59 protein-coding genes and 5 pseudogenes (1 of these 64 running past the window's edge) are annotated in these 57,671 nt (G+C 48.2%); 6 read left to right on the forward strand and 58 right to left on the reverse strand.

The genetic code is table 11. The annotated features are described in order from the left end of the window. From LIR34_RS06580 to LIR34_RS06605, 6 genes are all read right to left on the reverse strand, one after another. The coding region (locus LIR34_RS06580; RefSeq protein WP_265107711.1) for a phage replisome organizer N-terminal domain-containing protein at positions 1–462 on the reverse strand (462 nt) is incomplete at its 3' end. Next, positions 452–664, reverse strand: coding sequence for a hypothetical protein (locus LIR34_RS06585; RefSeq protein ID WP_005927784.1), 213 nt, complete (start codon positions 662–664; stop codon positions 452–454). The genes LIR34_RS06585 and LIR34_RS06580, both read right to left, overlap by 11 nt. Before the next feature lie 184 nt (positions 665–848). Then, complete coding sequence (locus tag LIR34_RS06590) at positions 849–2,471, reverse strand: relaxase/mobilization nuclease domain-containing protein (protein ID WP_117566072.1); 1,623 nt, start codon at positions 2,469–2,471, stop codon at positions 849–851. Further along, positions 2,443–2,838 carry a plasmid mobilization protein gene (locus LIR34_RS06595; RefSeq protein ID WP_109056364.1) on the reverse strand — a complete coding sequence of 132 codons (396 nt, stop codon included), beginning with the start codon at positions 2,836–2,838 and terminating at the stop codon, positions 2,443–2,445. The genes LIR34_RS06590 and LIR34_RS06595 overlap by 29 nt, the downstream gene beginning before the upstream one ends. A 586-nt stretch (positions 2,839–3,424) precedes the next feature. Next, positions 3,425–3,625 carry a helix-turn-helix domain-containing protein gene (locus LIR34_RS06600; RefSeq protein ID WP_006858003.1) on the reverse strand — a complete coding sequence of 67 codons (201 nt, stop codon included), beginning with the start codon at positions 3,623–3,625 and terminating at the stop codon, positions 3,425–3,427. Next, the gene (locus LIR34_RS06605; protein ID WP_330603718.1) at positions 3,618–3,881 is read right to left on the reverse strand and encodes a sigma-70 family RNA polymerase sigma factor; all 264 of its coding nucleotides are present in this window, start codon (positions 3,879–3,881) and stop codon (positions 3,618–3,620) included. Before LIR34_RS06605 ends, LIR34_RS06600 begins: the two co-directional genes overlap by 8 nt. 605 nt (positions 3,882–4,486) lie before the next feature. On the opposite strand from LIR34_RS06605, the gene tet(W) reads away from it, so the two are divergent. Then, the gene (tet(W), locus tag LIR34_RS06610; protein ID WP_002586627.1) at positions 4,487–6,406 is read left to right on the forward strand and encodes a tetracycline resistance ribosomal protection protein Tet(W); all 1,920 of its coding nucleotides are present in this window, start codon (positions 4,487–4,489) and stop codon (positions 6,404–6,406) included. A 50-nt stretch (positions 6,407–6,456) separates the two neighbouring features. After that, positions 6,457–7,224, forward strand: coding sequence for a class I SAM-dependent methyltransferase (locus tag LIR34_RS06615; protein ID WP_002586626.1), 768 nt, complete (start codon positions 6,457–6,459; stop codon positions 7,222–7,224). Here LIR34_RS06615 and LIR34_RS06620 read toward each other — a convergent pair. Beyond that, positions 7,225–7,749, reverse strand: a pseudogene (locus LIR34_RS06620) (IS110 family transposase); the annotation flags it as partial. A gap of 387 nt (positions 7,750–8,136) precedes the next feature. Here LIR34_RS06620 and tet(40) point away from each other — a divergent pair. Further along, positions 8,137–9,276: pseudogene (tet(40), locus tag LIR34_RS06625) on the forward strand (tetracycline efflux MFS transporter Tet(40)); the annotation flags it as partial. Here the strand turns inward: tet(40) and LIR34_RS06630 are convergent. The 5 genes from LIR34_RS06630 to LIR34_RS06650 form a co-directional block, all read right to left on the reverse strand. Further along, complete coding sequence (locus tag LIR34_RS06630) at positions 9,242–9,442, reverse strand: hypothetical protein (protein ID WP_173902986.1); 201 nt, start codon at positions 9,440–9,442, stop codon at positions 9,242–9,244. The pseudogene tet(40) and the gene LIR34_RS06630 overlap by 35 nt on opposite strands. Positions 9,443–9,519: 77 nt before the next feature. Continuing rightward, on the reverse strand, positions 9,520–9,693 hold the full coding sequence (locus tag LIR34_RS06635; RefSeq protein WP_005924807.1) for a transposon-encoded TnpW family protein: 174 nt from the start codon (positions 9,691–9,693) through the stop codon (positions 9,520–9,522). Positions 9,694–9,757: 64 nt separating this feature from the next. Next, on the reverse strand, positions 9,758–10,621 hold the full coding sequence (locus tag LIR34_RS06640; protein WP_173902987.1) for an ATP-binding protein: 864 nt from the start codon (positions 10,619–10,621) through the stop codon (positions 9,758–9,760). Then, positions 10,618–11,367, reverse strand: coding sequence for a phage replisome organizer N-terminal domain-containing protein (locus tag LIR34_RS06645; protein ID WP_265107712.1), 750 nt, complete (start codon positions 11,365–11,367; stop codon positions 10,618–10,620). Before LIR34_RS06645 ends, LIR34_RS06640 begins: the two co-directional genes overlap by 4 nt. 112 nt (positions 11,368–11,479) lie before the next feature. Beyond that, a complete protein-coding gene (locus tag LIR34_RS06650) occupies positions 11,480–11,878 on the reverse strand; it encodes a cysteine-rich VLP domain-containing protein (RefSeq protein WP_173902540.1) in 399 nt (132 codons plus the stop codon). Between the two features lie 126 nt (positions 11,879–12,004). Between LIR34_RS06650 and LIR34_RS06655 the strand changes: the two genes are divergently transcribed. After that, positions 12,005–12,283, forward strand: a complete 279-nt coding sequence (locus LIR34_RS06655) for a type II toxin-antitoxin system RelB/DinJ family antitoxin (RefSeq protein WP_005924829.1) — start codon at positions 12,005–12,007, stop codon at positions 12,281–12,283. Next, positions 12,280–12,570 carry a type II toxin-antitoxin system YafQ family toxin gene (locus LIR34_RS06660; RefSeq protein WP_118012927.1) on the forward strand — a complete coding sequence of 97 codons (291 nt, stop codon included), beginning with the start codon at positions 12,280–12,282 and terminating at the stop codon, positions 12,568–12,570. The genes LIR34_RS06655 and LIR34_RS06660 overlap by 4 nt, the downstream gene beginning before the upstream one ends. A gap of 107 nt (positions 12,571–12,677) precedes the next feature. On the opposite strand, the gene mobQ is transcribed toward LIR34_RS06660, so the two are convergent. The 15 genes and pseudogenes from mobQ to LIR34_RS06735 form a co-directional block, all read right to left on the reverse strand. Further along, positions 12,678–14,123 (reverse strand): MobQ family relaxase, encoded by a 1,446-nt coding sequence (gene mobQ, locus LIR34_RS06665; protein ID WP_173902539.1) that lies wholly within the window; start codon positions 14,121–14,123, stop codon positions 12,678–12,680. Between the two features lie 214 nt (positions 14,124–14,337). After that, entirely contained in the window at positions 14,338–14,628 is a 291-nt protein-coding gene (locus LIR34_RS06670; RefSeq protein WP_014081144.1) for a DUF3847 domain-containing protein, read from the reverse strand. A gap of 28 nt (positions 14,629–14,656) precedes the next feature. Beyond that, positions 14,657–15,118 carry an RNA polymerase sigma factor gene (locus LIR34_RS06675; protein WP_009296689.1) on the reverse strand — a complete coding sequence of 154 codons (462 nt, stop codon included), beginning with the start codon at positions 15,116–15,118 and terminating at the stop codon, positions 14,657–14,659. Positions 15,119–15,128: 10 nt separating this feature from the next. Continuing rightward, positions 15,129–15,581 carry a hypothetical protein gene (locus LIR34_RS06680; RefSeq protein WP_014081145.1) on the reverse strand — a complete coding sequence of 151 codons (453 nt, stop codon included), beginning with the start codon at positions 15,579–15,581 and terminating at the stop codon, positions 15,129–15,131. Between the two features lie 103 nt (positions 15,582–15,684). Continuing rightward, the gene (locus tag LIR34_RS06685; RefSeq protein WP_014081146.1) at positions 15,685–16,098 is read right to left on the reverse strand and encodes an RNA polymerase sigma factor; all 414 of its coding nucleotides are present in this window, start codon (positions 16,096–16,098) and stop codon (positions 15,685–15,687) included. 455 nt (positions 16,099–16,553) lie between these two features. Further along, entirely contained in the window at positions 16,554–16,775 is a 222-nt protein-coding gene (locus LIR34_RS06690) for a hypothetical protein (protein ID WP_173902538.1), read from the reverse strand. A 59-nt stretch (positions 16,776–16,834) separates the two neighbouring features. Beyond that, entirely contained in the window at positions 16,835–17,122 is a 288-nt protein-coding gene (locus tag LIR34_RS06695) for a DUF6809 family protein (protein WP_015541255.1), read from the reverse strand. Continuing rightward, positions 17,088–17,474: a DUF6050 family protein gene (locus tag LIR34_RS06700; RefSeq protein ID WP_005426609.1), complete on the reverse strand. Its 387-nt coding sequence runs from the start codon at positions 17,472–17,474 to the stop codon at positions 17,088–17,090. The genes LIR34_RS06695 and LIR34_RS06700 overlap by 35 nt, the downstream gene beginning before the upstream one ends. Next, a complete protein-coding gene (locus tag LIR34_RS06705) occupies positions 17,471–18,349 on the reverse strand; it encodes a DUF6017 domain-containing protein (RefSeq protein WP_244092287.1) in 879 nt (292 codons plus the stop codon). Before LIR34_RS06705 ends, LIR34_RS06700 begins: the two co-directional genes overlap by 4 nt. After that, entirely contained in the window at positions 18,321–18,701 is a 381-nt protein-coding gene (locus LIR34_RS17950; protein WP_265107714.1) for an AAA family ATPase, read from the reverse strand. Before LIR34_RS17950 ends, LIR34_RS06705 begins: the two co-directional genes overlap by 29 nt. Then, positions 18,681–19,338: pseudogene (locus LIR34_RS06715) on the reverse strand (site-specific integrase); the annotation flags it as partial. The gene LIR34_RS17950 and the pseudogene LIR34_RS06715, both read right to left, overlap by 21 nt. Before the next feature lie 135 nt (positions 19,339–19,473). Further along, on the reverse strand, positions 19,474–19,683 hold the full coding sequence (locus LIR34_RS06720) for a MerR family transcriptional regulator (protein WP_004844954.1): 210 nt from the start codon (positions 19,681–19,683) through the stop codon (positions 19,474–19,476). Then, positions 19,680–20,495, reverse strand: coding sequence for an ATP-binding protein (locus LIR34_RS06725; protein WP_173902537.1), 816 nt, complete (start codon positions 20,493–20,495; stop codon positions 19,680–19,682). The genes LIR34_RS06720 and LIR34_RS06725 overlap by 4 nt, the downstream gene beginning before the upstream one ends. Then, on the reverse strand, positions 20,495–21,022 hold the full coding sequence (locus tag LIR34_RS06730) for a replication initiator protein A (protein WP_173902536.1): 528 nt from the start codon (positions 21,020–21,022) through the stop codon (positions 20,495–20,497). The genes LIR34_RS06725 and LIR34_RS06730 overlap by 1 nt, the downstream gene beginning before the upstream one ends. 123 nt (positions 21,023–21,145) lie before the next feature. Then, positions 21,146–21,409 (reverse strand): hypothetical protein, encoded by a 264-nt coding sequence (locus tag LIR34_RS06735; RefSeq protein ID WP_244092286.1) that lies wholly within the window; start codon positions 21,407–21,409, stop codon positions 21,146–21,148. A 431-nt stretch (positions 21,410–21,840) separates the two neighbouring features. Between LIR34_RS06735 and LIR34_RS06740 the strand changes: the two genes are divergently transcribed. Continuing rightward, positions 21,841–23,178, forward strand: a complete 1,338-nt coding sequence (locus LIR34_RS06740; RefSeq protein ID WP_173902535.1) for an MATE family efflux transporter — start codon at positions 21,841–21,843, stop codon at positions 23,176–23,178. Here LIR34_RS06740 and LIR34_RS06745 read toward each other — a convergent pair. The 31 genes and pseudogenes from LIR34_RS06745 to dcm all read right to left on the reverse strand — a co-directional run. After that, the gene (locus LIR34_RS06745; RefSeq protein WP_320442963.1) at positions 23,151–23,903 is read right to left on the reverse strand and encodes a helix-turn-helix domain-containing protein; all 753 of its coding nucleotides are present in this window, start codon (positions 23,901–23,903) and stop codon (positions 23,151–23,153) included. The genes LIR34_RS06740 and LIR34_RS06745 overlap by 28 nt on opposite strands. A 164-nt stretch (positions 23,904–24,067) precedes the next feature. Further along, positions 24,068–24,439 (reverse strand): annotated as a pseudogene (locus LIR34_RS06750) (transposase); the annotation flags it as partial. An 892-nt stretch (positions 24,440–25,331) separates the two neighbouring features. Beyond that, positions 25,332–26,534: pseudogene (locus LIR34_RS06765) on the reverse strand (ABC transporter transmembrane domain-containing protein); the annotation flags it as partial. A gap of 126 nt (positions 26,535–26,660) precedes the next feature. Further along, on the reverse strand, positions 26,661–28,127 hold the full coding sequence (locus LIR34_RS06770) for an ABC transporter ATP-binding protein (protein WP_117889139.1): 1,467 nt from the start codon (positions 28,125–28,127) through the stop codon (positions 26,661–26,663). Next, complete coding sequence (locus LIR34_RS06775; RefSeq protein ID WP_006428309.1) at positions 28,124–28,876, reverse strand: energy-coupling factor transporter transmembrane component T; 753 nt, start codon at positions 28,874–28,876, stop codon at positions 28,124–28,126. The genes LIR34_RS06770 and LIR34_RS06775 overlap by 4 nt, the downstream gene beginning before the upstream one ends. Beyond that, positions 28,876–29,472: an MptD family putative ECF transporter S component gene (locus LIR34_RS06780; RefSeq protein ID WP_005601664.1), complete on the reverse strand. Its 597-nt coding sequence runs from the start codon at positions 29,470–29,472 to the stop codon at positions 28,876–28,878. The genes LIR34_RS06775 and LIR34_RS06780 overlap by 1 nt, the downstream gene beginning before the upstream one ends. Before the next feature lie 141 nt (positions 29,473–29,613). After that, entirely contained in the window at positions 29,614–30,579 is a 966-nt protein-coding gene (locus LIR34_RS06785; protein WP_117889138.1) for a helix-turn-helix domain-containing protein, read from the reverse strand. A 114-nt stretch (positions 30,580–30,693) separates the two neighbouring features. Further along, positions 30,694–32,625, reverse strand: a complete 1,932-nt coding sequence (locus LIR34_RS06790; protein WP_173902533.1) for a lysozyme family protein — start codon at positions 32,623–32,625, stop codon at positions 30,694–30,696. Between the two features lie 31 nt (positions 32,626–32,656). After that, entirely contained in the window at positions 32,657–34,987 is a 2,331-nt protein-coding gene (locus LIR34_RS06795; protein WP_330603670.1) for a VirB4-like conjugal transfer ATPase, CD1110 family, read from the reverse strand. Next, positions 34,980–35,414, reverse strand: coding sequence for a PrgI family protein (locus LIR34_RS06800; RefSeq protein WP_173902531.1), 435 nt, complete (start codon positions 35,412–35,414; stop codon positions 34,980–34,982). Before LIR34_RS06800 ends, LIR34_RS06795 begins: the two co-directional genes overlap by 8 nt. A 158-nt stretch (positions 35,415–35,572) precedes the next feature. Beyond that, complete coding sequence (locus LIR34_RS06805) at positions 35,573–35,860, reverse strand: DUF4313 domain-containing protein (RefSeq protein ID WP_244092282.1); 288 nt, start codon at positions 35,858–35,860, stop codon at positions 35,573–35,575. 12 nt (positions 35,861–35,872) lie between these two features. After that, on the reverse strand, positions 35,873–36,712 hold the full coding sequence (locus tag LIR34_RS06810) for a hypothetical protein (RefSeq protein WP_044920352.1): 840 nt from the start codon (positions 36,710–36,712) through the stop codon (positions 35,873–35,875). Between the two features lie 74 nt (positions 36,713–36,786). Then, the gene (locus LIR34_RS06815) at positions 36,787–37,161 is read right to left on the reverse strand and encodes a hypothetical protein (protein WP_006428302.1); all 375 of its coding nucleotides are present in this window, start codon (positions 37,159–37,161) and stop codon (positions 36,787–36,789) included. Then, the gene (locus LIR34_RS06820; RefSeq protein WP_173680746.1) at positions 37,161–38,894 is read right to left on the reverse strand and encodes a VirD4-like conjugal transfer protein, CD1115 family; all 1,734 of its coding nucleotides are present in this window, start codon (positions 38,892–38,894) and stop codon (positions 37,161–37,163) included. Before LIR34_RS06820 ends, LIR34_RS06815 begins: the two co-directional genes overlap by 1 nt. Positions 38,895–38,917: 23 nt before the next feature. Further along, positions 38,918–39,169 carry a DUF4314 domain-containing protein gene (locus LIR34_RS06825; RefSeq protein WP_015513377.1) on the reverse strand — a complete coding sequence of 84 codons (252 nt, stop codon included), beginning with the start codon at positions 39,167–39,169 and terminating at the stop codon, positions 38,918–38,920. A gap of 30 nt (positions 39,170–39,199) precedes the next feature. After that, complete coding sequence (locus LIR34_RS06830) at positions 39,200–39,514, reverse strand: hypothetical protein (protein ID WP_015513376.1); 315 nt, start codon at positions 39,512–39,514, stop codon at positions 39,200–39,202. A gap of 96 nt (positions 39,515–39,610) precedes the next feature. Next, positions 39,611–40,549 carry an ArdC-like ssDNA-binding domain-containing protein gene (locus tag LIR34_RS06835; RefSeq protein ID WP_173902530.1) on the reverse strand — a complete coding sequence of 313 codons (939 nt, stop codon included), beginning with the start codon at positions 40,547–40,549 and terminating at the stop codon, positions 39,611–39,613. Positions 40,550–40,552: 3 nt separating this feature from the next. Further along, entirely contained in the window at positions 40,553–41,392 is an 840-nt protein-coding gene (locus LIR34_RS06840) for a PcfB family protein (protein ID WP_173902545.1), read from the reverse strand. A 5-nt stretch (positions 41,393–41,397) separates the two neighbouring features. Further along, positions 41,398–42,693: a relaxase/mobilization nuclease domain-containing protein gene (locus tag LIR34_RS06845; RefSeq protein WP_173902529.1), complete on the reverse strand. Its 1,296-nt coding sequence runs from the start codon at positions 42,691–42,693 to the stop codon at positions 41,398–41,400. A gap of 3 nt (positions 42,694–42,696) precedes the next feature. Beyond that, on the reverse strand, positions 42,697–43,005 hold the full coding sequence (locus tag LIR34_RS06850) for a plasmid mobilization protein (protein WP_044920349.1): 309 nt from the start codon (positions 43,003–43,005) through the stop codon (positions 42,697–42,699). A gap of 129 nt (positions 43,006–43,134) precedes the next feature. Beyond that, positions 43,135–43,512, reverse strand: a complete 378-nt coding sequence (locus LIR34_RS06855; protein ID WP_006428287.1) for a DUF3789 domain-containing protein — start codon at positions 43,510–43,512, stop codon at positions 43,135–43,137. Positions 43,513–43,654: 142 nt separating this feature from the next. Further along, entirely contained in the window at positions 43,655–44,122 is a 468-nt protein-coding gene (locus LIR34_RS06860; protein ID WP_006428286.1) for a DUF7768 domain-containing protein, read from the reverse strand. 4 nt (positions 44,123–44,126) lie between these two features. Further along, positions 44,127–44,939: a DNA-methyltransferase gene (locus tag LIR34_RS06865; protein WP_244092281.1), complete on the reverse strand. Its 813-nt coding sequence runs from the start codon at positions 44,937–44,939 to the stop codon at positions 44,127–44,129. A gap of 66 nt (positions 44,940–45,005) precedes the next feature. Continuing rightward, on the reverse strand, positions 45,006–45,779 hold the full coding sequence (locus LIR34_RS06870) for a hypothetical protein (protein WP_244092280.1): 774 nt from the start codon (positions 45,777–45,779) through the stop codon (positions 45,006–45,008). A gap of 4 nt (positions 45,780–45,783) precedes the next feature. After that, positions 45,784–46,755, reverse strand: a complete 972-nt coding sequence (locus LIR34_RS06875) for a DUF3991 domain-containing protein (protein WP_173744363.1) — start codon at positions 46,753–46,755, stop codon at positions 45,784–45,786. After that, positions 46,755–47,915, reverse strand: a complete 1,161-nt coding sequence (gene metK / locus LIR34_RS06880) for a methionine adenosyltransferase (RefSeq protein ID WP_173902527.1) — start codon at positions 47,913–47,915, stop codon at positions 46,755–46,757. The genes LIR34_RS06875 and metK overlap by 1 nt, the downstream gene beginning before the upstream one ends. Before the next feature lie 234 nt (positions 47,916–48,149). Further along, positions 48,150–48,947 carry a class B sortase gene (locus LIR34_RS06885; protein ID WP_006428281.1) on the reverse strand — a complete coding sequence of 266 codons (798 nt, stop codon included), beginning with the start codon at positions 48,945–48,947 and terminating at the stop codon, positions 48,150–48,152. After that, positions 48,944–49,405, reverse strand: a complete 462-nt coding sequence (locus LIR34_RS06890; RefSeq protein ID WP_006428280.1) for a gamma-glutamylcyclotransferase family protein — start codon at positions 49,403–49,405, stop codon at positions 48,944–48,946. The genes LIR34_RS06885 and LIR34_RS06890 overlap by 4 nt, the downstream gene beginning before the upstream one ends. 34 nt (positions 49,406–49,439) lie before the next feature. Then, positions 49,440–55,784: a SpaA isopeptide-forming pilin-related protein gene (locus LIR34_RS06895; protein WP_173902526.1), complete on the reverse strand. Its 6,345-nt coding sequence runs from the start codon at positions 55,782–55,784 to the stop codon at positions 49,440–49,442. Positions 55,785–55,871: 87 nt separating this feature from the next. Then, a complete protein-coding gene (locus LIR34_RS06900) occupies positions 55,872–56,822 on the reverse strand; it encodes an amidoligase family protein (protein ID WP_071849528.1) in 951 nt (316 codons plus the stop codon). 5 nt (positions 56,823–56,827) lie between these two features. After that, positions 56,828–57,671 carry the 3' portion of a DNA (cytosine-5-)-methyltransferase gene (gene dcm / locus LIR34_RS06905; RefSeq protein WP_202017292.1) on the reverse strand. 458 nt of this gene lie beyond the right edge of the window, so only the last 844 of its 1,302 coding nucleotides appear in the window; the start codon falls outside the window, past its right edge — the gene reads right to left on this strand; it ends in the stop codon at positions 56,828–56,830.

Below are 57,671 nucleotides of genomic sequence, written 5' to 3' on the forward strand. Positions count from 1 at the left end.
TATCTCTATCTCTTTCTCTAACTCTATCTCTATCTCTGGTGGACGAATGTCGGACAAATGTCCGCCTTTTGTCCGAGACGGTAAAAGTGCCTTGTTTTCCAGCCTTGCAGCCCGTTTTCGCTCGGCTTCGGTAGAGGACTGTCCTATCATCAGCTCAATATCGGTCATATAAAAAGCCCCGCTGTCAAGCTGCTCCACAAGCCCCAACTGCCGGAAAATCTCTAAAGCCCTTTCAACCGTCCCTATCTGGTGGCGGGTCAGTGTCGCTATCATCTGCGCTGTGTAGGGGATATGCTCGTCAAGCTGCAACTTCCCGCCGTTTTTCAGCGATTTTAAGTACAGCTTCAAGAGGATATTGGAATATAAAATCCCGTCTTTCATATCTTCCAGCAGCACAATGGAGTCGCTGTCAAAAAAGTTCTCTTTCAGCTTGAGGTAGTAATACTTGCGGTTATCTGCCATTGTCCCTGTCCTCCTTTTTCCGGCGTTTGGAGTAGTAGCGGGGGCAGAGTATGATAACCGCCCGGAAGCTCTGCTTGCAGCTATGGGTACAGCCCCGGCAGAGGTCGTTGTATGTGATACGGTCGCAGGTGGTATTCCCGACTTTCACTTGCCGCAGGAAAAAAGACCATTCCAGCCGCCGTTTCTTGCTCATTCTTGGCATGGGTGCGCTCCTTTCTGCCGTTTCCGCTGGTGTGACGGTATCGGCGGTAATTCTGTATCATCTCGGTATCATTTTCGGGGTTTTTCTGCCCTGTAAGCCCGTTAAAAAATCCTTTGGTATTGCGGATAGGGTACGGGGCAGCCCCCTTGTTCTGTATGGGTTCGGGTACATTTGGGGGCGGTTTTTATCGCTCCTGTTCCTGCTTTTTCACAGGCTTGCGTTCCCTGCGTAAAATCTGGTCGATATTGCCCTTGACAGTCTGTAAGCGGCGGTATTCCTCCCGTTTTGCCCGGTAATCGTTGTAGCCGCTGTTTTTCTCTTGGATAAGGCTTTCAATCTCGGCTTGCAGGGCTTTATAGCCCGGCAGCTTGGAAATGCCGTTTTCTTTGAAATAGCGGGCGGCTGCGTCTGCTATGATAAAGTCGCTTTCGTGCTTCTGTCGGTAGGCTGCTTTTGCTTTGGCGTTTTTCTGCTGTTTCAGCCCGTCCCGGACAGGGCGGGTCTTGGAATAGGCAAGCACCTGCCGTTGCAGCTCCTTTTTCCCGTCCAGCGTCTTTTCCACCTGCTTCAGCTCTGTAAGGCTTTCCTGCATGGCGGCATAGGCAGCAGAGCAGGCTTCGTCCAGTTCCTCCGGGGAAGAAAAGCCGTACTGCTGGTAGGCGGTAACGGTAGCCGCCATTTGCTTTAGATTGTACTTTGCCGCCCAGCGGTCATAGCCCACGCCCTTGCCCTCGGCTCGCTTGGCTTCCCGGTCAACCATGCGCTGCAAGGTGTTGTCTGCCGGGGTGGTTTTTGTGGGTTTTTCCCCTTGTGACGGCTTTTTAACTGCGACAGGGTATTCGGGTATGGCTTTGGTCTGTTTGGCGGCTCTGTGGGCGTTCTGTGTAAGCAGGGCAAGGACAGCAGCCTTGTCAAAATCGTCCCCAAGCTTCCGGGCTGTGATAGGCTTTGTCCTGTCCGGCGTGAGGTAGGAAAGCCGCCCTCGGCTCTCCTTGACGGTCACGCCCTCCCGCAGCAAAAGGGAAGAAAACTCGTCAAAGCTGGTAGCTTGGGAAAGTGCCTGCCGTATCGTCCGGCGCAGCTTCGCCTTGTCCGTTTCAAACTTGGTGGGCTTGGTCGGCTGTCCGGCGGCTTCTCTGGTGGCGTTCTCTTTATCAAGGGCAAGCTGCCCTTTCTTTGCCGCCCAGTACTCTCGTTCTGTTATCCGTTCCTTGCTACCGTTCAAGAGGTCGATTTGGTAAAGCCCCTCCCGGTGGCACATCTCCATGACTTCACTCTTGAAATATTCCATAGCGGCATTGGTGCAGCGGTGCTTGCAGCCCGCCCTTGTGTCGGCTGGTCTGTCCATGTAGGGCAGAAGCGGGACTTCATAAATTCGCAGGGAGTTGATGACGATATGCACATGGATATTGCCGCTGTGGTTATGCCCGTCCGGGTGGGTGCATACAAGGGCTTGGTGTCCGGGGAAATGCTCTTTACAGAACTTCTCGCCCAGCTCCTGCGCCTGGTCTACGGTCAAGCCGTTGTCTGTCCCGTCCCGTGGGTCAAAGCTGATGATATAGTGGTGGCTTTTCACATCTTCCCGTTTTTGATTTTTCTCATAGCGGAGATTCGCCCGCATACAGGCAACAGCGAAATCCTCGCCCCCGCAGTTGAGGGAAGAAATGCGGTAATCCTCCCTCGGTATCAGCCGCCCGTTTCCATCAAGGGTGGGCTTCATGGTAAACTCGTCATGCTCAAATGTGAGGTAGGCTTCCGCTGCGCCATAGTCGGCATTTTTAGAGCTGATATGTTTGAATGTTGCCAACAGCGTCACCCACTTTCTGCAAGATTTCAAACTTTAGGGCAGCAAGGTCGGAAACCGCCGCCCGTACCTCCCCGGCAAGCTGCGGGTAGGGGCTGTGCCACTCGTTCAGCGTCCGGGCTATCTGGTTTAAGTTGCCGCCGATCCTGCCGTATTCGGCGGTCAGCTTCCCAACAGCGGCAAGCAGCTCATCATTGACGGGAGAAACGGTTATGATGGGGCGTATGGCTGCCCCGGTTATGGCTTGCCGGATAAACTCGGCTTGGCTCATGTTGTAGGCAGAAAGCCTTTCTGCAAACTCGGCGTATTCTTCCTCGGTCATGCGTGTTTTGACTACCCGGCTGCGGTGCGGTGTGTTGTATCGTTTCATGGTCGACAGACCTCCTTTCTGTGTATGGTGTCCTCTCACTAATAGGAGAAAAACAGGGTGTGAAGCGGAACTGTTTTTGAAAAATCCGAAAAAATATTTTGAGGGATTTTTAAGCGGCGTAAGCCGCATGGCAGGGTTTGGGGAAGGCACTCCCCAACAAGATTCCCGCAGGGGCAAAATGAGCGATAAGCGAATTTTGGTACTGCGGTAGAATCTTGCTCTAAGAAACTGCCGGACTGCCGTTCACTTCCTACTGCCACTTTTTCAGAAAATCTATAACCAGCTTTTTCATAAAAGGCTGCGGGCTGGCGTTCTTCCTCTTACTCCCTACAACACCGCAAAAAGCAAAAATGACGGACTTTCCGGCAAGAACTTTTCCGGCGGCTCGGTCTTTCCCGACAATAAGGCGTTTCGGAAGCTGCGTTTTGCCCGCTGTCTAAAAAAAACGGCAGCCTTTTTTGGTTTCACTATCTAATACGGAACTTTTGGAAATTTGCCAAAAATGAGCGCAAAAAAAGCAGCAAATCTTTTTCGGATTTACTGCTTCATGTGCCGCTGCGGGGCGGCGGGATATTCAGTTTCTATGTTATCGGTCAAGCCGGAACTTGAACAGGCTTTCAATCAGCTTTGTTCTGATGTAGTCCTCCATATCAGAGTTGTAATAGCCGTTCATCTTAGAGAAGTAGCGGATATATCCAGCGTATCGGTCAAGGACGGCTTGTATCGCTATGGGGTCGCCCTCATGTGCCTTTATGATAGTGTCATAGGGGAGAAGTCGGTTACTCATGGGACAGCACCTCCATTTCCTCTTTCAGCCGCTTCAAGGCAAGCCGTATATGCCGCCCGATTGTGCTGCGTGTCCAGCCGCTTTGTTCTCCGATTTCTTTCTGCGTCAAGTGCTGAAAGTAGTACAAAAAGATTTCTTCCTGCGTCTGTTCCGGCAATCGGGCAAGAGCAGCCGCAAGAGAATGCTCATGTACGGTAAGGAAGCAAGCAACCGAAAACAAGAGATAGACCGCCAGCACTACACTATTCCGAACCAAAGACCAAAAGATAAGCATTGTGGGAAAATCTAAACTTTTGGATTTTCCTACAATGCCAACTACGGCGGAATCCCTCCCACTCCTTATATCTTTCTGTATACATTGAATTTGTATTTAGTAAAATGCAGACAACACCACGGATCGGCTTTTGGTTGGACAATTCCAACCAAACACCACAGCAGACAGCAGAAAACATTCTGAACGCTAGGAAGCCGGTATGATTGTTACATATAAGGGGAAGAAAAATTTCTTTTAGGTACTTGCTTTCCTAAAACTGATGTGATACAATGATTAAAACTGATGTGATACAATGATTTAATCCAGAAAAGGAGTAAAAAATATGCGGCAAGGTATTCTTAAATAAAACTATAATCAAATAGTGGGAACAAAGGATTATGATAGCTCCTTTTGTAGGGGCTTAGTTTTTTGTACCCAATTTAAGAATACTTTTGCCTTATCAATTTTGACATATCCCCAAAAACAGCAATCACAAACAGGTGTATGCTGTATATGTGTATGTCCGCAACTTATAATCCCCAGTGGTAAAAGTATTTTACTGCTGGGGATTTTTATGCCCTTTGGGGCTGTAAAGGGAGGACAATCACATGAAAATAATCAATATTGGAATTCTTGCCCATGTAGACGCTGGAAAGACGACCTTGACGGAGAGCCTGCTATATGCCAGCGGAGCCATTTCAGAACCGGGGAGCGTCGAAAAAGGGACAACGAGGACGGACACCATGTTTTTGGAGCGGCAGCGTGGGATTACCATTCAAGCGGCAGTCACTTCCTTCCAGTGGCACAGATGTAAAGTTAACATTGTGGATACGCCCGGCCACATGGATTTTTTGGCGGAGGTGTACCGCTCTTTGGCTGTTTTAGATGGGGCCATCTTGGTGATCTCCGCTAAAGATGGCGTGCAGGCCCAGACCCGTATTCTGTTCCATGCCCTGCGGAAAATGAACATTCCCACCGTTATCTTTATCAACAAGATCGACCAGGCTGGCGTTGATTTGCAGAGCGTGGTTCAGTCTGTTCGGGATAAGCTCTCCGCCGATATTATCATCAAGCAGACGGTGTCGCTGTCCCCGGAAATAGTCCTGGAGGAAAATACCGACATAGAAGCATGGGATGCGGTCATCGAAAATAACGATGAATTATTGGAAAAGTATATCGCAGGAGAACCAATCAGCCGGGAAAAACTTGCGCGGGAGGAACAGCAGCGGGTTCAAGACGCCTCCCTGTTCCCAGTCTATCATGGCAGCGCCAAAAATGGCCTTGGCATTCAACCGTTGATGGATGCGGTGACAGGGCTGTTCCAACCGATTGGGGAACAGGGGGGCGCCGCCCTATGCGGCAGCGTTTTCAAGGTTGAGTACACCGATTGCGGCCAGCGGCGTGTCTATCTACGGTTATACAGCGGAACGCTGCGCCTGCGGGATACGGTGGCCCTGGCCGGGAGAGAAAAGCTGAAAATCACAGAGATGCGTATTCCATCCAAAGGGGAAATTGTTCGGACAGACACCGCTTATCAGGGTGAAATTGTTATCCTTCCCAGCGACAGCGTGAGGTTAAACGATGTATTAGGGGACCAAACCCGGCTCCCTCGTAAAAGGTGGCGCGAGGACCCCCTCCCCATGCTGCGGACGACGATTGCGCCGAAAACGGCAGCGCAAAGAGAACGGCTGCTGGACGCTCTTACGCAACTTGCGGATACTGACCCGCTTTTGCGTTGCGAAGTGGATTCCATCACCCATGAGATCATTCTTTCTTTTTTGGGCCGGGTGCAGTTGGAGGTTGTTTCCGCTTTGCTGTCGGAAAAATACAAGCTTGAAACAGTGGTAAAGGAACCCTCCGTCATTTATATGGAGCGGCCGCTCAAAGCAGCCAGCCACACCATCCATATCGAGGTGCCGCCCAACCCGTTTTGGGCATCCATAGGACTGTCTGTTACACCACTCTCGCTTGGCTCCGGTGTACAATACGAGAGCCGGGTTTCGCTGGGATACTTGAACCAGAGTTTTCAAAACGCTGTCAGGGATGGTATCCGTTACGGGCTGGAGCAGGGCTTGTTCGGCTGGAACGTAACGGACTGTAAGATTTGCTTTGAATACGGGCTTTATTACAGTCCGGTCAGCACGCCGGCGGACTTCCGCTCATTGGCCCCGATTGTATTGGAACAGGCATTGAAGGAATCGGGGACGCAGCTGCTGGAACCTTATCTCTCCTTCATCCTCTATGCGCCCCAGGAATACCTTTCCAGGGCTTATCATGATGCACCGAAATACTGTGCCACCATCGAAACGGCCCAGGTAAAAAAGGATGAAGTTGTCTTTACTGGCGAGATTCCCGCCCGCTGTATACAGGCATACCGTACTGATCTGGCCTTTTACACCAACGGGCGGAGCGTATGCCTTACAGAGCTGAAAGGATATCAGGCCGCTGTCGGTCAGCCGGTCATCCAGCCCCGCCGTCCAAACAGCCGCCTGGACAAGGTGCGCCATATGTTTCAGAAGGTAATGTAAAGATACATAATCGTCAAGACGGCAACAATCAGAAGTTATGGAGGGTAACAATGGAATATAGTAAGGAAGATTTAATGGAAGCAAAAAAGCAAATTTGGGGAGTGGGAGAGAACATGGGAACAGAGGAAAGTAAAAAAATCTGGGAGGAGAACGCACAATTTTGGGATAATGCAATGGGTGACGAATCTAATGAATTTCACAGAGAGGTAGTGCGTCCCAAAGTAACGGAACTTCTATCTCCTAATCCTGCGGATTACATTTTGGATATTGCGTGTGGCAATGGAAATTATTCTTCGTATCTTGCACAAAGAGGCGCTTCGGTTGTCGCTTTTGATTACAGCAAAAAAATGATAGAATTGGCTAAAAGACGGCAATCACAATATGCAAAACAAATTGAATTTTGTGTGGCGGATGCGACCGATAGAAAAAGTATATTAGAATTAAAAAGAAATCGAGCCTTTACGAAAGCAGTTTCTAATATGGCAATTATGGATATTACGGATATTGAACCACTTCTTATGGCTGTTTATGAACTGTTGCAGGAAAGCGGAATTTTTGTCTTTGCAACGCAACACCCTTGTTTTGTCACGTTGACTGAAAAATATATGACACCGCACAGTTACTATGATATAGCGATTGAAGGGCAACCGAAAGAGCAGATTTATTATCATCGTTCCATACAAGATATTTTTAACCTTTGTTTTAGAGCTGGATTTGTCATTGATGGATTTTATGAAGAATGTTTTAAAACCAACAAAGAAATTCCTATGGTAATGATAGTAAGGCTTAAGAAGGTAAAACGTGATAGCTTAAAATAAATTCAAGTTGAGTTCCGCATGAAGCTTCAATACGATGGCGGATTGCAGGTCCTTGAAATAATAGTAGTCACGCACGAGATTGCGCAGGTCAATGATTGCGTCATCCGGGACAATGGAAGCCTTAAGGGAGGCATCCAGGCCGACTTTAGCAGCTTTTTTTGAATCAAATTTATCATTATGCAGTTTCCTGACGTTCATATTTGTGCTATTCTTAGTAATGATAGGATTAATGACGGCGCAGTCAAAACCCTTATCACGAAGGAAGCACAGGAGTGGGATGTGGTAGATCCCGGTGGATTCAAGGAAGCAGCGGCTTTCAAGAGAATACATCTCCTGGGCTTCCTTTATTTTTGAGATGGCAAGCTCACGGGACTGCGGATCAGAATGAATGATCTTAAAAGGCTTACCGATGAGGATGCCATTGGGGAGCATGATAGACATCCAGGTGAAGTCTGCGCCGACATCAAACCCGACAGAGAGATAGGGGATGCTTTCAGGCATCTTGAGTACTTTTTGATAGTGCATAGTAATATCCTTTCCGGCAGGCATCCAATTCCAAAGGGTGGATACACAACCTAGCGGCTTATACAGGTATAGCCTGAGGCTTCCCAACCAGCCAAAACATAAATCACCACCGAAAGGATTGACAGACTTTCTAAGAGGTATCGCCAGCCAGAAGGCCGGCTCCCAAGGAGGAAACGTCAATGATCCTGCCTTCAGTGATTATACCTCTATATTTTGTCTGGTGCATTAAGGAAACCTCAGACACGGTAAATATGTCCTATAACTTCTGATGGAGGGGGAACTCCTCCTTCCGTTATATCTATATAGATTTATTAGATTGGACTTTGTAACTATTAACCAGTAGTCGTTCTTGACTACACCATTATTATACTAGGAGGATGTAACTTCATGTTTGCTAAAAATTCAAAGGCATATTCTGTCTACCTGCTGTTCCGATTTGTCTGTTCCCTGGCGGTTTCTATGTCCACAGTGCTTTCCATCGTGTACCACCTGGAGGTGGTGCAGCTGGATGCTTTCCAGCTTGTCCTGGTAGGGACGGTTCTGGAGACCTCCTGCTTTCTGTTCGAGATACCCACCGGTGTGGTGGCGGATTTGTATAGCCGTCGGCGCTCGGTGCTGATTGGAATGTTCCTCTACGGCCTGGGCTTTCTGATGGAGGGTGCGCTACCGTGGTTCGCGCCGGTTCTGCTGGCCCAGGTTGTCTGGGGTTGCGGTGATACCTTCATCACCGGCGCTCTGGAGGCGTGGATTGCCTCGGAGGAAGAGGACAAACCCATAGACAAGGTGTTCCTGCGGGGCAGTCAAATGGGGCAAATCGGCGGCGTTCTGGGCGTGGTGCTGGGCACACTGCTGGGAAACATAAACCTGCAAATGCCTGTCATCTTGGGGGGCAGTTTGTGCTTGTTGTTGGGGCTGGTGATGGTTCGCATCATGCCAGAAACCAACTTCTCCCCTGCTATTGAGGAACGGCAGGGCTTGCTTAAAGACTTTGTCTGCCTGTTCAAGCTCAACCTGGGCTTTGTGAAAGGCGCACCTGTGTTGCTGGCGCTCTTAGCAATCACACTATGCGGGGGACTTGCCAGTGAAGGCTTTGACCGGCTCTCCACCGCTCATTTTCTGGATGACACGGTAATACCCGTTATCGGGCCGCTGAACAGCGTCACTTGGTTCGGTGTTATCAGTCTTATCGGCAACGGCTTAGGTATTCTGGCTTCTCAGTTGCTCATCGCCCGCATGGAGAAAAAAGGGACTGTCAGCCGAACCAGTGTGGTCATGTCCACCAGCGCCGGGTATATCCTGTGCCTGGTTCTCTTCGCGGTGGGGCGGAGCTTTTGGTTCATGTTGTTGGTGTTCCTGCTGGCGGGGCTTATGCGCACCATCAAGGAGCCTGTGCTGGCCGCCTGGATGAACGACCATGTGGATGAGAAAATGCGCGCCACAGTCTTTTCCACCAGCGGACAGCTGGACTCTTTCGGGCAGATCATCGGCGGGCCTATTGTGGGGCTGGTAGCCCAGCAGGTGTCCATATCCTGATACCGGTATCCACATAAAGCGGATTTACGCCAATCGTCAGCCAGACATAGCCCACCTTATCCGACCAGAGCAGTTCAAAATCAGGGCTTTGCCGCAGATGTTCCGCAAAGGCCTCCTTTACTCGCTCAATTTCATGTTTCTCTTTTTCTGTGTAAAGCATTTTCGTGTCCTCCTTGACAAAAATTTTGGTGTGTACCATCATCAGTTTAGCACAAGGCGGCTTCGTTTATCAGTCTGTCACATCTGCTGAATTTCATTTTTGAGCATACGCTTGATTTTATCGCTCATGGTTTCTGTGCTGGTATTGCTGAAATGGACATGAACCTTGTAGGTCGTCTTGCCGATTTTCTTTACCATCGCTGGCGTGTTTTCCGGCGCTCTGGACGCAGTAGCGGCGTCTGCCACCTGCATAGTACGGGGTTCTTTGTTCATGGCGCTCCTTTCTCCGAACGGGTCTGTGCCGCCCGGTAAAAAATCAATCGTGCTTACTGTTTACAATGTCTTTTGCTGCCTGTCGGGTAGCACCGGCATTTTCTTCCCGGAAATTCTTCCCGTCAAAGAGAATCGGCGCACACCGTTCCAGAATACGGTCATAGATACGGGCGTGAGCCAGATCAGGCGGGTTTTTCAACTCGGACAGTTTCAAGTTTGTTGTGATAATCATGGGTCTGCGGCTGCGATAGCGGCTGTCGATGACAAAAAACATCTGCTCCATAGCATATTCGGTACTGCGCTCTACACCCAGATCGTCAATGATAAGCAAGTCATACTCATCAAAGCTGGCAATAAACTCCGACCTGTCCTCAGAGAACATCCCGGTCAGGCGGTTCAGGATGGTAGGAAAGTTCGTCATCAGCACCGGCACATCCCGGTCAAGCAGGGCGTTGGCGATACAACCGGCGAAAAAGGACTTGCCGGTTCCCACATCCCCAAACAACAGCAGGCCGGTGTTGTTCCTGTATGCCTCCTTCCAGTTCTCCACATAGGCGCGGGCCTTGTCCATCAGGGGATTTTGGCCGTTGTCATTGGAAAATGTGTAGTCGTACAGATAACGGTCTTGCAAACCCTGTGCCTTTCGGCGTTTGATACGCTCCATGCGGCGCTGCCGTTCTTCAGCAGCCTTGCGCTGCTCCTCAGCCTCCCGCTGGCACTGGCAGATGCAGCGCGGCATAAAGTAGCCGGATTTCCCGAAGCATGGCACAACGGTCTGCCTCTGGCCGCCGCATTTCTTACAGTGGATGAGACCGTCTGACAGGTCTATATACTCGTCCTCAGCCAGTTCCACACCGGCGGCTGCCTTGTCAATCAGCGCCCGGATTTCTGCGGTAATCTCAATCATACGGTTTCATCCTCCTTTACGCTGTAATCCCGGTTGCGAGAGGGCGGGGCTGCTTTCTTCGCGTCCTCACCGGCCCAGCGCCGGATGGTGGCGACATGGCTCTGATAACGCTTGCCGGTAGAAGCCATGTACTCGGACAGCTTTTCGATGTACTGGCCCCATACAGTGGGAAAGCTGGCCTGTAAGTCTGCCAGTTCCCCGTCCGTCAGGAAAACATTCTGGTAATGGCCATAAGTGTGGGAAGGGTGCCCCGTTTCAGGGCGTACCTTCTCTATCTCTCTCTTTATCTCTATCTCTTTCTCTAACTCTATCTCTATCTCTGGTGGACGAATGTCGGACAAATGTCCGCCACTTATCCGGAGCGCAGAAAGAGCCTTGTTTTGGAGCCTCGCAGCCCGCTTTCGCTCAGCCTCGGTAGAGGACTGGCCGATTAAAAGTTCGATGTTGCTCATGTAGAATGTGCCGCTGTCCAGCACTTCCACAAGACCCAGCTTCAAAAAGATCTGCAAGGCTCTCTCAACAGTGCCGATCTGCTGGCGGGTAATGGTGGCGATCATCTGCGCCGTGTAAGGGATGTCCTCGTCAAGCTGGAGCCGCCCGCCATGTTTCAGCGATTTCAGATACAGCTTGAGCAGAATGTTGGAATACAGCACACCGTCCTGCATACTTTCCAGCAGCACGATGGAATCATCATCAAAATAGTTTTCTTTGAGTTTCAGGTAATAATATTTTCGATTGTCTGACATAGGGTTCCTCCTTGGGGTTCTCTTGGGATTCTGTACGCATTTTAAGGCTATTTTAGGGGGCAGAGGATAAATCTATCAGACTGCCTTTGACACCCCCGAAGAAAGCCTTGATTTACAAGGGTTTTTCAGCCCCTAAAGCGTGACATTTCTCCCGTTGTTTCCGCTTGCGCTTTGCGGCGTTGATCCGCTTCATGCGTGCGGCACATTCCGGGCAGTATTTGGCCCGGTTGGAACCGGGGGTAAACAGCGCCCTACATACGGAGCATTTCTTAGCATTCAGCCGGTGGAACAGCGCCGTTTCCAGTTCCTTATCCTGCGGTAATACCGCCGCCCGAAACCACCTGCACAACAGGGAGTAGGAAATAGACTGGACACAAACACATTCCTCCCCATCGTCCAGAGCGATACAGTTTCCGTCGATGTAGTTGCAGCACTCATGCACCAGCCTCCGCGCTCTGCGGTACTGGCGGTAATCCATGACGGGGATAGGTTCAGTCTTGTTGTTCTTCATAAATGATTTCTTTCATAGTGCAGCTAACCTCCTTGAATGAATTTATTGTTAAATATTCGTGCAAAGTATTGTTTTCTTCGTGCAAATGGCATATACTATAATTGCCAGCAGAAAGGGGTTGATCGTATGGCTGGAAATACCACAAACATCAGTATCCGCATGGACGCAGATTTGAAAGCGCAGGCGGACGCACTGTTTACGGAACTTGGCATGAACCTGACTACGGCGTTTAACATCTTTGTGCGCCAGTCGCTTCGTGAAGGCGGTATTCCCTTTGAGGTAAGGCTGGAACAGCCGAACAAAGAAACGGTTGCTGCCATGCTGGAAGCGGAAAGGATTGCAAAAGACCCGTCTGTAAAGGGCTATAATGACCTTGACGAGTTGTTTGCTGACCTGAAAAGATGAAAGAAACCAAATATACCGTCAAGTACACGACCAGTTTCAAAAAAGACTACAAACGAGCCATCAAGCGTGGCTTGAAGATCGAGCTGCTGGAGCAGGTCGTAGCATTGCTGGCAATGGGCGAACCGCTGCCGGATAAGAACCGCGACCATGACCTGTCCGGCGATTGGGCAGGTCATCGGGAATGTCATATTCTCCCGGACTGGCTGCTTATCTATCGCATAGAGGATGATGTTCTGGTGCTGACGCTGGCCCGCACCGGCACACACAGCGACTTGTTCGGCAAATAAACAGTCTGCCGCCGTATGGGGAAACCTGTACGGCGGTTTTTCTGTATGCAAAGGTATGTCGTGAAACGCGACACACTTGACAGGGGTACGCCAAAACGCGGTAGCCTTTACCGCTCCAGCCCACGGTCGTGAGACTTGTCCCTTTCCTGTCGGGACAGCTGCTCGGCGGTTTTGCGGAGCCGTTCCACTGATTTCAAATCCTCCCTCATGGATTTCATGGCAAGCGTATCCGTCTGCTTTCCGGCAGTCAGCTGGTCGATCTCCCGCTGCCATGCCTTCGGGGTTATCCCCTCGCCGCTGTCTTTCAGTTCTTTCAGATACCGGGCTGCTGCATCATACAGGGTCAGTTCCCGGCTGTGGCGCTGCTCGAACAGTTCCCGCTTCTCCGGCTTTACCCTGGCAAGCTGCTTGTGGACAGTCTTATACTCGTTGTACTGCGCCCACATCTCCCCGCGCTCGGTGAGGACAGCGATCCGGCGCTCAGCCTTGACGATCTCTCGCCGCAGGTCATAGTAACGGGTGTTCATATCTGCGATTTTTTCATGGAGCTGCTGCATGCATTGGATGCCGTTTGCCTGCAAAAAGCTGAACAGGGCGGCGCTCTCCTGTAAAGCCCGGATTTTGCCGGTGCGGGTGTCGGGCCGCTTGAGCTGCTGCTGGGCCTCCCACAAGTCAATCATGCTGGGCTGCTGGCCCTCCGGCTTCTCGGCCTCGGCCTTCGACCAGTTGTAGAGGCGGGTAATGCGGGCCTTGATTTCTTTCAGCAGCTTGTTGTCGGCGGCGATCTGCCGGTTGACTTCCCCCTTGTCGGTGCGGATGCCGCGCTTCTCCATCTGGCTGGCCGCTGGCCCCAGGTGGACAGAGGGGATTTTATCAATGCCCTGTCGCTTGTAGCTGCGGTGGTCTACCAAGGCAGGCTGACCGGCCGCCTCCAATGCCCGGTTGATATAAGCCGCCCATGCTGCTCGCCAAATCTCCACATTCCCTTTGTCGTTCCAGTCAGTGGTGTCCTCCCGGTGGTTCTTCCAGCCGCCTCTCTCGTCCGGGATGCGCTGGCCGTTTTCGTCCAGGTCGTATGCCTTGCGGCACTTCGCGCCCCATGCGCCGTTTTCTTTTAAGGGCCGGACGGTCAGCATGATATGGACATGGGGGTTGCCGGTTCCCTTGTCATGGATGGAAAAATCAGCGCACATCCCCTTGTCCACAAAGTTGTCCTTCACATAGGCACGCACAAGGGCAAGCTGCTGTTCCCTGGACAGTTCGCGGGGCAAAGCCGCCTCGATCTCGCGGGCAAGCTGGCTGTCCCTGGCTTTCTCGATCTGCTCCACACTGTTCCAAAGGGTGGAGCGGTCTGCAAATTCCGGCGGGGCGTGGGCGGGCAGCATGATCTCCACATGGACAACGCCGCCCTTGCGGGTGTAATCGTGGGTAAGGCCGTCCCATTCATTCGTCAGCTTTGTTCCGCTGCGGTAGGCGGCTGCGGCAACAGCGGAACGGCCCTCGCTGCGCTTGATGATACTGACGGGGATATGACAGAAATCTATGGGGAACACCTCCTTTCAGTGAGTGGATAACAGGCTCTGTGGAGCCGGACAAACGCAAAGCGGGTGTTTGGCTGCGCAGAGCGCACAAGGGGTTTGGGGAGCGTAGCTTCCCATCGCGGACGAAGTACGCAACGCCCCCGGCAGGGCGCACAGCACCGGCGACGGTGTATAAGTGCGCCCTTGTAAACAAGGGACTTATGGCGTGCCCTTGTAAACAAGGGACTTATGGCGTGTCCCCGGATTTTGGCAGGTTTGCAGTCAATTCCGCAGCCCCCGGAAGATGGGACAGGGCAATCAGAAATGTTTTGACCTCCGCGCCGGAAAGGTCGGGAGCCAGCGGGAAAATCCCCTCCAAAACGGCTCCGCGCTCAATCAGGCGGCGGGTACGACCCCTGCGTTCTTCATTCCGCTGCTTGTTCTCTAAAATCTTCTTGCGGTTTTCAAGCTGCCGGATCTCCTTCAGGACTTTCTCCCGTTCTTCTTTTTGGGGGTGGGCTGTAATTTTTTCGTTCATGTCAGGCACCTCTTTTCTTTGGAAATACTCATAGATTGACCGTCCATTTCTGACGCGCAAAGTACCGGCGCAGCCTCCGCAGTGCAGCGTGGATGGATTTTCCCGCCTGTGATGGTGTGATACCCTCCATTGCGGCAATATCTTTCACTTTCATACCCAGCATATAGCGGGCGTGGACACGGCGAGCCTGCATAGGCGGCAGGGAAGAAATGGCTTCGTACAATCGCCGTATCAGTTCTTCGTATTCGGCTAATTCTTCTTTTTCTATCAGGTAGTCCTCCGGCGATGGCTGCGCCCAGCCGATGGCGGCATTTTCGATTCCATCGTTACAATCAAGGGAATAAAACGCCTTATACCGGAACATCTTGCGATCTCTGGCGGCCTCGGCCCTCTTATCCAGAAGAAATGCTTCGACGATCTCATCGGACACCTCCACAAAAATGTCCTCTTTGCAAAATGGATAATATTGTTTGAGATTGATGGTCTGCATAGGCACGCCCTCACTCTGTTTGAAAAAGGTCATCATAGCAGCGGCGCATATTCCGCAGCCCCCGGTGGATGGCAACGCTGACCTTACTGCTATGGATACCCTCTCTCCGGGCGATTTCCGGCTGCTTGATACCGGCAATGTAGTAGGCGTGAACACGGCGGGCCTGTGTCGGAGTGGCATGAGCCAGAGCCGCAGGCAGAGCTGCAATCAGGTGCAGGCGGGTGGTCATTTCTTCTCGTTCCAGCAAAATATCTTCCGGCGATCTGCTGTGTTCCAGTGCGTAATTTTCCAGCCAGCTGTATGCGTCCAGAGAGTAGTAGGCGCGGTGGTAGACTTTCCGACGCTCATAGTTCTCCATCTCCCGCTGGGCCTGATACATCGCTGCCCATACCTTGTCCGTAACATCCACAAACTCGTCATGCCGGTAGTGGGGATACATCCACCGCAGATTGATTGTTTTCATAGGCTTACCTCCTGAAAATTGGAGAGGCGGGCAGCTCGTCCGCTGTCCGCCCCTCGCTGAGATAAGGGAAATGATCCCTTTCACTTGGTAGCCAGAAAACAGGTCATTCGTTAAGCCTGTTCTCAAAGAAATTTATAAATTTTTTTCTGACCGCTTCCACACTTTGATAAACAGCCACTTTGGAGCAGCCGCACAGCACACCGATCTCTGCAAGGCTCAGCCCGTCAAGCGCATAGAGCAGGAACCGGCGGCGCTGGGCCTCGGTACAGGTGTCCAGAACAGCCATCAGCTCATGCAGCGTTTCCATGCGGCAAAGGTATTCCTCCGGCGTTTCGCCGTAGCCCCCTACGCCCTCGGTGGTAATGATGTACTCGTCAAACTCCCGGCCATCCCAATGCCGCCGCTGTTCATGGAACAGGTTCTCCGTTTTATGATCGGCCCGGTCAAGAAATTCATAGACTTCCAGCGTAACCTCCACGGCCACAGCTTGTCCGTTATAATTGATGGTAACTTCCATCTGCCTTTCCTCCATTCAGATTTTTTGGGTAAATCTGAATGGGGCGGCGGGGAGCGGCACCGGGGATAAAGTTCGAGCCATGCTGACCCGATGTTCCGGCTCCACAGGGACAAAAAAGCGCCCGGACGGCATAAAGCCATACGAGCGTAATAGAGTATATTTTGCTGTTTAGTTACATGGTATAGTGCATACTTCTGACCGCATTGCTCCGCTGCTGGGAACAGACTTTTTTTAGCTGGTGCAGGTCATGGGTACTGTGAAAAAAGGCAAGCATAGACACGGCGGCAATCCTCCTATATGCCGCCGTGGATTTACACGGTGTTAGGTCGTCGGGTTTCTGCTTTTCGCAAAAAGAAACGGCGGCTCTGTTTTTTCAAAGCCGCCGGAAGATAGCATAGGCGCGTTAATAGATCTGCTTTACGACGGCTTTTTTTCTTTTGCCGTCGTCCGGCAGATTATTTTTTTATGAGTAAGGGCGAAAAATCAATCGTAATCATAAAATTATCTGTTGAACTTCTCGACAATTTGTCGGGAAGTTGTTCCCTTTCCCAGTTTTCTTTTCCTTCATATCCATACATAGATATTTCCTCATCCAATAGCCTTGCAACCATAAAGCAACAAGACAGCAAAAACAAAAGCACTATTCCTGCCATAATAATAATTATCAAATCAATCACATCTCATTCTCCTATGTAAGCGGTACAGAAAAAGCAGCCTTGACAGACTGCTTTTTCAATCACCATATTCTATTTTTGTTCTCATGTAAAAAGGCTTCCGAAATTGTGCGAATCCCAAACGCTAATCCATCTATGTAAGCGTCTCTCTGTTCTGTTTGTTTAAGATTTAAAGTATATTCCTTGTAATCCTCAAACATTGCCTGCAGATCCGGACTCATTAGACTTATCATTTCCTTTTCTAATGTTTCACACAGTTCCTTTGTCTCTTCATAACTTTTACTTTGTGTCTCACATTGATTCATTGGATAAATGCTATAATACAATTTTTCCAGTTGCTTTTCGCTCATTTTTGATCACCATTTCTTTCAGTCTTTTTATGATCCATATAATTCCAGAAATGCCGTTTTTTAGCAAAATGCCTGCTACAGCTAATAATCTCCAGGCAAGAACCCCTATTCCAATCAAACTTCCTACCATCAGTTTAAGTACCACCAAACCAAGCATTTCCCCTGTCCCCACATTTCTTGGAACGACCAACAAAAACATTTTCTGGATTCCGAAAGGTATTCCCACAAAAAGCAATAATTTTCTCCAGTCTAATATTTCACCATTCATGCACATAGGGTGAACAATTAAGCAGATAATCATAGCTATTGCACCAGGAATTATCAATTTTGTTATAATTTCTTTTCCTCTCATATGCCACCTCCGTACATATCATGATTTACTTTTGCCTGGTAATAATTGCCTATTGTCGTTATTGAATTCATAAGACAGGTAAGCAAGTACGCTTTTATGTTCTTTACTTCCCTGGTATTCTCATGCAGACAGTCAAGTACATACTCTATGTGGCTTTCTTCCAGCAACAATAATCTGCTTTTTACGAACTGATATGGGTATTTCACTCCACTGATCGTAATATTCTCCCGTTCTATGCTGATTGTTTCCACAATTAGTGCCACAATTTCATCCAACTGTTGCTGTTCCCCCAGTCTGCATCGTTGTACAAGACAGTCATATTCAATATTTCTTTTTACAAGTGCAGTATTCATCTGGAATAACTCCATCTCTTCCATCAAATCCATTGACTGCTGTTCGGAAGAATCTGAAAGATTGATAAGATCAGTATTACTTCTGTCAGTATTACTAATATCAGTATAATTATAATTAGTATTATTAGGGTCGGTTTTTCCGACTTCTGTAGTTCTGATTTTTCGACCACGATAAGTCGTATTTTCCGACCTCTTGAAGTCGGTTTTTCCGACCCCTTGAAGTCGATTTTTCCGACCACGATAAGTCGATTTTTCCGACTCCGATAAGTCGACTTCTTCGACCTCTCGATTTTGTTGAATACTCTCTTCGGATTCATCATTGTTTTTAACATCTTTTGATGTCCTTAAAATAAAGTTCTTTACATAAATAATATCCGGTTTACCAAATCCTTGTTTGACTCTTTCAATTAATCCGATTCCCTTTTTGGTATCCAGTTCTGCAAGCGTTTTCATTGCTTTATCTCTTCCACAATTCATATACTGAATAACCTGTTCAACAGTAAAAATAATATAAACCTTCAATCTGTAAATCAGGATTAAATCTCTGATGAATGCCTTTCACAACTTTCAGTAATTCCATGAGACCATCTGCCGCATAGTATTGAGGCTGCACCGGAATCAAAACGCTATCAGCTGCACTTAACGCATTAATTGTCATCATTCCCAACGAGGGCATACAATCAATCAGGATATAGTCATAATCATTTTCCAAAAGTTCCAGATATTCTTTTAAGACTTTTTCTCTGTCCTCTACCGTAAATAATGACATGTCCATTCCTGAAAGAAGTTTATTAGATGGAATTACATCTATTCCTTCCTCATGGTGTAAAATTGCTTCCCTGGGATCAAATTCTACGCTGATGTCTGAGTGCACTATCAAATATTGCAATGCTTTTGGATTTATTCCGGATTTTGCCATGTTTGAGCAATAGGTGTGCCGACATACATGTGGTGTGATAACAGTCATCTGCGCTTTGTAAGTATTATTATATTTCTGAATGATATGTTGAAAGTAATGCTCCCAGTGCAGAGAATAACAGATACTTCCATTTTTATCAAAGTATAAAAATCCACTTTTTCCCTCTACCATAGGCTCTGCTTTGGGCGGGTTTCGTTTTTCTATTATTTTCCGAAAACATTCCTCTACATCTGCAGTCATAGGTATCTTTCTTCAATAAATTGATAACTGTTCCGTATCCTGCAACTGTAGTAGGTCTGACACCGGTTTTTGTTGATGTATATTTTTCAACCAGTTCCAGTACCGTCATATTTCCGCCATTTGTTGCAATCTGCTCAAAATGGTCCGCCTGGATTTTCTTCTCCATCTCCCGAAGCGACAAAGTACGGCGCTTTCCTTTCGGAGTTGCATCGTTATGGTCTAAGCGCCAGCTATATACGCAGCGCTCCTTTCCCATCTCATCGACATACTTAAATCGATATCTGCCATCAGATAACTGTATTTCTCCATTGTGTAATATACGTCCTCTATGATCTCTCCTTTTTTCACTCATAATATTTTAGTCTCCTTCATCAAATGTTCATTTAACTTGGAAGACCGTCTCGGTTTATTCATTATACCACAAGACCTTTCCTTCGCTAAGATAAAATGAACATTATTTTCATTACTATTTCTTCTATTCTGTCACTTAAACTGTGCTGGCTGTATCCAGATAATCTTCAAACAATTTCCTTTTGAATCGAATATGAGAACCTACTTCCAAAATGAAATCCGCTCCCTCATTTTCACCTGCGATTTGTCTCAATCTCTTTTCTCCAATTCCGTAATATTCTGCTGCTTCGGAAACATTTAAAGAATATTTCTTCCAAACAGGTATTGTTTTTTCTGTATGATTCATTCGCATTCCTCCTCCCCTCTGTTTGTATTCAACAGCGTTTTCGCTTTCTTCATTTTCATACTTGCAATCACTTCTCGTTTGCTTGTGCCTCCAACATACATAGGCGTACACATTTCTAAAATACGGTCATAGATACGCCTTTTATCCAACATGGTCTCGCTTTTTATTTCTTTCAGTGGAAGATTCGTTGTGATGATCAAAGGTCGTCCTGAACGGATCCTGCGGTCTATGACGCTAAAAATAATTTCTAACGCATATTCTGAATTTCGTTCCACACCAAGATCATCAATAATCAAAAGCTGATATGAAGCCAATGCATTGATATATTCCGTTTTGTCTGCCAGTGGAAATATATCATCGATAATGGTATTGAAATTTGTCATCTTTACTGTCACTTCCTGCTTTAGAAGTTCATTGGCAATACACCCGGCAATATAACTTTTCCCGGTACCAACCGGTCCCCAGAACAAACAGCCTATATGGTTTCTTTTCATTTCATCCCAGTTATCAACATAGCTTTTAGCCTTATGCATTACAGCATCTGACATATCCGCATTTTCAAATGTCCACTCTTCCATTCTGCTCTCGTCAAAACAGATGCTCGTATTTCTACTGACTAATTCTCGGTGTTCTTTGTCTTTAAAATATTTTTGTTCTTCTTCATATGCTTTTCTGTCACAGGCACATTGCCTGGAATGTTTCTTCATCCCCATAAAGCCACCCTCGGGGAAAAAAGCTTCTTTCGCTTCCCCACAGACTTTGCAGTATTGCAAACCATCACTGCCTACACATACGGTATCTTCTTCTCTCATCACAAACTCTCTCCTTCTCCATAGTAATAATTTACTTCATGATATTTATTTCTTTTATATTTCTCAGTTACTTTACTAGGTGCCACATTTCCGACTCCTGCACAGCCATTTTTACGACCAGATGAAGGTTGCTTTTCCGACTCTGTTGCAACCATCTTTTCAACCGCCTTATCGTCAACCGGCTGTAAACCTATCTCATCAGATGGAATTTTTACATATAAATGATTGGGTTTTGAAAAACCACCAGATCTGAGAACCAATAGTCCCACATCATCTAATTCCTTCAATGCTGTTTTTACAGAAGATTTACATTTGCCGATTTGAGCAGACAATTCCTCTATCGGAAAAATCAGATAAGCATTTCCATACTTGTCTATCCAACTATTCATTCTCGATATCCGTGCCCGGTCATACAAAATCATATAAAGGAATTTTGCAGTTTGAGAAATTCGCAGTTTTAGCAAAAACTTCGGAAACTGGAAGTACTGAAGCATCTGCTCTGACTCCTTCATGTATTCATATTTCATTCTTTTCTCGCCTCGTTTCTGTTTCTAACTGTTGTAAAAATCATTTTTATGCCGGCTCAAAAAATGTCCTTACACATATTCAAAAGATGAAGGGCATAAATACAGGCTCTTGATGAAAATTTTTTATTTTTCCTGCAAAAAATACCCTTTCATTAATACGAAACGCTGAGAGGCATTTTTACAGCCCCCTGAGGAAAATTTTTTTATTTTTTCGGTTAATTGAATACTTAAAAACAAAAAACACTCACCTATTCCAGGTGAATGCCTTATCAAAATTTCCTTATTTTGTTGTCTGTGACGCTTATCCAGATATGCCTGCATATCTGCTAAAATATAATTGCCAGCAATTATATTTTCACGTGGGTATGGGGACGTAATCCCAATCAAGGTCTGCTACTCGTAAGTAATACAAAATTGTCAAAATGACAATACTGTAATACACGGGTGGATCTTGCTCTGGTATTTTCTCCTCATCAAATCGGTTTGTGATATTTGGATACTACTCTAAAAATATTATGATGTTCACTAATCATTATGAACTCTTGTCTTTTAAGCATATCTTTATTAGATTTATATGTCATTTTATGATAGAATTAATTTTGAAGAGGAGGTATTATTATGGACTATTTATCGGCAGCAAAAATGAGATATTATTCAAAAGATAACTCTGAAAACATCATAAAAAATTTAAACAAGAAACTTTCTGCTAATATTTCAGCATAGTAATGTCATAGAAAAAGTATCATTTCAGTAGTAAAATACTGGCTAAAAGCAGACAGTATTTGGAGAGTACCGTTTAGACATCAGGAGGTAACATAATGGGTAAGAACACGACAAATGATATGACGCAGGGAAACTGCATGCGTTTACTGGTACAGTTTTTTCTGCCGATCCTGGCAGGAAATCTGTTTCAGCAGTTATACAGCTTTGCAGACTCTATGGTGGTGGGAAAAGGAATTGGCGATACGGCACTTGCAGCAGTCGGAAATACCGGTTCCGTACATTTTCTGATCATTGGTTTCGCAATTGGGCTGACAGGAGGATTGGGAATCTGTATTTCTCAGTCTTTTGGAAGTGGCAATTATGAAAAACTTCGTAAGGAGCTGGCAATGTCTGTCTGGATCTGTCTGGCTATTGGGATTGTGATCACAGTGGTAAGTCTGACCTTCATGCGGCAATTATTTACATTTCTCCATACACCGGAAGATCTGATGACGGAAACACTGCAATATTTCGGAACAATTCTTGCGGGAACCACCATTACAATTTTTAATAATTTTGCCATGACACTTCTGCGTTCCGTCGGAAACAGCCGGATGCCTCTGGTTGCAATGATAATTTCCGCCATTGCTAATGTTCTGATGGATCTGTTATTCGTTTTTCCGCTGCATATGGGTGTTTTTGGCGCAGCGTTAGCCACTGTTCTGGCACAGGTTCTGTCTGCGCTTTACTGCTGTTACTACATAGGAAGGGAAAAAAATCTGATCCCGAAAAAAACGGACTGGAAACCACAGAGTGTAATCATCAAAAGACTGACATTGAAAGGTCTGCCTGTTGCCGTTATGAATTCTGTCACTGCAGTGGGTGGAATGGTATTGCAGACATTTGTCAACAATATGGGAACAAGCTATGTGGCTGCCTATGCGGCATGCACCAAGATCCTCAGTCTTTTTGAACAGCCGGCAAATACAGTGGGCCTGGCACTTCTTACTTTTGTGGGACAGAATTATGGTGCCGGAAAAAAGGAGCGGATACGTACCGGTATCCGGGAAGGAGTTATCCTGACGATCCTGATAAATATTCCACTGGCTTTGATGTTGCTGTGTATTCCTGAGTTTCTGACTTCTTTCATGTTGAATGATGCGTCGATTATTTCTTACACAAGAGATTTTCTGGCGCTTACAGGCATCTGTCTGTTTCCTCTGGGATGGCTGTTTGTGTTCCGCAACGGGTGTCAGGGCATGGGACATACGTTTGTTCCGATGCTTTCAGGAGTCCTGGAAGTGTCTCTTCGAGTGGTCATGGTAAAGCTGCTGACTCCATATCTGGCTTTTCGTGGTGTTGCTCTGGCAGAAGTATCTGCCTGGATCGGCGCCTGGATCATGTTGATGATCACTTACTGGATCTATCAGGAAAGAACGGATTCTTTTCGGTAAGTCTGAGGAGAACATCCTACCTTGGTGCGAAACTGTCGATTGAAACTTGAAAGGTTATGAAATCCGGTATCGAAAGCAATGTCGGAGATACTGCGATCCGTATTGCGCAGAAGGTCGCATGCTGATCGGATACGTACCTGATTCAGATATTCAATGGCTCCGAGACCGAAATTCTGTTTGAAACAGCTCATAAAGTAACTGCTGCTCATATGAGCGATCTTTGCCAGCTGCTCTATGGTGACAGATTCAGAATGATGTTTCTGTATATAAGTGAGAACAGGCCGAAGTGTTTCGGTCATCCGGGATTCTGTCGAAAACGTGTGTTCGGTGCAGAGTCCCGGTGTCGATGCCAGCAGATAAAATAAGCGAAGCAGTTCGCTTTTCAGTAACAGATCAGACGTTGCAAGATTTTTGTGTGCACACTGCATAATAGTCCGGACCGAATCATGGAGTTCATGATCCCCCGGGGGTTCCTGAGATACAGGGACCAGAACTCTTCGTCTGGAAGAAAAGATCGGCAGCAGAATATCTGTATAACAACGGTCATCGTAACTTCCCACCAGCATATTCTGATGAAAAACAATGGTATCATAAAAAAAAGAGCTGTGCTCATCCGACATGATAGCATGAAGGACGTTGGGCTGGATCAGAAAGATGTCTCCCGGTTTGGCAGAGATGGTCTGGGTAGTGTAAATTATTCTGTGTAAACCTCTCAGATTGATGATAAAATCATAGGTTTATAGAATACAAAAATATAATGTAATGGGCTGAATGGCATACTTTGCTGTTCAGCCTGTTGTTTATTTAGTAGCATGGATTCTATTGCATGTCAAGGGCGCCCGAGAAAATCGGGCGTTTATTTACCCTTGATATGCGATTGAATCTGTGCTTAATCGATATCCTCTGGCTGGATCCGATCCCCAAAATAGATGCATAACTGATCCAGTGTCAGACCCCAGTCCCAAGCCTTTCCGGTCCATTTTTTTGTAGCATCCATCATTGCCAGATAGAGCATCTTGAAAAGTGCATCATCGGTCGGAAAAATAGTCTTGGATTTCGTAACCTTGCGTAGCTGGCGGTTAAAATTTTCGATGGAATTTGTAGTGTATATTAATTTACGTATCTCAGATGGATATTTAAAATATGTGGATAATTGTGTCCAGTTATTTCTCCAGGATCTAATGGAAGCAGGGTATTTTTTGCCCCATTTTTCTTCCAGATCTTCCAAGGCTGTGAGTGCAAGATCTTCTGTATCAGCTTTTGTTTCTTCGTGTTAATACGCTTAATTCTTCCTTTAAAGGAAAAAAAATCAGCATCGTAATAGCATATCTCAAAGTATGTTCTTACTTTTTTTCCAGACTGCATCTGTAGATCCAGATACTCGTCATAAGACAGAGTATCTCCTCCGACCATGTCGTCTTTTCCCTGTGGTTCAAAATCAATCATTCCCCACTCTGTAGTGGCAAGCAGTTTCTCTCCCCAGAATTCTTTCTTAAATTTCTGCCACTTCTCATTTTCTGGGCATTCTGCCTTATTTCCTCTGTTCATTTTTTTCTCCTTTTTGTATAAGTACAGTCCTTTGACTGCCTGACATATACAAAAGATACGATATGAACAAATGAAATGTTAGTTTTTGTACGGAGTATCGTTCGCCATTATATCTCTTTCACTGGAAGTAATCTGCTTTACCAGTTGGAAAAATCCCTTCAAGTCCGTAAAGTTGTTGTATCCTCCAGTGCAATCGTTCAATCCTTTTGCAGAACGGACGAGAAATCCCTTAGAGTTCATCATGTCGAAATCTATGGGGTGGTTCCTGCATTCATGGAATGAAAAATATGCATACTTTTTTTGTTTCGTTGTCCTTAAAATATCCGCACATATCGTAATGCCCCGTCTCAAAGGTAATAAGCCTTAATCCATATTTTGCGGCATTAATTTTCCAATCTACAATACAAAATGATATTCTTTTTTTCTGGATGTTTCTGTGATATACTTATACGCGGTCGTATCAGACCGGAAAGGAAAATTATGTTACAAAAATTATATGTTTTTTTCAGGAAAGAAACCGTTTTGTCAATTGCAGTGATCCTGGCGCTTCTTTCTATGTTCTGGGTCAGACCGGATAAGGCTTATTTTACTTATATCGATTTCAGGACTCTCCCTTTCTGCGGGTCATAGTAGTGGATCAACAGTTTTGCAAGGGTGCTCTTACCAGAACCGGATTCACCAACCAGGGCAGTTTTTTGTCCTGCTTTTGCCACAAGGGTAATATCGTGGAGGACTTCGTTTTCCGCTATTATCGGTTTCCCATCTGGGCCAGGCTGTGTCGTCTGATACGCAAAGGAAACATGATCGTAAGAAATGTTAAAATCCTGTCCGTGGAAATCATCCTCAGCAGCTTGCAGCGGTGCCGCATTTAACATCTGTTCAAGTGCCGTGATCTTATAATTCAGATTTGGAATCGTTTCCATAAAGCCCAGTGCTTTCAGGAGAGGAATCCCAATGCTGAGGGAAAGGCAGAGGACTAAAATCAAATCAGGTAAAGTGCTTATGCCACAGAGAACAAACCATGCCCCAAGAGGCAAAGTCAGAATAACAGTGCAGGGCAGCAGACTTCCGTATATCGCCATCCAGGGCCAGGCGGCCTTATACCATGCCAAGGTATAATCCCGATAGTTCGTTACATCCTTGCGGAAGTTCTCGTAAGATTCACTCTCCCGGTTGAAAACCTTGACAACCTCCATACCATTGATGTACTCAATGATCGTGTTGTTCATTTTCTGTGCAGACTGATAGTAGGGACCCATGCGCTTCATTCCAACAGAGTACATAATGACCATGGAGAGCAGGCTGATCGGGATAGAGGCCAAAGACATAAGAGCCAGTTTCCAGTCCGCACAAAACATAGCAACATAAATCACCAGCGGGATCAGTAAATTTGCGATACCCTCCGGGACTGAATGAGCAAGGAGCAATTCCAAGCTGTCCACATCATCGACAAACAGCTTTTTGATTGTCCCTGTCCCTTTTTCCTCCACAATGCCAAGGGGAAGTTTCTCAAACTTCTTTTGCAGAGATACCCGCAGCCGGAACAATGTGTTATATGCTGCTTTATGAGAAATTGATAATCCCCATCCATAAAAAAACGCCTGCAAAACAAGACAGATCAAAACCCCTATAACACGCAATAAAACAAATTCTGTTTCAACAGAATCGCCCATAACCAATGGCGAAATGACCTGATAGGCCAGCACAAAAGGCAGGACGCCCATAAGAACGCTGACCAGTACGACAACCGTGGCCACATACATATTTTTCTTATATGGCCCTGCGTACTCAAAGATTTTTTTGAACATAAGCCCTCCTTATATTGAGCCGTACTGTCTGTGCTTCAAAAACAAGAGGCCGCCAAAGTAAAGCGGCCTCTTATCATTATCTTTCTGTCCAGTCAAGGCGGCCCTGACATTCATAATTTCTAAAATTCACTGGCGGATTCGGAAAAAATCCAAAACCTTTTTACTGCCGGATTCGTCCAATGGATAGCTTTCTTTTATTTGCCCTTTTTCCATATGGACTACATACGAACATCCCGCCATCACCAACTCCGGATCATGCGTAATAACAAGAAGCGTTTTGCCCTGATCCGCGAGTGACTTCAAACTCCGCGCAACTTCCCGCATATGTTTGAGATCAAGCCCGCTGGTTGGTTCGTCAAACACAATGATCTCCCGGTCACTCACAATGGCAGACGCGATCGCTACCCGCTGTTTTTGCCCGCCGGAAAGAGAAAGCGGGTGCCTGTCTTTATATTCCAGCAGATCAAACTGTTTAAGGATTTTATCCACAACAGTTTCATCCTCGTTGTCAATGCTCAGAAGCACTTCATCCGTCACGCTTTCGGTAAATAGCTGATGGCTGGTATCCTGCATTACCATGTAGCAATGTTTGAGCCGGGCTTTCCAATCAAGGGTTTTCCCGTCAACCTGCAAAAGGCCACACTTCTTTTCCAGTCCGCAAATACAGCGGGCCAGAGTAGATTTTCCAGCGCCATTCAGACCGATAATGGCAATCGTTTCTCCAACAGGCAGTTCTGCACTCGGAATATGGAGGCTTTCCGGTTCCCGCTTTTTATACGCAAAGCAGAAATTTTGAAATTCCATCTGTTTAGCTGTATGCGCCTGATACTGATTCGCAGGCTTCAACTTCGAGAGAGAAAACGGACGCAGCCCCATTTCTTTTCGAGTGCCATCCGATAAGCTGTCAAATTCAGCAGGCGTGTATTCCCGTTCAATCTCCCCATCTTTTACATACAGCACACGATCTGCAAGATCGTGAAGGTAGTAAAGGCGGTGTTCTGCGATCAGAATTGTTTTGCCCTGCTTTTTCCAGAGGCTCAGGACCTGCCGCAGGTCATCAATAGCAGCCATATCCAAATTAGAAGATGGTTCGTCCAGGACCATAATTCCCGGCAGCAATACACTTGATGAAGCACAGGCTATTTTTTGCTTTTCGCCCCCGGACAGAGCAAACACGCTTCGCCCCATCAAATCTTCAATATGATAATCGGAAACTGTCCGGTCAATCCTTTTCAGGATATCCTCCTGAGGATAGCCTAAATTTTCACAGGCAAAGGCTAATTCACTATCCGTATCCACGTTGAAAAACTGACTTTTGGGATTCTGGAATACAGATCCCACCATAGCAGCCAAGTCATAAAGCGGCGTATCTGATACGCTTTTTCCGTCCAGAAGGACATCGCCCTCTAAATTTCCCTCGTAATAATGAGGCACCAGCCCGTTTACCAAACGGGTAATCGTTGTTTTCCCACAGCCGGATTCTCCCGTGAGTAAAACAAATTCCCCTGTGTTTATGGTGAGATTGACATTTCTAATCCCTCCGCCGCTGGATTCTTCACCATAAGAAAAAGAAACATTTTGAAAATCTATCATGGCAAAATCCCTCCTGCGGAAATTATCGGGGAAGCAATCGCCCAAAACACTACAAAGCAACAAAACAAGATCAGCACCACATCGGCAAAATTGAATTTAAGCTGGCAAATGTTTGTGCGTTTGACAGGAGCGCCGAGGCCACGGGTAATTGCCGCAGCGGAAAGTTCCTCACCGATTTTCACGGAGCAGGTAATCATCGGGATCAGCTTATACTCCAATATTTTTGAAGATTTTTTCCCTCCAAGTTTAATCCCACGCATTTTCATAGCGTCACTGATTGCTTCTGACTCCTGAAAGACAGTTGGAAAGAAGCGGAACATGACCGTTAAGGGGATCGTCACTTCTTTAGGCATATGGATTCTTTCCATGCCGGAAATCAATTCACTGACCGTTGTTGTTTTCACTGCATAGGCAGCAATCGCAACACTGGGAAGGATTCGACAGAAGAATCCTGTTGTAAACAGAACGAGGAAATTCAATATTCCCGTAAGGTGCGGCAAAACATAAATTTGAACAGCATAAAAAGCAGAAAACACAGCAATATAGCCCACAGCTTTTGCACATTGTTTCGAGGTAAGCAGCAATATAGCCGGAACCGTACAAAGAACAAGGCGGATCAGCCCCATAGCTTCTCCGCCTGTTCCACCCATGACAAAAATGCTTATGATGAAGATGAGCAACAGTTTTGTACGCGGATCGAGCCGTAACCCTTGTTCTGTTTTTTTGCTGAGCAGAATTTCCCGCGCCATTATGCAATACCGGCACGCTGGAAGTGCTTTTTGCAAATGGCTTTCCCAATCACACCTCCGACAAGGCCAAACACAAAGCAGGCAACCAGCAGAATAGGCGCAATCCACATAGGCATATATGTATTAAGGGTAGCTGCATATTCAGCGCCGTATCCTTCAGTCAACATTACCATATAGCTTTCACGGTTCAGGAAAATGGGAGCAAAGTTGCCAAACACCCAGATGCTGAACACGCCGCAGGAAAGAACTGTACTCTTTGCACTTTTGTAGTCCGCCTTTTTCAGGATCACGTCGGCCAACAGGCCGCCAACGAGACCAGTTACCATAGTAAGATAGCCGTTGCCGAAGAACACCATGATTAGGCCAATCAGGAAACCCATGATTGCAGTCATCCCGAATTTTTTAGCCTTTGTAACATACAGCATATAGGGGATGCCGCCAATCAAAGGGCAAAGCACCGCCATCAGCGGAATAAAAATGGGGATAAAGCCAAGCATCGCCACCAGCATAACAATCACGACATAGATGACGGTGTAGATGCCGATAGTAATTAAATCTTTTCCCTCAAGCCGGGAACTTTTTTTCTGGGAACTCATACCAGTATCCTCCTTATCTCTGAGAAAATGAAAATGTGGTGTGGTTAGCTTCCTCTAACCACACCACATATAATAGCAATTTGCGCCCACGATTCCAACCCAAAACCAATTTTATTCTACCCAAAATCAGTATTTTTGCATTTATCCAATCGTAGCTTCTGCTTTATAGTTTTTCGGATTCACTCCGTATTTCCTTTTGAACGCCGCTGCGAAATTGCTCGCTTTTGAATATCCCACCAGTATAGCCACCTGGCTGACATTCAAATTACTTTCTAACAGCAGGCTTGCCGCCTTTTCTAACCGCTGGTCGATGACATACGCATGAACCGATGTTCCGAACAGGGAGGAAAAGCCCTTCGTCAATTTTGAAGTGCTGATATTGACCTGCCGCGCCAATTCCTCGCAGCTTGGTGCAAAAGCAAGCTGACTGTCAATAATCCTTTTTGCTTCGGTAATCGAATCCCTGTCACTTTTGGAAATGCTAATATGGTTCGATGAAAGAATACTGAGTTCCAATACTTCACTTAAATATACAGACAGCAATTCAAAAACTTTACTTTCCAAGAATAGATACCCTAAACCACCTCGGTATTGCGTAAAATCTTTTACCTCCGCAAAAATGTGCTCCATATACGGGGTAACGCTCACTTTTGAAATCCCTGTCAGTAATTTCTTTTCATAAGCGTTTATTTCACTATCTTTAAAGTAGTCATTCAAAATTTTGTGAAAATATGGCATGGGAATTTTTATATTCTTAAAAAGAAAATCTTTCTTCCCAGAATAACACAAATATTCCATTTTACCATGTCCCCGATAAATGCATGATTCGCCTTTCTGGATGCTGACACTTTGACGTGCATCTGCAATATTCCACGATACGCCATCATTGAAGCAGAATAAAAGTTGAATATAATCTTCGCAGCTTACACCCTGCACATTCATATCTGAAAAATAGTTCATTTTCCAGTCTGATACAACAGCTCCTTGCTTTGTAACAACTTGCGAAATCTGACCTGTTCCCATATCAGCCGGAATATCTATTGTCACTGTCTGCGGAGAGTTGGAGAGCAGATCGTGATACAGCTTCGTCATATATTGGTTTGTCATCGTGCGCCCTCCTTTTCTAGTTAGTTGAAGCTAATTACATAATACTTTATATTTGTTTTTTAGTCAAGGTAATCTAAACTATTGACTACTCTCTAAGAGTCAACATATTAATTTTCAAAGTATGCCATATCCCATGATTGTTCCGTTATTGATATCATAACTTCTCTGGTTCACGGCATCGCTGGAGTTTCCCTCTACCGTATATACGGTACTTCCCTCAGTTTTCTCCACGATTCCCACATGGTCTGAGGTTCCGTCCCCGTTCCAGTCAAAAAAGATCAGGGTTCCGGGTGCTGGGGAATATCCCCGGCTTTTCCACTTTCCCTTGCTCTGGAACCATGCGATTCCATCATCGCACAGGGAGAATTTTGGCATCTTGCCGCTCTCGATGAGTCCTGCCTGATCCCCACACCAGCTGGCAAAGCAGGCACACCATGCCACATGGCTGTCAAAGCCATACCACGACCAGAACTTCTGGCCTCCCTCATTTCCAAGCTGGGTAAGTGCCACCGATACGATCTGGTCGTTGCCTCCAAACAGGCCGGCAAACAATCCGCCGCTGGAATAATACCGCAGGACATGTGGGACATACTCTGGGTCGCCATAGGCACTCCATCCATGCGAAGCCGCCTGCTCGTTGGAAAACTGCAGGGCATTTTCGGCACTGTAACCGCCATACTTCCGTATCGCCCACGTTATGTATCCGTTGCCGTAGTTATATCCTTGCAGGGACAGTTTCAGCTTATCCATATCCTGTGGACTGGTGCATCCGGCTTCCTTCAGGCAGTCTGCATAATAATGGATTCCTACCTGTATGGAGTAATCTGCGTCCTGGATGGCATTGGGACTGTTGGAGTACCTGGTGTTGTATGGGCACTCACTGCTCTGCATGGGATCGGTTCCCCGGCCGCCGGATTCCTGCATCATGATCGCCTGTATCACGGAAACGTATTCGGGGATTCCGTACTGGTTGGCATATTTCTGGATAGCTGTTGTATAGGAAAGGACTTCCTGACTCAATGCTTCGTTGCTCTCTGAGCTTCCTGAAAATGCCGCACCGCCAATGATTCCGACCATGATAACCAATAAAAGAACGATAACTGCTCCGGCGGCTCCCAGTGCAGCCATCATGGACTGCACGGTTTTCGCTGCCGCTTCCACGGCGGCTTTGGCTGCCTTGAAGGTATTCTGCCCTGCCCTTGCCGTTTTCTGCATCCGGCGGACGTTGTTGGACGTCTGCATGGCAGCTTTCTTCGCCGCCTGCTTCGCTGCCCTTCGTTCCATCTGCTTCTGCATCCGGGCTGTCAGGGCGTTGGAGCTGGCCGCACGGAGCTTCTGCTCTGGCTGGACGCTGATCTTCGCAGACTGGGGAGCCGTCTTGATGATACGCTTCTGTATGGTTTTCGGCTCCGGCTGTTTCCTTGGTTTTTCTTTAATCCGAATGGTTTCCGGCTGTTTCTGTCGGATGGCGGTCTGCCTTACTGTATCTTTTGCTTCCTTCTTCTGGCTCTGTTCTCGGATGGAGAGCTGCTTCATTTCTGCTATTTCCTGTCTGTTCTGGATTCTTGGTGTCTCCCTGGCAGCCCGGATCTTCTGCTCTTTCGTTTTTACGGCATCTGAAACCACCTTTTGCCGCTGGGCTTCCTGGATCTGTACTTCCCGGATCTGTGCTTCCTGAGCTTCCTGGCTGGCAGGATTGGCGATCTGTGTGTCCCCTGTTCCTCTGGCGGTTTCTTTCTCCGCTTCTTTTTTGCCAGCGGCTCTCTGTTTGATCTTCTCGTAGGAAGTCTGTGCTGCTGTCTTTCCGGCTCTGGTTACAGTTCTGCCAGTCTTTCTGGCAGCCCATTCCTCTGCGGATGCGACTTTTCCACTGGCATACTCGGATGGGGACTGTTCCCCCATGTCATTATCCCTGGCATTTGCAATGGTCTGGGACTTTTCCTTGCTCTCCAGTATGGCCGTCCGCATCAGCTCCTTCGGGATTCTGGAGGCAGGATTTTTAGTCTTTGGTTTTGTTGTGACTTCTTTGGTTTTGATATCCTTCATCTCTCACCTCCAGTCCCGATCTGTACTGCTCTTACGCTTCGCCCGGCTTGGTCGTCATCAGACGGTACAGCTTTGTATTTCTTGGGAACGAATTTTCAAACGGCACCAGATTCCCGGAGCAGCGGATCAGACCGTGTCCGGCACCCACATTGGTGATGTAGGATAACTGGTTATCCGAGATATTCAGAAGTGCCGCAAGCTCGTCCCGGTCGGTGGTTGCCTGATTCAAAAGGATTAGGAATTCACTGTTTGCCAGCATCAGGCGGGCGGTATCGGATTTCAGAAGTTCTTCCACGTTCTGTGTAAGCCCGGTCACAAATCCCGAATACTTACGGATACGCTTGTACAGGCGGTAGAAAAAGTCTGCACTGTATTCATAGCGGAACAGCAGATAAAACTCATCCGCAAAGATCCATGTCGTTTTCCCCTTCTTCCAGTTCTGGATCACACGGTTAAAAATGGAATCCAGTGTGACCAACATTCCAAGGGGCATCAGCTGTTCGCCCAGCTCCCGGATGTCATAGTCGATGATACGGCTCTTCGTATTGACATTGGTTTCCTGGGCAAAGGTGTTCAGGCTTCCATTAATAAACAGTTCCGAAGACAATGCCAGCCCTCTGGCTTCTTCCTCCGGCTGGAGCATGAGCTGTCGGTACAGATCCTTTAGGGTCGGCACCTGCCCTTGGTATCCACCCCTCATATAATCCCGGTACACATCTGCGGTACAGCGGTCAAGGATGGATTTCTCCTTTGCTGAAAGGTTTCCGGCTCCTACAAGCTGCTCAAAGAGGGATAGGATAAATTCTGACTTTTCAATCAGAGGGTTACGGTCATTGCCATAGGCGGAGTCCATGTCCAGTGCATTCAGATGGGTATCGGAGGTTGCCGAAATCCGGATGACCTCGCCGTTTAAGGCTTCCACCAGTGAAGCAAACTCGGACTCCGGATCGAGGATGAGGATGTCATCTTCCGTGGAAAGGGCAAGGTCTACGATCTCTTCTTTTGCCGAGAAACTTTTTCCAGAACCGCTGACTCCCAGTCGGAAGGAATTTCCATTTAACAGCTTTCTTCGGTCTGCCACCAGCATATTTTTGCTGACTGCATTCTGCCCATAATAAATGCCGCCCGGCTGCATGATCTCCTGTGTATGGAACGGAATCAAGACGGCAGTGGACTCTGTGGTAAGGGTACGCACCGCATCGATCTTCCGCAGACCATACGGCAGGACGGTATTCAGTCCATCGACCTGTTGCCATTTCAGGGTTGCCATCTGGCAGAGGTGTTTTCTTGCAATGGAATACAGGGTTTCCGTATCAGAATCCAGTTGTTTCTTGCTTTCTGCCATATGTACCATTGTCAGGATACCGAACATCATCCTCTGGTCCCTGGTAGTCAAGTCGTCCAGCATCTCCTTGGTTTCTTTTCTCTGAAGCTCCATATCATAGGGAACCACAGCGGAAAAATTATTGTTTGCATTCTGGCGTCTCTGCCAGTTCGTTACGTTGGTCTCTACGCCCAGCAGTCGGTTCTGGATCTCACGCACTGCTTCATCTGTTGGTACCGGGATGATGTCAATAGACAGCATCAGATTCCTGCCAAGGCTGCACAGTTCGGAGATCATCTCGTCTTTCACATAGCTGGCGTAATCTTCCATAAAAAGGACTCTGCCGTACTGCTCGCCCAGCTTGAAATGGTCGTTGTGGAACTCCATCGTGTCCGGGCAGATCCAGTCCTTGAAGCTGTGTCCATTTTTCGCAAAGGCTTTCATGTCAAACGGAAAGCTCTGCGGAACGTCTGCCTTGAAAAAGTCCCGGAAAATCTGGAGCCTCTGTTCTGCATCCAGCTCTTCCCCGATGGAGGACAGCTTGGCCAGATGGGTGATGATATCCGTTCCCACACGGGCGAAGTATGTCCTGGCTTCATCGATGTTCTTCTTGTGGACGCTGACGGTCAGATAGCGTTCCTGGTAAATGCTGTTGTTGGTACCGGAGATCTTGGAAAGGAGCATATCGTTATACTCTTTCCGGTACTCGTCCAGTCCATCTCCTTTCATTGGAATCAGCAGGGACTGCTCAAACTCTTCCTTGTTGATCTTACGGTTGTTCAGGGTAATCTTCGCCGTACAGCCGGAATCCAGTGCATTTAAAAGTTCGGAGTAGTCCAGGAACATCTCTGTCTTATCTGCTTTGCTGGCAATGGAATAGTTGATATCCGTAAACCGGAATGTCCGGGAATACTTGCTCTCCACCTGAAAAATACCGTCCGGCCAGATCTTGCGGATCGGGATCGCCTGCTGGACAGACCTCGGTACTTTGAATTTTTCTTTGTCCTGTTTCAGTGTCTGACTCAGGGTTTTAATCAAGGGCATCACCCCTTCCTCCTGGCTTCTTTGGTTTCTTCTGTTTCGTCCGCTTCTTCTCCAGAAACTCCGCTCCGTTTCCCATCATCTTTTCACCCAGCCGCAGGCTCTCTTCCATGCAGGAAAAGTACAGGTTCTCTGATTTGAATACCAGCCGTTTCGGGTACAGCAGTTCGGATTTGATGACTGCCCATGCGAACTGTTCTGCCGTCATGCCGTGGTAACGGAAAAAGCCGCAGGCTGCAAAGGGAGCCGCTCCAAGCACGCACAGCCATCCGGTTACCTGTTCCCCGGCATATTTCCGGGTGACAAAATAGATTCCAAGGGCTGCCAGGATCGCCAGTACCGAAAATAAGCACTGCCGGAAGCTTAAGCCCCAGAACATTGACTCCTGATAGTCTCGGATTTCTTTATTCATTTTCACTTCCATGTTGTTTCCTACCTTTCTCTTTGTAATCTCTGTTTTTTCTTTTGTTTCTGTTTTGGTACATCCCTTTGCCGGATGCCATTTCTTTCCATAAATCTTTTTGTTCCTTCCGGATCAAGCTCTGCCAGTTTTTTCAGGTCGAATGCAACCCTCTGGAAGATTCAGTAACCGGAGGATGCGGTATCCGGCTGTATCGTTCCCAGCTTATGCTGCTTTATAAAACGAAGCTTTTCTTTGCTGAAATTGTGGTCGATATAGGCTTCATTGATACCGCCCAGCGGAGCAAAAGGCAGGTTTACCGTAAGGTCTGCAAAGCTTTCCGGGTATCCATCTTCCATATGGTAAAGCCCGATATAGAGATTGTCATCGCTCATGTAACTGTCTACCCTGAGAAATAATTCCTCCCGGCCATACTGCCAGTCGTAGCTCAGTGTCTTTGGTTCTTCCATTTTTTTCGCCTCCTATAATCCCATGATTTCTTTTACGATACGGTCGGATGCCTTGACTGCCCCGACCAGTACCAGCAGGTTAAATACCAGTTCCCCGACGTAATTCCAGACAATGGTCACGGCGGACAGGCTGGTGTCCCCGATGGCCGGCGGACTTGATGCAAACACCGAAAAGATGATGCAGGCCAGTGCGATGATGGCTCCTTCCAGACATACCCCGGCGTAGGAACGGATAAAGTTCTTTCCTACAGACTGGGTTGGCTCCCCGGCAAAGGTTGCCAATGGAATCGGTGCGATGGCCGTGTACATGTACAGCTTGAACATTCTTCCATATACGGTCAGGATCATTACAAAGGAAAGCACGGTAATTAGCAGACTGCCTAACAGGGTTACGATCCACAAAGGGATGGATTCCAGCATCCCGACCGCTTCGATCTTGTCCACGATCTCCGAGGGCAGTTCCGTTACGGTTCCCCCTGCCATCCCGGAGTGGGACATGATGTTTGTCACGATGCCCTGCACAATGGAAAAGATCGCAGTCAGAAGCTCCATGCCGGACATAACGGCTCCCTGTGCCAGTGCAAAACGGATAAAGGCTTTCACTACGTGTTCCGGCTTTTTCATATCCGTGAAGCTCCCACAGGTTTTTATCAGCCCTGCCGCAAAGAACAGAACCAGCAGGCCGTACCCGATGGCTTTCAGTCCACCGTTGATGTTCGTCATCACGCTCCAGATTGCCCCGCCCTTGAAATTCTCCGGGCTTTGCGTCAGCAGTGTCCAGATTTCAGCCAGCTTGTCGCTCCAGGTCTGCAAGGCAGAATTTAGATTCTGTACGATCCAGTTATCACTCAAACAGTTTCACCTCCCATCCTCAAAAGTGAGCAGGGAGCCGGCATTTCGCATGGCTCCCCTTCTGGACTCTTCTCCTATCCCATGATCAGGTCCAGGATCTCTTTTGCAAAGGTAATGATGATACCGCCTGCCAGTGTCAGAAATCCGTTTGCCCTCTGGCTTGGATCGTGGCTCTTTAAGGACAGACCGACCTGCACGATACCAAATCCCAGCAGGATCAGGCCAATGGCGCGGATCAGGGAAAAGATAAACGTGGACAGGTTATTGACTACGGTCAGCGGATCGCCTGCGGCATAAACGCAGGTCGCCCCAATGCAGATTGACAGTACCGTAACTGCATACAGAGCAAACAGTTTCTTCTGCCCTCTCTTCATCTTCAGCGGTGCGGTCTCTTTCCTGATTTCTGTGTGTTTCTTATTTTTCAGTAAATTCATTGGCATTCCTCCCATCAAAAAAGCTCCCCGATGATGTCCTCATCCAGAAGCAGTTCGTAATCGTCATATCTTGTTTCGTCAAATGTAAAATCATCATGCGCCAGCGGTGCTTTCGCATAATTGAACGGGCCGGCACCTCCGTCCTCGGTATACCGGATGTTGGGATGCTTCATCAGGTCATACTTGGCATCCAGTATGGGCCGCTCCCCACGGATAAACAGAAGTGCATTCTGGTTATCCAGCATACGGACTTCATCCGGCTGTAACAGCTCCCTTCCGCTCTGCTGGAAGTTGGTGGAGTAGCTGCCGGATTTTCCTTTGGTCTGCCCGTAGGTGTTGGTGTCTATGGTTTCTTTCCCCAGTAATTCTGATACATATTTGTGTGTCTCTTTTTCATTGCCGCCCAGGTACAAAAACTCATCGCAGTTGCCCACCAGACTTTCCCAGGAGTCCTTGAACAGAGCCTTTAGCTGGCTCATGTTCTGGATGATGATGCTGCAGTAAATGGAACGGGAACGGCAGGTTGCCAGGATCTTCTCAAACTCATTTGGCAGGGATACGTTTGGAAACTCATCCATGATGCAGTTGACCGGAACCGGGAGGGCACCGCCATGCACACGGTCTGCCATGTAATAAAGCGTCTGGAAAAGCTGGCTGTAGATCATGCCTACCAGATAATTCAAAGAGGTGTCTGCATCCGGGATACAACAGAAAAGGGCAACTTTTCTTTCTCCCATGTTGGAAAGATCCAGTTCATCAGTATTGGTCAGCTTGGCGATCTGCGGCAGATTGAAGGCTGCCAGCCGGACACCTACACTGATCAGGATGGACTTGGCGGTCTTTCCTGCCGCCTGCTTGTAAATGTGATACTGCTTGACGGCAATGCTGTCCGGGTCCCGCATCTCCAGACGGTCAAACAAAATGTCCAGAGGGGACTCGTAGTCCTCGTCCTCTTCTTTTACCTGTGCCGAGCCTAACATCTCCATGATCATGGCGAAGTTCTGTTCTTCCGGCGGAGCTTCGTGGAGCAGATACAGCATCAGTGCCTGAAGCAGTGCGGTTTCGCTCTTCTCCCAGAAGGGATCGGAGGACTGGGAACCTTTGGGTGTGGTGTTTTGTATCAGATTGGAAATAAGACGGAGCACGTCTTTGTCATCGTGGACATACTCGAATGGATTGTAGCAAAAAGATGTGTCGGGATTGATGAGGTCAAAGACACGCACCTCATATCCTTTCTTTTCCAGCAGACCGCCTGTCTTTCGGAGCAGCTCGGCTTTCGGATCGGTGATGACCATCGAACAGCAGCACTGCATGATGTTTGGCAGGGCAAAGCCTCTGGATTTTCCTGCACCGGAGCCTCCCACTACGAGAATGTTGAGACATCTGCGGTGCTTGTGGGTGTCAAGGCTAATGCGGAAGTTCTGTGTCAGCAGGATGTTCTGGGAGTACGGCTTCTGGCTATATTTCTTACAGATCTGCCGGGCATCGCCCCATCTGGCAGAGCCATGTTCTTCCCCTCTGCGGTAGTTCTTCTGACTGGAATAAAAAATGCCGATCCCGGCTGCGTAAAGTAACGTGCAGACCAGCATCGACTTGATGGTATATTCCGTATAATGAAACTGGAAGGGATGGTTCAGCTTTTCTGTGAGAACCTCCATTAGCTCGAAAAGATTCCTGCCCGGCTGGATGGCATCCGCAAGCAGGATTGCTACCCACCAGATGACAGGCAGTCCGGCAAGCAAAATCACCCAGTCTGACTTCCGGCTGTTTGTTACCGGGATGGCTGCTGTTTGGGCCTCTCTGCTCTTGGCAGGTCCGTAATGTGGAAGCTGTCCACTCCCGGAACGAGGGCAAGGCTGCTTCCATTCTCCCAGTTTACGTGGATCTGCCCTGCATCGTCTACCATATCCACCTTACCTTTTAAGCCGGGTGGCATGTGGCTCTCCCCCTCCATGCTGTTAAGCGTGACCTCGGTTCCCGGCGGATATCTTCTCCGCATGGCTTCTATTCTTTCTTGTGTCATATTTCTGTATATTTGTACCACATCCTTTCTTCATCTTCCCCTTCCACGGTATGGGCGGTATCTGGATTTCATGATCTTTAACAGAACGCTGTCGATCCCATCGGAATAGCGTCCGTTTTTCAGGTATGTGTCCCGGAGCTGGTTTAAGGCTTCCACGGATTTGCTGTGTTCGGCTTCTGTCAGGTAGAGCTTTCCCTCTTCCTGCTCTGCCAGCTTCAGAACCAGATCCCGTGTGGTATCCACCGGAAGCCCCTGTTCTTTTTCCTGCCGGAACACTTCCCGGAGTGCATGGATCAGCATGTGGTTCATGATCCGGTCCATCTTTACATATCGCATTCTTGTCATAGGCGAGCCTCCTTTTTTCCTCTTTTTTCTCAACCACAACATACCACACTTCCTCCCGGAAAGCTACTGCAAAAGAGCCGGAAAAGCCCCTTTTTATCAGCGTTCCGGGGACTTTTTACTCTTGGCAGGTTTCTCCGTTTTTTCCTCCGGGATGGCAAATTCATCGGTCATAAATTCCTGCTCGCTTTTGCCAAGGTTGCGGTCTACCTGCTTGCCAATGGAATAGGCTGCACTCTTTACATCCTGGATAAAGGAGCGGAGTTCTTTCGGATCTTTCTGTCCGAATGCCTGCATCTGGCATACCTTGTCAAAGGAAAAACCGGAGACATCCACGCCGTATTTCTGTGCTGTCACATACGCCGCACAATAGGCCTGTGCCGATACCCCTGCCCGGCTGTAGCTTCCATCGTGATGGTCAAGGGATGCACAGGCCAGCTCCCGGCTGATGGAATGGAACGTTGCATTTTCGCTCATGCCATTTCGGACATAGATCGTCCGCTTGTTCGGGATATACTGTGCCTGTACCTTATCCGGCAGGTGGTCTGCAATCTGAATCCGTACCTCGCTGTCGGTCAGCAGTGCTTCCATCAACTGGTCCATCGGTTTTGGCTCCGCCTCTTCCGGCTGTTTGGTGCGAATCTGGCTGATGTCATAGGCTTTCTGGATGGAGTATCCCTGCTGGATGACACCATCCTTTTCGTATTCCTGTCCGACAATGAAATTGTATCCCTTGCTTCCGGTCTTGACTACTTTGCCTTCTTCTTTCCATTTTTCAAAGGTCTTAATCTGACGGATCTCCGGGTTCTGTGCATAGAGCAGGAACAGGTTGTCTGTCCTCTGTGGCTTACACTGTCCCATAAAATCAAGGAATCCTTTTAAGGAGTCCCCATTCTGGAAGACCTCCTGTGCCTTTCCATCGATCATGCCCCAGATTTCTTCCCTCTCCTGCTTTTTCTGTGCGGCATATTCCTCTTTCGATAGCCGCTGGGCGGACGGTTCCTGTGTGTCCTGCCCTAAAAATTTTGTCAGGTCCATCTTCTACCTCGCTTTCACCTTTCGTTTATTTCTCGCTTTCTTCTGCGTTTTCTTTGGTCCACGGTTCTTTTCCCGGCTCCGCTTCTGGGATTCCTCTGCTTTCTCCCGTTTGATGCTCTCCAGCTCCCGGCGGACACTGGGACGCTCCTGTTCCCTTGGCTTTGCTCCATCAGTCCCGTTTTCCTGCCCGGTAGAAATATTTCTGCTGTGCAAGGAAGAGCCGGACAGATTCTCTTCCCCCTCTTCCTGCACCGGGATAAAATTTTCCAGTTCAGAAAACTCCTTTTCGGGGTGGTTCTGATTCTTTTCCCCTTCCGAAAAATCCATATCACCGACCTGGAATGCTTCGTCCAGATCGCTGATCTCGAACTGCACCTCGCCCTCCGGCATCTGTACGGTTTCCTGTACTGCTTCGGTTTCCGGTGCTTCCATTCCGGCAGTTACCTCATGGACAGCTTCCCCGACTTCGCTTCTTACAAAATCAAGGTTCATCTTATCCATGACACGGTTGACTTTGGCTGCGTCATCCGCAAAGACCATGACCTCGCTCATCTCCGGGTTCTTTTTATCCCGGATGATCACATAGAGCAGTCCCCGTTTCCTGCCCTCACTGCAGAATTCTCTCAGGCGGTCGGACGGCACGGTAAAGAACTTCAATGGCTTGTTCTCCTTTAACATCCGCACCATCCGGGTTCTGCCCCTCGTTTTCTTCTGGTCTTTTAATACGGCGGCAACAAATACCGCCAGATGCTTTGCCAGCGTACCCGAAAGCCTGAGCCCGTGGTCCACGCCGTCCAGCGAATACCGGACGATCTGGTCCGCCGCATCGCCTCCATAATTCATATCATTCACCTGCTTTCTGTTCTCGGTTGTCTGTTTTTCTCCGTCTGCTCTTCCTGTTCTGCCTGCCTCTGGATCTGCTCTGCCAGACGCATCTTTTCTTCCATCTCTCTGGACTGCTGTTCGATCCGGATACAAAGGCGGATATCCTTCCGAAGCGGCTTTAGTTCTTCGGTGATCTGACCGATCCTGGCACTGTCCGGTTCGCTCCGGTAGAGCCGCTTCCGTTCTTTGGTGAGTGCCTGCACCTGTTCTTCCAATGGAATTCGGTAGACAAGCAGCTCTTCACGGGTGGTGATCTGATGCTTCTGGAGAAATTCCATCTGCTCGATCCTGGCATCCAGTTTCCGGATATCTGCCCGGAGCACCGGGGAGATCCTTTTGGGTTTCTGCTTCAGAACACCCATCTGGTACAGATAGGAATAGTACAGGGCCTGTATCCCTTTTAACTTCTTTTTCGGGGGTCGGGAAGCTCCTTCTTTTCCAGCAGGTGTCCTGCTCTTTGGCTGCAAGATCCACTGTCGGATGCCCTCTTCCGAATAATTCTTCCCAAGGCTCCGCAGACGGATATACCGTTCCATTCCCGGTGCTTTTAATGCAATGTACTTCCGGTTCAGCTTCCACTGGTATCCCCTCTGCTTCATCTGATCCAGGAACTGTTTCCATGTGAAGCTCTCTACCACTGCATCCCGGATATCCAGACGGATCGAGGTTCTCCAGGTCGGCTTTCCGTCCTGTTCTGCCATCCACTGGGCGTAGGATTTCCCCTTGCCGTTTTTCGGCTCGATGACGGATAAGCCGTATTTCAGGCATAAGGCATCCGAAGCTTTCCGCACATCTTCGTAGTAACTCCTGCTGTTGCTGTGATATTTTTTCCCATCTTCCATGCTCACGGAATTAAACACAATGTGGTTATGGTAATGCTCCGTGTTCAGATGGGTAGTGATCACTGCTTCGTATTTTCCCTGCAGGAGCCTTTTTGCCAGCTCCATGCCGATCCGGTGGGCCAGCTCTGGGGTGACTTCCCCTTTGGCAAAGCTCTGCACCAGATGGAAGCCCTGCACCCCGTCCATCTTGTGGTATCGTTTCTTTGTAGCTACCATATCTTGATAGGCAGTCTCACAGACACAGCCGATGGCATCCTCAAAAATGGAACGCTCCGTCTTGTCCCGGTTCATGGCGTAATCAATGGCTTCTTCCAGAGAGCCGGCACTTTGCCCTTTTTTTGTGGTCTTATCCTTGTTTCGGATGTACGTGATGGAATTGTCCAGACGGCTGACCGGGATGATACTGGTGTATGCCATCGGCTACCATTCCTCTTTGACCAGCCTCCATGTTTCTTTTGTCATGCGGAGCATTTCCCGGATGCTCTCTTCCCCGGCCATCCCACAGCCGTTAGCTACATGGGCAAGCTGGTTGGCATTGTTGCACAGACCGGATATTTTCCGCAAAAGCTCCGTATGATGCTCACAGGGTCTTGCCCGGACTTCGCCGCCCATGACAAGGGAACGGATATATTCCTCACGGGACAGGCCGCTTTTCTCTACCTGCTCTTCCAGAAAACGCAGCTCCTTCGCATTGAGGCGGACTGGTATCACATGGTTTCTTTTTCTCATCTCTTCACCTGCTTTCCAACGGGTTATTGGTTGTTGCTCCATTACATTTCACGATTTTTCCAGATCAGGAAACCTGCCAGGACGCCGATGGCTACCGCTGCAGCAATGATTTTTTTCTTCATATGGGCCTCACCCCCTTTCCGATACCTGGCACAGCACCATCGGGGCGAACATGATCCCTCTCTTTTCCATCTCTTTTGCAAATTCCAGAAGGTTCCATTTCTTCCCATCGATCATGGCAGAATCGGCATCCAGATAATGGCAGGTGGATACATTCCGCTCTCCATTTGGGGCATTCTGCACAAGGCTTTCTCCGTCTGCCAGACGGAATAGTTCCTCTCCCTGGCTGTTTACAAAACAGATGCACACGCCGTGGTCGATGATCTCCTTCCGTTTCATCCGGCACCGCTCCAGTGCCTCATCCTCACGCTTCCCAGCTATGAAAAGACACATTGCAAAAATTCCCATTACTCCTCCGGTCATTGTGCCAAGTATAAATCCCAACATTTTTTCGTTCTCCTTTCGTCTGTTTACGGCTCGGTATGGGGGATTGGGGTTCTCCCCAAAGTGCGTTTGGATATCCAAACGCTATGCTTGCAAAACCAGTCGCATCCGGTTTCGTCCCCTCTGAACCAGTTGTTTTTCTGAATCATTCATTTTCCTTGATTTTGCTCAACCCATCCAGTGTGGTACAGATGATATGGAGTCTGTCAGCCATGCTGATCTCCGTGTTCATCGTCCCGGTGGTCTCTTTTCCGCAGACAACCACCATCCTGCACCGCCTTAATATCTGGTGGGACATTCTCCGCATGGCCTGCATATCCTCTGCATCCCCGTCATCAAGGAATGGGGAAAAGCTGTACTGCGGGCAGATCGGCACATATCCCAGTTCGTAGATCTTCCGGCAGTACCGCTGTACTTTGGTCTTTCCTTCTTCTGCAGAACAGCAGACATAAGCAAGTGCCTGTTCCAATACGACCATCTCCTTTCCTGGCCGGACAGGTTTCCTCTGCCCGGCGTTTTTCCAAAAAGAAACACCCACAAAGCATTCCGCTCTGTGGATGTCTTGTGGACATCTGGATTCTTTTCTTCTCTTTTTCAGATGTCTGCCAGACATCCGGCTACTGTGGTTCTTTGTTTTCCGCTTCTTCCCCAGCTTCCAGTGCAATGCGGACACGGTCGCTTCCCAGCTTATAATACGCATCGGTCACTTCAATGCCGACTGCCTGAAACCCCGACTCTGCCGCCGCAAGGATGGTAGTACCAGCTCCGGCAAACGGGTCTAAGATCAGGCCGCCCGGCTCACAGATCTGGATGACATCCTTCATCAGCTGGAGCGGCTTTTCTGTCACATGGATGCGGTTCTGGGGATTCCCATAACGGAACACACCCGGAAGGCAGGACACCGGGCGGTTGATCGGCATCGGTCCGTTGCTTCCCCATACAATATATTCTGCCTGCTGGCGGAATCTGCCTTTCTGCGGACGGGAGTTCCCCTTGTCCCAGACGGCAGTCCCTCTCCAGATCCACCCTGCCCACTGGAGGGCATCGGTGATGGACGGGTACTGTCTCCAGTCAATAAAGAGGCAGATCGGAGCCCCTCTCTTGCAGGCTTTCCGCACATCGTACAGCCATTCTGCCATCCAGTGGGTCCAGGAACGCTGGTCTTTATTATCCCCATCAAAATCCGGCAGGGCATTTTCTGCTTTCATGCTGCTGTACTTCTGGTTGGTAGTTCGGTTGCGTTCGTTCTGCTTGGTTCCCCCGGACGCATAGGGCGGATCGGTTATAACTGCATCAAAGATCCCCGGCTGGAATCCTTTGACCAGTTTTAAGGTATCTCCATGCAGGATACGCCAGTTCTCCCCTCCGGCAGACTCATCCTGCACACAGTCCGGTTTTAAAAGATCTTCAAGTTTCAGGGTATTTCCCATAGGCATCATCCTTTCGGTCGCTTATTTTCCAGATTTCTCTGAAAGTGCTTTTCTTTATGGAACTGCTCATCGGCAGGTATCCTCTTTTTTCAGTGTTTCTTTTCTCGGTGTTCTGCGCTGTTCACGGTGATCCGACAGTTCGGTTTCCACATATTCGCTGATGATTCCCAGTGCTTCATAATAATTGCCACTCTTGTGGACACGGTCTGCCATCTCGTTGGCCTGTTCGGACATCCCGGCACATCTGAGCAATCTTGAGGCATCCCCAAGGATTGAGAAAATATTTCCGTCATGCCCTAAGAGCTTCAGATTCGGACGGGACGGATTTGGTTTCGGCTGCTTTTCCTGCATCTCGTTTTCTGGTGCTTTCACCTGTATCTGGAAATCCGAGCCGGCACCGACATAGAAATGTAAGTATAATTCACCGCCGTCTACCTTGATCTCCCGTTGTTCCAGACTTTCTCCCCAGCCATCGCTGTACTGGCCTCTCAGATACTGCCCCACCACACGGTATTCCTCTGGTGTCAGACTCTCCCGGAGTGTCAGGTTTGCACAGCCATATAGAACACCATCCTGTTCTTTTACCGCCATTGTAATGCGTTCCACTTTTTCCTTAATGTCCTTGTTTCGGTCAAAATAATCGATCAGGTTGCATGGCTGGTTGTCAGGCATACCGAGCCGATTGATCTCGTCAACCTTTTCTGCGATGGATGTCTGATACTGCACCAGATCAGGTCCTTCCAATGGCTCCGCATCATCCAGATCCACAATATCTGAATAGTCCGGAATAAACTCTGCCATCAGAGGTGACAGCATTTCCACTTCTATTTTATCTTTCAAAGCATCACCTCGCTTCCCTATTCTGCCGTTTCTCCGGTGTACGGGCAGCCATTTTTGCCATGTCTGCCCAGTCTGCCCCTTCGATTTCCGGCAGGTTCTCGATGATCCGATAGCTTCCCTCGTAGGCTTTTCGGATATGTTCACACGCCCACCGTCCGGCAAAGTCATTGTCGGTACACACTTCGATCTCGGTGATCTCCGGGTGCTGGGACAGAAAATGTTCCAATGCCTGCGGCTTTTTCATGCTCCACTGGCTCTGCCCTTCTTTTGGTGCGCTGATCCCGCCAAGCTCCAGACGGTACTTATCCCGGCTTCCCTGTCTCTGTTCCAATGTCATGTGGGCAAGCACATCCACACAGGCTTCATAAACAGCAACCCGTCTGCATCCCGATTTCGCCGGAACACAAAAAGCGTATGCCTTTTCACTTCCGGCCTGTTCCATCTTAAAAGACTTTCCGCTGGCATCGTAAATCCCACGCAGGAAAGCATATCTTGCCACCTGGTTTTCATCCCGGCCTATGAACACGGCATTGTGGTAGGGCAGACTCTCATATAAGATTCCCAAATGAACACACCGCTGTAAGACCTCGCCACTGATGCCCCGCTCTTTCAGATAGCGGAACACCCTGCGGCAGTCTGGGCTGGCCGTAGGCAGGACAAATGGCTTCTTTGGCTTTGCTTCCACTGGAGGAGGGATATAGGTGGGATACTCATCTTTCAGCATTTGCACTGCCTCCAGAAAAGAACACCCGTCTACATGAATCAAGAAATTTAAAGCACTGGTGCCCCCGATATCTCTGGATTTCCAGTGCCACTGGCTGGTCTGCTCGTTGATCTTAAAGCTGTCGTGGTCTGTCAGCTCCCATTCATTTCTGGCTGAAGATTTTTTCAGACGGTTTGGCTGATATTTCTTCAGGTATTCAATGGCGGTAATCTCCCTTGCACGTTTGATTTCTTCTTCCGGAATCCACGGCATTACATCACGGTATCCCGGAGCTGCTCTGCCTTATCCGTTTTCTCCCACGGGAATTTCTTTCTTCCAAAATGCCCGAACACCGCACTCTGTCGGTAGATTGGCCGCTTCAGGTGCAGGGTGTCACAGATCTGGCTTGGGGTAAGCCCGAACACCAGAGGGATCGCTGCGGCGAGGCAGTCATCCGCACAGATCTTTCCCGTTCCAAAGGTATCCACCTGCACCATGACTGGCTGGGCAACCCCAATGGCATAGGCAAGGGACACCTGGCATCGGCTGGCAAGTCCGGCAGCTACCATGTTTTTGGCGATGTAACGGGCCATGTATGCCCCGGAACGGTCAACTTTGGAACAATCCTTCCCGGAGAATGCACCGCCGCCATGCGGTACCAGGCTGCCGTAGGTATCCACCATTAGTTTCCTTCCGGTCAGTCCGGTGTCTGCATCCAGACCTCCGCACACAAATCTGCCCGATGGGTTAATCAGGATCTTGGTATCCTCATCCGGTGGCAGCATACGGAGTGCCGGGCGTAACACTTTCTCCCGGATCTCATGCTCCAGCTTCCGAAGAGATTTTTCCTTTTCATGCTGGCAGGACACAATGACGGTATCCAGCCGGGCAGGTCTGTCATCTTCATACTCCACGGTCACCTGCGCCTTTCCATCTGGCAAGATTCCCGTGATATATCCGCTTCTACGGCTTGCAGACAGTTCCCTTACAATGCGGTTCGCCAGAACCACTGGCATCGGCATAAGCTGCGGTGTCTCATCGCAGGCGTAACCAATCATGATGCCCTGATCCCCGGCACCGCTGGCAAGTCCGCTCTGAACAGAAACAGTCCCTGCCCTTCGTTCTCTGGATCTCTCCACTGCCCCGGCGATATCCGGACTCTGTTTGTGGATGAGGGCATCCATGTGGATTTCCTCTGCTTCATAGCCTGCACTCTCCAGCACCTTTTTGATGATTTCAAACACCTGTGGCTCAAATCGGCTGGTGATCTCTCCTGCCACAATGATGTTCCTTTTGGTCGCCAGCACCTCGCAGGCCACTCTGGAATTTTCGTCCTCTTTCAGACACGCGTCCAGAATGCTGTCTGCGATCAGGTCGCAGAGCTTATCCGGATGTCCTTCTGTTACGGATTCTGCTGTATAAAATCGTTTCATAATCGTTACCATCCTTTCCAAGTAAATAATAACGGCAGGAAACGCTCCTTTCTGGAACACTTTCTGCCGGATCTGGGTTATAAGTTGTCTCACATTCTGCACTTTTCTGGTACTTTCAGACACTTTTTTCAACCTAAATACTACCAATGCACACCCTTACATAATCCCCCTGTTTTGAACACATCCCTGCCCGTGCGGTCATTATTTGTCTCATTTTCTGCACTTTTCTGGTACTTACGAACACTTCTGACTCCACACTGCCCCGGAAACCGGCACCGCCAGGACGATGTTCCTGGCACCGCTCCATTCATATGAACACGTGACGAGCGTCAAAACCTTATCGTATATACACTTCAGGTAATCATCCCCGGTTTCGAACACTTCCCTCTGCTTAGCTGCTTTTAAATATTCCTGCACTGCCTCCGCATCTGCGAGTTTCTGCTGGAATGGGAACAAATTCCTGTCTGCTTTCAGCACCGTGACAATTCGGTATTCCTGAATGCTATCCTCTGTCTGAAGATAAGCAAAGGGATGCTCCTGATAATATGTTTCATCTGCATAGAAGTCCAGATTTCCGAACATTGCCCCACTGTTCATGTTGTGACCGTAAATGATAAGGTTCCGACTTTCAGACACTTTGCAGTCTGCCTGTAAAAACAGGCTTCCGTTGATGTCATATTCCTTTTTGTAATTCCGTTTCAGGTAAAACTCCCCATTCTCCTGTTCGGACTGAAGCACCGGATAATCGATTCCGGTATCTGGTATCGTCAGCCATCCCTGCACATCCAGGTATTGTTTCCGAAGAGTAACAAGGTCTACCGCAGCCACCGGGCATTTTCTTCCAGCTGGTTGGTCTTTCTTTTCAGAGCCTGAGGCTCCCGGAGCTTCCGGCTCCGGGAAATTCCCTTTCAGCTCTGCCACCAGCTTTTTGTTTTCCATTGGAAGATATACCATGTGGTAAATCAGAAATCCGGCACTTAAGAAAAGAGCAGCAAGACATACCGCTTGAAAAAGTTTTTTCACGATTTTCATCGTTCCTGTCCGGCTTTTCTCTTCTTTGGCTGACTCTTCTGTGTCTGTCCCGGCACAGGCGGTTTCCTTGCTGCTTTCAGGATTGGTTCTGTTGGAATCTGATTCTGCCTGCAGCCCTTTAAGATTCCGGTCAGGTACGACCGTCCGGGCGGATTAAAGTTCTGCATGTAATCTTTTGTCATGATATAGACAATGGCTTTGATCTCTCTTCCGCCTTTATTCTTGACGGTGATTTCCTGTTTGTCGTAAAAATCAGGATAGCCTTCATAAAGATCCAGGCTCTTTTCGCAGTCCCCGGTCAGTGACCAGAGGACGCCGTCCACATGGCTTCCCTCTTCCGGGAAGATGGTGGCAAGACCGCTTCCTGCGGCTGCAAAGGTCAGCCGATACCCCTCCAGGCGGACGGTTTCTACCACCTCCGCCTTTGGGCACCGATATGCCATCTGGTCCAGATCCATGTTGCTTCCATACGCAAAATATAATTGTTTCAGCCTATCTGCCCCCTTTTTTCTTCTTTCTTCTGGATGCCACACTCATACCAATCAGACCGCCTGCGGAAAGAATCAGGCACAGGGCCGGAATCCAGAGGTTGGTGTCATCACCTGTTTTCGGGTTGCTTACAGACGGGGTATCCTCCGGCAGCTTCTCGTTCGTCACTTTCTGGATGACTTCGATCACTGGAGTTTTGTCATCTACATAGGTAAATGTCACCTCATGTTTGGTCCCATCCAGCTGATAGCCCTCCGGTGCTTTGGTCTCAACCAGATAATAGGTGGCTGCCTTATCAAATTTGCCGTCCTTATAAGTTCCGATTGCAAGCAGTCCGCTGGTTGCATGGCCGTTTTCATCAGTGGTTAGGGTTTCTACCACTTTGCCATCCGCATCCCTCAGTTCAAATTCCGCATCTTTCAGTGCAGCTCCGGTATCCTTATCTGTTTTCTCAACGATCAGACGTCCCTTTGCGGTATCATCTTTCATGGCTACCTTCTGGATCTCTGCGGTATCTGCCACCTCGAAGGTGATCTCTTCTGCAACAACATAACCGTTTGGAGCCTGCTCTTCTTTCAGGGTGTATTCACCGATCGGAAGTTTTTCGATATAATGCGGCCCTTTACCGGAAGTCCAGGTTTCTACGATGTTGCCATTTTCATCTGTGATGGTCAGTTTAGCTCCTTCGATCTCAGTATCTCCGGTAATATCCGTTTTGCTAATCTCCACTTTGGTCACGTCATCTTCCATTATCTGTTTCTGGATCTCTACAGTATTCTCCACGGTGAATGTGATGCTTTCCGCAGTGGCATATCCATCGGCCGGCTTGGTTTCTGTCAGGGTGTACGATTTTCCTACAACCAGTTCTTTGATGATGTGCGGCTCCTTGGTGGATGTCCATTCCTCAACAACAGCCCCGTTTTCATCCGTCAGCTGTAATCTGGCTCCCGGCAGTTCCTCGCCTGTGGTCAGATCGGTTTTGGAAAGTTCCACGGTTGTCGGCTCATCTTCAAATACGAACTCATAGGACACTTCTGCTTCTTTGTCTCCCTGGTACTCAAAAACAAATTCCTGTTCTTCTCCGGTGGTGACAAATCCATCCGGTGCATACAGCTCCTTCACATAATAGGTTCCGTCAATCGGCAGGTCTGCAATAAAGGAAATCTTTCCATCTGCATCCGTTGTTTTTAATTCGATCAGGGTATCGGCCTCCATCAGCACCTTTCCAGATGCGGACAGGATATCGTTTCTGGTGTACAAACCAAAGATGCCGCCTTTTAATACACGGTCGGTATCCTTTTCTTTCTTCAGGACGTTCACTTTTACCTTCTGGCGGTTGTTCTGCCAGTCCTCATCGTATACGACAACAGGGGTATCCTGGTCACGGTAGGAAAGATCTACATATCGTGGTTCATCATCCAGGACGTAACCATATGCTGTGCCGACCTCTTTGACATAGTATTTTCCAACCGGAAGATCAGATACTTCTGCAATGCCGTTTGCGTCCGTTGTCACAGTTGCTACCAGCTCATCTTTGGAATAGTAATCCGGGCTTACGCCATCGGCTGCTTTGATATCCTCTGCAGCGTAAATCTCAAAGGTAACGTCTGACAGGCTTCCTGTGATGTACTCAAACAGATGCTCTACAACGCCTTTGACATTGTCCAGCAGGGTGATCTTATCAAGGAATTCACCCTTCTTGTTTACGATCAGCAGTGCTTTCGGCACATCGTCTTTCATTTCCACTTTCTGTACTTCTGCGGTATCCTGAACGGTGAATTCCACATCTGTGGTCTTTAAATAACCAAGCGGTGCAAGGGATTCACGGAGGATATAAGTTTTTCCAACAGTCAGATATTTGATCACATGAGGCTCATCCTTTACGGAAGTCCAGCTGTCGATCACATTTCCATCCTTGTCCAGAACAGAAAGGGATGCCCCGTTCAGCTCTACGCCTGTGGTCAGATCGGATTTGGTCATCTCGATGGTGGTCGGCTGGTTCTTCTTCACAGATTTCAGCTTGATGGTCGGAATGTCCTGCCCCTGATAGGTGGCATCAAATTCCAGTACCTCATCAGAGGATACAAAACCGTCCGGTGCGGAAATCTCTTTTACATAATAAGTTCCAAGCGGCAGGTCCAGGGTAAAGTGTGCCTGTCCTTTTTCATCGCTTGTGATCTCCTGTAATAAGGTATCTGCTTTCACGATGACCTTGTTGCCTGATTTGATTTCCTTCTTATTGTAAAGTCCAAATACAGCTCCGGCTACCACGCTTCCGGTTTCTGCGTCCTGTTTTTCCACGGTGATGCTTACTTTCTGGCGTTCATTTTTAAATGTCACTTCTTCGTCTACGACCGGGGTATCCTGTCCGGCATAGGTAAAGGTTACCTCTTCCCCTTTGGCATTCCAGGTGTAGCCTTCCGGTGCTTTTTTCTCTTCTACCCGGTATGTTCCGAGCGGAAGATTCTCGATTACGGCACTTCCGGTTTCATCAGTTGTCACCGTTGCCACCAGTGTGTCTTTGGCATATTCCAGATAACGGTTGCCGTTCTCATCTTTCTGATGGTCTGCGGTATAGATATCTTCTGCGGCATAAACCTCAAACACGGCTCCTGCAAGGCTGGCTTCCTCATAGGTGAAATCCTTGTCAAAACCTTTGACTACTTCTCCTTCCTTGTGGATGGTCAGTCTGCCTTTTGCCGGGTGGTTCTCGAATTCCACCTCGATGATCAGGTCACCGCTGACCGGATCTTCCTGGTATGCGGTATCGCTGTCTACCTTGATTTCCACGGTATTGACACTGTGGGTGTATCCATCCGGTGCAGTCACTTCTTCGATGCGGTAATTTCCACAAGCCAGATTCTGTGGCAGGATCAGGTATCCATTCTCATCCGTAAAATAAGATTTATGTACCGTAGTAGATGGGTAGGTGGTCACCTGTTCCACATATTTCTTGTTATCCAGATCGTATACTTTAAACTCGGTATTCGGAACCAGGACAGATTTCTTTGTCTCGCCATCTTTTTTGACGATCTTTAATTTTGCTTCAAACTCTTCGTCCAGAAGCACACGCCATACCTGCGGCTGATCCGGATTGTTTTCCGAGATCACAACCTTAAAGTCATCGACTGGTTTGAAGTTGTGCGGTGTGGTGGTCTCCCTTACAATGTAGGTTCCGTATGCAAGCGGAATGGAGCATGCATATCCACGCTCATCCGTGAACATTTCTGTCTGTCCGTCTGCGGTCAGTACAACCGGAGTTGCAGATGCAAAGTCATAGGAACCGTCCTTATTTTTCTTCAGGTTGCTCTCCAGATATGCACTGAATCCCACACCTTTTAACAGATCGGCATCGGTCTTACCATTGTTGGCTACTTTAATGACCTGGAACGGCTGTTTGATCACATCTTCCAGAGAAGTTGCGGTACGTTCTACCGTCTGAACCAGATCTCCCTCGTCATTACACTCCAGATCATGTTCTTCCGGGTCTGCCAGATATCCAACAGGCGGCGTCAATTCTTTCACGTAATACTTTCCGAGATAGAGGTCTGCGATTTCTGCATTTCCCTCGGCATCCGTAGTCAGGGTTGCAATCTGCATTCCTGCCGGGTAAAGGACACCTGTCTGTCCATCCGGATGAACGATATCCTCACGGGCATACAGTCCGTAAACCGCACCCTCAAGGGTTGCATCTCCCTGTGCGGTCTTTCCGGTTTCGGAATCCTCTTTTACCAGTTTGATCTTCGCATTGACACGCTCGTTCTGGAACGTGTGGCTGAAAGAAACGGTTGCCTCTTTGTCTGTGGTGTACTGGAACGTAAAAGAGTACACATCCTCACTGTTTCTGGTATATCCGGCCGGTGCAGAAACCTCTTTCACATAGTAGCTGTTAGCGATCGGCAGGTCTGCCTGATATACGGCTTTTCCGTCTGTTCCGGTCACTGCCTTCTCAATGAGGGTATCTTTTTTGACCACAACGGTTCCGTCCGCTGCTTTGATGTCGTTTCCGGCATACAGGCCATAAGTGCCGCCCGGAAGGTATTTCCTGGTTTCCTTATCCTGTTTATATACACTCACGCTTGCTTTCTGGCGGGCATTTTTGAATGTTACGCTTCCCATCACCTTTCCTACATTACCTCCGGCATAGGAAAGGGTGATCTCCTGGCTTTCACCAGTGCATACCAGATTTTGTGGTGCCTGCATTTCTTTTACTACATATTTACCCAGATATAGATTATCCAGTGTGGCACTTCCGTCATCCCCGGTAGTAAGTCCGGCTTTGACCAGTGCGTCTTTTTTGTAGATGACGGTTCCGTCTGCGGATACAATATCCGCTGCGGCATAAACATTGTAAACCGCACCCTTCTGTTTCTGCTCGGTATAGACAAAGGAAACACCATTGTCTGTCACGTTTGCCCCGGTCAGGACTTCTCCTAATTTATAAACAGTCAGGCTTGCCATCTGTTCAGCATCAGTAACGGTCTGTTTTATAGTGCCGCCGATGACCAGGTTCACATCGTAAGCCTTAGTGTCCAGCAGGTATCCGTTTGGTACGGATATTTCTTTCAGGTATACGGTATCCTGTGTTTTTGTGATCGTAACGCTGGAAGCTCCGTTGGCATCTGTGGCCGGCATCTTTGTGATCAGGTTCTTTCCGTCCTTGTCACTGTAAACGCCATAGACTGCACCTGCGATGGCTTTGTTGCTCTTGCGGTCTTTCTTTACGATCTCCAGAGTTGCCTGTTTTACCCATGATACTTTAAAATCCACATACTTCTCATCGGTCACGCCCTCGCCAAATACCAGGGCAAGGTCCTGTGTCTCGCTTCCGGTTGTGATCTTGTAAGCGGAATAGTCTTTGATGATGCTTCCCTTCATGGTAACAGACCATTCCCCTTTGACATCCACAGCCTGTGTCAGCGGTGCCGATAAATAGAATTTGGTACCGCCGCAGATCTCCACGGATGCACCTGCACTGCTTGTTTTTCCCGTTGTCACGTTATGCAGTTTGACACCGGACGGCAGTTTCATGGTGATGGTCTGCAGTTCAGATGCCTTAAAGGTGATCTCTTCGGTTCTCTGGCTGTTGCCGCTGATATATGCGGTAACATCTGCATTGGAGAAACTCATGTCCACTTCCGGGATCTCCGGCTGGCTCATACAGTAATCATATAGTTCTTTTGCAAGAGCCTGTCCAGTTGCATTCGTACCGGAAAAAGCGTCACCGCTGTTATTGGCATAAGACGCTGCCAGATGGACAATGATAAATTGTTTTCCAGCGGAAAAATCAGGATGTTTCTCTGAGAAAAATCCATTTTCGCCGGATGCTTTTGTGCCGTAGTAGCATACTTTTGCCAGTGCTTTGCTGTCACCCAGTTTGGTAATCTTATAGACACCATCCCCTGGTCCTGCCTTGGACGGCTGCACACAGTAGGCAGTTGCAGACACGTTTCCAAATTTTACAGTATATTTATAAGTTACGTAGGAACCCAGACCGTAGTCTGCATAATAGTATGCAGTCCCTCTTGTCACATTTACGTCCCGTGTTACTCTTGTACTGGTATTGACTGCGGTGAATGAAACGGTTTCCCCATCTTCCATTGCCATCAGGTCAATATCCTGTTCCCCTGCCTGCTCCAGGACATCGCTGAGTGTCAGCCCGGATTCTTCATCGGTTGTATTTTCTGTTTCGGATTCCTCTAATGCAGCATCAAACTCGGATTCGGAAAGTCCGTCCTGAAATTCGGGTTCTGTTTCTTCCGGTTCTTCTGTCTCCGCTTCCTCTGTTTCAAATTCAGCTGTCTCCGGCTCAACAATTTCTGTCTCTACAGGCTCTGTCTCAGTTTCTTCCTGCGAGGCAGCTTCCTCATCATCAGAACCTGTATCCTCTTCTGTAACTGCCTGTTCTGTCTGTGGTTCACTCTGAGACGCTGCCACAGGCTCTTTTACGATCAGGTTTCTCCCAATCTGATAAACCGGATGGTTCTGGTTGACTGGTTCCACATAATAAACGGCATGGTAAGTGTCCGCATGGCTGGTACTGAAGCTCTCCCCGGCGTCATTCTCTGCTTTCTGGAATGTCACCTTGACCTTGCTTTCATCCTCGATTTCCAGATTCGTGCGGTCACTGGAAACATCAAACTCCTGTCCAACTTCCAGTTCAAAATCGGTGGCTTTTACCACTTCATTTTCATCCAGCAGATCCTTTACAGCTTCATACACTGGCGGTTCTGCCGCTTTCGGCTCTTCTGAAGCATAAACGGTCAGCGGTGAAATGACCGTGGATAAGATGGTGACTGCCGCCATCACCCCGGAAAGGATTCGCCTGAATTGATATTTACTCTTCATGTTTTCTACCTCTTTCTTCTTTTTCTTTTTATTTGTCATAAGAACAGCCGGATGTTTCCACCCGGCCTGTCTGTTCCTGTTATTCTGTTACCTTGCATCGTCTGTCCGTCTTGGATTCTGCAGACAGGCATAGGTGCTTTTGTCATACCGCCATGCTTTATCGCCGTCCAGATTGGCAAGCAGATGCTTCCGCACATTTTTGTATTCGTCCCCGATCAATCCGAGGCGGAGCAGAAAGGTGCGGAACGTAAATGCCGGGTTATCCCCGATCTCCGTCTTTTTTGCATGGGTACAAGATTGGTTGATCGCCTGTGCGGATATGGCAAGTGCCAGTGTGATATTCGACCGGACTTTTCCTGCATGTAGGGTGCTTTCAAAACAGCGCCATTCCAGTGTTCCCTTGGAAAAAACAGCGTGTAGGTTTAATGCATAATACCTTGTCCAGTTGTAATGCTCGGAGCTTCCGTCATTTCCCTCATACCATGCCCTTTTGAATTTTTCCATTGTAATGGTGCTGTTGGGCATCCTGCGGATCTTCTCCAATACCATAGGACGGACTTTCTGGCAGTACTCATCTTCCCTTCTGGTCTGTACATTTAAGGCTTTGAACAGAATATCCTCTTTGCAGTACATGATCGTCAGTGCATTTTTCAGACTCCTTGGTGTATGATTGGATGCGTCCACATGGACATGCATGCCACAGGATGAATTGACAAAAGCACCTGCGTTTTTGACACACCGCACCACTTCCTGGAGTTTCCCCATTTCCGAATATTCCAATTTCGGGGATACCATTTCTGTCGAATAATCTCCATCGGCATCTATTACAGTACCATTTGCCAGCCTTTCACAGTCGATACTGCTGTCTCTTGAAAATTTCCACGTTTTTCCATCTGAATCTTTTACACACCAGGAATCGTAAGAACGGATATGATATGGCTCTGTTCCGAACATTCTTCCAATCGCAACAGCCGCATCATAGCGGCTGATACCTGTCATCTCAATCTCTGTACCAAAATACTGGTCTTTTAGGTCGATCTGCTTCACCCACCCTTCGCTTCTGGAACAGGTGAGCCGCTTTGGATCTCTTCATCTACTGCTTTCAAATTTCTGCCTATTGCTTCAATGACATTGACAGTGACACCATTACCGGCCTGCTTGTAAAGCTGGTTATCCGATGTTTCTTTTTCCATCTTGGAAATCTGACCATCCCGATATCCCTGCAGCCGCAGACACTCCCTTGGCGTCAGCCTGCGGATTCTGCCGTGGTAAATCACTCCATGACGGTCAGTTGCCGTAATGGTGAACATTGACTCTTCCGGTTCTTTCATCCTTCTTCCATTCTGGCGGACTTTTTCCTTGGCCGGTGTCAGCACTGCCCTTGGCGGTTCTTCCACCAGCACCCCGGAACTTTCGCCTCTGTGGTTATGGATGCTGGAATCCTGTCTGGTATTCAGACATCTTGCAACGTCTGTCACCAGCGGCGGAGGGGAGATATCTACAAAATGCAGTGTTCCCTGCTGGTTTCCGGTCGTCAGGGTATGGGCGATCTCATGCCCGACTCTCCCCCTGCGACTGTTGATTCCCGGATATCCGAGATCGATGCTGTCCCCCTCGTAGGCCATCTTGTATCCTTTTCGGGTGTTTTCCTTGATTGGGATACCGACTTCGTATAATCCGGTCTTGCCGCCCATACCACCAGACCCGCTGGTCAGCGTGCAGCTCAGTCCTTCTTCTGCGTAGACTCTTTCTCCCTGTTTGCCAGCATGGACTTGTATAAGAGCTGTTCCATTTGCTTTTGGGAAAGGTAATATTTTTCCGGCACATCTTCCATCAAGATATCCGACAATATACACCCGCTTCCTTGACTGGGGGACTCCGAAATCC

The organism is Blautia sp. MSK17_66 (assembly GCF_020538025.1).
Taxonomy (GTDB): domain Bacteria; phylum Bacillota; class Clostridia; order Lachnospirales; family Lachnospiraceae; genus Blautia_A.

Coding starts and splice junctions, on each gene's coding strand:
- LIR34_RS06585 (WP_005927784.1), bottom strand. CDS start 664: ATGCCAAGAATGAGCAAGAAACGGCGGCTGGAATGGTCTTTTTTCCTG.
- LIR34_RS06595 (WP_109056364.1), bottom strand. CDS start 2,838: ATGAAACGATACAACACACCGCACCGCAGCCGGGTAGTCAAAACACGC.
- LIR34_RS06600 (WP_006858003.1), bottom strand. CDS start 3,625: ATGAGTAACCGACTTCTCCCCTATGACACTATCATAAAGGCACATGAG.
- LIR34_RS06615 (WP_002586626.1), top strand. CDS start 6,457: ATGGAATATAGTAAGGAAGATTTAATGGAAGCAAAAAAGCAAATTTGG.
- LIR34_RS06630 (WP_173902986.1), bottom strand. CDS start 9,442: ATGCTTTACACAGAAAAAGAGAAACATGAAATTGAGCGAGTAAAGGAG.
- LIR34_RS06635 (WP_005924807.1), bottom strand. CDS start 9,693: ATGCAGGTGGCAGACGCCGCTACTGCGTCCAGAGCGCCGGAAAACACG.
- LIR34_RS06640 (WP_173902987.1), bottom strand. CDS start 10,621: ATGATTGAGATTACCGCAGAAATCCGGGCGCTGATTGACAAGGCAGCC.
- LIR34_RS06645 (WP_265107712.1), bottom strand. CDS start 11,367: ATGTCAGACAATCGAAAATATTATTACCTGAAACTCAAAGAAAACTAT.
- LIR34_RS06650 (WP_173902540.1), bottom strand. CDS start 11,878: ATGAAGAACAACAAGACTGAACCTATCCCCGTCATGGATTACCGCCAG.
- LIR34_RS06655 (WP_005924829.1), top strand. CDS start 12,005: ATGGCTGGAAATACCACAAACATCAGTATCCGCATGGACGCAGATTTG.
- LIR34_RS06660 (WP_118012927.1), top strand. CDS start 12,280: ATGAAAGAAACCAAATATACCGTCAAGTACACGACCAGTTTCAAAAAA.
- LIR34_RS06670 (WP_014081144.1), bottom strand. CDS start 14,628: ATGAACGAAAAAATTACAGCCCACCCCCAAAAAGAAGAACGGGAGAAA.
- LIR34_RS06675 (WP_009296689.1), bottom strand. CDS start 15,118: ATGCAGACCATCAATCTCAAACAATATTATCCATTTTGCAAAGAGGAC.
- LIR34_RS06680 (WP_014081145.1), bottom strand. CDS start 15,581: ATGAAAACAATCAATCTGCGGTGGATGTATCCCCACTACCGGCATGAC.
- LIR34_RS06685 (WP_014081146.1), bottom strand. CDS start 16,098: ATGGAAGTTACCATCAATTATAACGGACAAGCTGTGGCCGTGGAGGTT.
- LIR34_RS06695 (WP_015541255.1), bottom strand. CDS start 17,122: ATGAGCGAAAAGCAACTGGAAAAATTGTATTATAGCATTTATCCAATG.
- LIR34_RS06700 (WP_005426609.1), bottom strand. CDS start 17,474: ATGAGAGGAAAAGAAATTATAACAAAATTGATAATTCCTGGTGCAATA.
- LIR34_RS06720 (WP_004844954.1), bottom strand. CDS start 19,683: ATGAATCATACAGAAAAAACAATACCTGTTTGGAAGAAATATTCTTTA.
- LIR34_RS06725 (WP_173902537.1), bottom strand. CDS start 20,495: ATGAGAGAAGAAGATACCGTATGTGTAGGCAGTGATGGTTTGCAATAC.
- LIR34_RS06730 (WP_173902536.1), bottom strand. CDS start 21,022: ATGAAATATGAATACATGAAGGAGTCAGAGCAGATGCTTCAGTACTTC.
- LIR34_RS06740 (WP_173902535.1), top strand. CDS start 21,841: ATGGGTAAGAACACGACAAATGATATGACGCAGGGAAACTGCATGCGT.
- LIR34_RS06770 (WP_117889139.1), bottom strand. CDS start 28,127: ATGATAGATTTTCAAAATGTTTCTTTTTCTTATGGTGAAGAATCCAGC.
- LIR34_RS06775 (WP_006428309.1), bottom strand. CDS start 28,876: ATGGCGCGGGAAATTCTGCTCAGCAAAAAAACAGAACAAGGGTTACGG.
- LIR34_RS06780 (WP_005601664.1), bottom strand. CDS start 29,472: ATGAGTTCCCAGAAAAAAAGTTCCCGGCTTGAGGGAAAAGATTTAATT.
- LIR34_RS06785 (WP_117889138.1), bottom strand. CDS start 30,579: ATGACAAACCAATATATGACGAAGCTGTATCACGATCTGCTCTCCAAC.
- LIR34_RS06790 (WP_173902533.1), bottom strand. CDS start 32,625: ATGAAGGATATCAAAACCAAAGAAGTCACAACAAAACCAAAGACTAAA.
- LIR34_RS06800 (WP_173902531.1), bottom strand. CDS start 35,414: ATGGAAGTGAAAATGAATAAAGAAATCCGAGACTATCAGGAGTCAATG.
- LIR34_RS06805 (WP_244092282.1), bottom strand. CDS start 35,860: ATGGAAGAACCAAAGACACTGAGCTACGACTGGCAGTATGGCCGGGAG.
- LIR34_RS06815 (WP_006428302.1), bottom strand. CDS start 37,161: ATGGGAGGAATGCCAATGAATTTACTGAAAAATAAGAAACACACAGAA.
- LIR34_RS06825 (WP_015513377.1), bottom strand. CDS start 39,169: ATGACACAAGAAAGAATAGAAGCCATGCGGAGAAGATATCCGCCGGGA.
- LIR34_RS06830 (WP_015513376.1), bottom strand. CDS start 39,514: ATGACAAGAATGCGATATGTAAAGATGGACCGGATCATGAACCACATG.
- LIR34_RS06835 (WP_173902530.1), bottom strand. CDS start 40,549: ATGGACCTGACAAAATTTTTAGGGCAGGACACACAGGAACCGTCCGCC.
- LIR34_RS06840 (WP_173902545.1), bottom strand. CDS start 41,392: ATGAATTATGGAGGCGATGCGGCGGACCAGATCGTCCGGTATTCGCTG.
- LIR34_RS06845 (WP_173902529.1), bottom strand. CDS start 42,693: ATGGCATACACCAGTATCATCCCGGTCAGCCGTCTGGACAATTCCATC.
- LIR34_RS06850 (WP_044920349.1), bottom strand. CDS start 43,005: ATGAGAAAAAGAAACCATGTGATACCAGTCCGCCTCAATGCGAAGGAG.
- LIR34_RS06855 (WP_006428287.1), bottom strand. CDS start 43,512: ATGTTGGGATTTATACTTGGCACAATGACCGGAGGAGTAATGGGAATT.
- LIR34_RS06860 (WP_006428286.1), bottom strand. CDS start 44,122: ATGTCTGGCAGACATCTGAAAAAGAGAAGAAAAGAATCCAGATGTCCA.
- LIR34_RS06865 (WP_244092281.1), bottom strand. CDS start 44,939: ATGGGAAATACCCTGAAACTTGAAGATCTTTTAAAACCGGACTGTGTG.
- LIR34_RS06875 (WP_173744363.1), bottom strand. CDS start 46,755: ATGCCGTGGATTCCGGAAGAAGAAATCAAACGTGCAAGGGAGATTACC.
- metK (WP_173902527.1), bottom strand. CDS start 47,915: ATGAAACGATTTTATACAGCAGAATCCGTAACAGAAGGACATCCGGAT.
- LIR34_RS06885 (WP_006428281.1), bottom strand. CDS start 48,947: ATGAAAATCGTGAAAAAACTTTTTCAAGCGGTATGTCTTGCTGCTCTT.
- LIR34_RS06890 (WP_006428280.1), bottom strand. CDS start 49,405: ATGGATCTGGACCAGATGGCATATCGGTGCCCAAAGGCGGAGGTGGTA.
- LIR34_RS06895 (WP_173902526.1), bottom strand. CDS start 55,784: ATGAAGAGTAAATATCAATTCAGGCGAATCCTTTCCGGGGTGATGGCG.